The 56142-nt window shown below is 62.4% G+C and carries 53 protein-coding genes and 1 tRNA gene (2 of these 54 only partly in view); 24 read left to right on the top strand and 30 right to left on the bottom strand.

The genetic code is table 11. The features are described from left to right. The 13 genes from AC1DYJ_RS19930 to moaA all read right to left on the bottom strand — a co-directional run. A protein-coding gene (locus AC1DYJ_RS19930; RefSeq protein ID WP_477284171.1) for a DUF3299 domain-containing protein crosses the window boundary here: on the bottom strand, positions 1–249 show its beginning. 321 nt of this gene lie to the left of the window's left edge; the window shows 249 of its 570 coding nt (coding positions 1–249); it begins with the start codon at positions 247–249; its stop codon lies off the left edge, out of view. A gap of 47 nt (positions 250–296) precedes the next feature. After that, positions 297–875, bottom strand: a complete 579-nt coding sequence (locus AC1DYJ_RS19925; RefSeq protein ID WP_477284169.1) for a GNAT family N-acetyltransferase — start codon at positions 873–875, stop codon at positions 297–299. Further along, entirely contained in the window at positions 835–1539 is a 705-nt protein-coding gene (locus AC1DYJ_RS19920) for a DNA alkylation repair protein (RefSeq protein WP_477284167.1), read from the bottom strand. Before AC1DYJ_RS19920 ends, AC1DYJ_RS19925 begins: the two co-directional genes overlap by 41 nt. 5 nt (positions 1540–1544) lie before the next feature. Further along, positions 1545–2414: an NAD(P)-dependent oxidoreductase gene (locus tag AC1DYJ_RS19915; protein ID WP_477284165.1), complete on the bottom strand. Its 870-nt coding sequence runs from the start codon at positions 2412–2414 to the stop codon at positions 1545–1547. A 205-nt stretch (positions 2415–2619) separates the two neighbouring features. Next, complete coding sequence (locus AC1DYJ_RS19910) at positions 2620–3441, bottom strand: ABC transporter permease (RefSeq protein WP_477284163.1); 822 nt, start codon at positions 3439–3441, stop codon at positions 2620–2622. Continuing rightward, positions 3438–4157 carry an ABC transporter permease gene (locus tag AC1DYJ_RS19905; protein ID WP_477284161.1) on the bottom strand — a complete coding sequence of 240 codons (720 nt, stop codon included), beginning with the start codon at positions 4155–4157 and terminating at the stop codon, positions 3438–3440. Before AC1DYJ_RS19905 ends, AC1DYJ_RS19910 begins: the two co-directional genes overlap by 4 nt. A gap of 75 nt (positions 4158–4232) precedes the next feature. Then, a complete protein-coding gene (locus AC1DYJ_RS19900) occupies positions 4233–5018 on the bottom strand; it encodes an ABC transporter substrate-binding protein (protein ID WP_477284159.1) in 786 nt (261 codons plus the stop codon). Between the two features lie 217 nt (positions 5019–5235). Next, positions 5236–5745 carry a molybdopterin-guanine dinucleotide biosynthesis protein B gene (mobB, locus tag AC1DYJ_RS19895; protein WP_477284157.1) on the bottom strand — a complete coding sequence of 170 codons (510 nt, stop codon included), beginning with the start codon at positions 5743–5745 and terminating at the stop codon, positions 5236–5238. Continuing rightward, the gene (gene mobA / locus AC1DYJ_RS19890) at positions 5742–6374 is read right to left on the bottom strand and encodes a molybdenum cofactor guanylyltransferase MobA (RefSeq protein ID WP_477284155.1); all 633 of its coding nucleotides are present in this window, start codon (positions 6372–6374) and stop codon (positions 5742–5744) included. The genes mobB and mobA overlap by 4 nt, the downstream gene beginning before the upstream one ends. 4 nt (positions 6375–6378) lie before the next feature. Beyond that, the gene (locus tag AC1DYJ_RS19885; RefSeq protein WP_477284153.1) at positions 6379–7299 is read right to left on the bottom strand and encodes a DMT family transporter; all 921 of its coding nucleotides are present in this window, start codon (positions 7297–7299) and stop codon (positions 6379–6381) included. Between the two features lie 150 nt (positions 7300–7449). Next, a complete protein-coding gene (locus tag AC1DYJ_RS19880; protein WP_477284151.1) occupies positions 7450–7806 on the bottom strand; it encodes a hypothetical protein in 357 nt (118 codons plus the stop codon). A 110-nt stretch (positions 7807–7916) separates the two neighbouring features. Continuing rightward, positions 7917–8399 (bottom strand): hypothetical protein, encoded by a 483-nt coding sequence (locus AC1DYJ_RS19875; RefSeq protein ID WP_477284149.1) that lies wholly within the window; start codon positions 8397–8399, stop codon positions 7917–7919. Positions 8400–8453: 54 nt separating this feature from the next. Then, positions 8454–9449, bottom strand: coding sequence for a GTP 3',8-cyclase MoaA (gene moaA / locus AC1DYJ_RS19870; protein ID WP_477284147.1), 996 nt, complete (start codon positions 9447–9449; stop codon positions 8454–8456). A gap of 199 nt (positions 9450–9648) precedes the next feature. Here moaA and AC1DYJ_RS19865 point away from each other — a divergent pair, with 199 nt between their 5' ends. Then, entirely contained in the window at positions 9649–10002 is a 354-nt protein-coding gene (locus tag AC1DYJ_RS19865; protein WP_477284145.1) for a gamma-butyrobetaine hydroxylase family protein, read from the top strand. Here AC1DYJ_RS19865 and AC1DYJ_RS19860 read toward each other — a convergent pair. Then, the gene (locus AC1DYJ_RS19860; protein ID WP_477284143.1) at positions 9999–10454 is read right to left on the bottom strand and encodes a nuclear transport factor 2 family protein; all 456 of its coding nucleotides are present in this window, start codon (positions 10452–10454) and stop codon (positions 9999–10001) included. The two genes, AC1DYJ_RS19865 and AC1DYJ_RS19860, sit on opposite strands and share 4 nt — an antisense overlap. Positions 10455–10600: 146 nt before the next feature. Between AC1DYJ_RS19860 and AC1DYJ_RS19855 the strand changes: the two genes are divergently transcribed. Next, complete coding sequence (locus AC1DYJ_RS19855; RefSeq protein WP_477284142.1) at positions 10601–11212, top strand: pyridoxamine 5'-phosphate oxidase family protein; 612 nt, start codon at positions 10601–10603, stop codon at positions 11210–11212. Between the two features lie 34 nt (positions 11213–11246). Here the strand turns inward: AC1DYJ_RS19855 and AC1DYJ_RS19850 are convergent, their stop codons facing one another. Together AC1DYJ_RS19850 and AC1DYJ_RS19845 are read right to left on the bottom strand one after the other, a co-directional pair. Further along, positions 11247–12386 (bottom strand): TolB family protein, encoded by a 1140-nt coding sequence (locus AC1DYJ_RS19850; RefSeq protein ID WP_477284140.1) that lies wholly within the window; start codon positions 12384–12386, stop codon positions 11247–11249. A 90-nt stretch (positions 12387–12476) separates the two neighbouring features. Then, positions 12477–12929, bottom strand: coding sequence for a MarR family winged helix-turn-helix transcriptional regulator (locus AC1DYJ_RS19845; RefSeq protein ID WP_112561703.1), 453 nt, complete (start codon positions 12927–12929; stop codon positions 12477–12479). Between the two features lie 48 nt (positions 12930–12977). Between AC1DYJ_RS19845 and AC1DYJ_RS19840 the strand changes: the two genes are divergently transcribed. Continuing rightward, the gene (locus tag AC1DYJ_RS19840) at positions 12978–13886 is read left to right on the top strand and encodes an alpha/beta hydrolase (RefSeq protein WP_477284138.1); all 909 of its coding nucleotides are present in this window, start codon (positions 12978–12980) and stop codon (positions 13884–13886) included. 21 nt (positions 13887–13907) lie between these two features. On the opposite strand, the gene AC1DYJ_RS19835 is transcribed toward AC1DYJ_RS19840, so the two are convergent. Then, positions 13908–14309, bottom strand: a complete 402-nt coding sequence (locus tag AC1DYJ_RS19835) for a rhodanese-like domain-containing protein (RefSeq protein WP_477284136.1) — start codon at positions 14307–14309, stop codon at positions 13908–13910. Positions 14310–14372: 63 nt separating this feature from the next. Continuing rightward, a complete protein-coding gene (locus AC1DYJ_RS19830) occupies positions 14373–14981 on the bottom strand; it encodes a TetR/AcrR family transcriptional regulator (RefSeq protein ID WP_477284836.1) in 609 nt (202 codons plus the stop codon). A 100-nt stretch (positions 14982–15081) separates the two neighbouring features. On the opposite strand from AC1DYJ_RS19830, the gene AC1DYJ_RS19825 reads away from it, so the two are divergent. Both AC1DYJ_RS19825 and AC1DYJ_RS19820 read left to right on the top strand, forming a co-directional pair. Continuing rightward, entirely contained in the window at positions 15082–15828 is a 747-nt protein-coding gene (locus tag AC1DYJ_RS19825) for a 3-oxoacyl-ACP reductase family protein (protein WP_477284134.1), read from the top strand. 214 nt (positions 15829–16042) lie between these two features. Continuing rightward, complete coding sequence (locus tag AC1DYJ_RS19820) at positions 16043–17923, top strand: L,D-transpeptidase family protein (protein ID WP_477284133.1); 1881 nt, start codon at positions 16043–16045, stop codon at positions 17921–17923. A gap of 95 nt (positions 17924–18018) precedes the next feature. Here AC1DYJ_RS19820 and AC1DYJ_RS19815 read toward each other — a convergent pair whose 3' ends face one another. The 3 genes from AC1DYJ_RS19815 to AC1DYJ_RS19805 all read right to left on the bottom strand — a co-directional run bounded on the left by AC1DYJ_RS19815 (position 18019) and on the right by AC1DYJ_RS19805 (position 19662). After that, positions 18019–18489, bottom strand: a complete 471-nt coding sequence (locus tag AC1DYJ_RS19815; protein WP_477284131.1) for a hypothetical protein — start codon at positions 18487–18489, stop codon at positions 18019–18021. A gap of 91 nt (positions 18490–18580) precedes the next feature. Beyond that, positions 18581–19321 carry a lysozyme inhibitor LprI family protein gene (locus AC1DYJ_RS19810; RefSeq protein ID WP_477284129.1) on the bottom strand — a complete coding sequence of 247 codons (741 nt, stop codon included), beginning with the start codon at positions 19319–19321 and terminating at the stop codon, positions 18581–18583. Positions 19322–19404: 83 nt separating this feature from the next. Next, positions 19405–19662 (bottom strand): PepSY domain-containing protein, encoded by a 258-nt coding sequence (locus tag AC1DYJ_RS19805; protein WP_477284127.1) that lies wholly within the window; start codon positions 19660–19662, stop codon positions 19405–19407. A gap of 356 nt (positions 19663–20018) precedes the next feature. On the opposite strand from AC1DYJ_RS19805, the gene AC1DYJ_RS19800 reads away from it, so the two are divergent. Continuing rightward, a complete protein-coding gene (locus tag AC1DYJ_RS19800; RefSeq protein WP_477284125.1) occupies positions 20019–21791 on the top strand; it encodes an adenylate/guanylate cyclase domain-containing protein in 1773 nt (590 codons plus the stop codon). Positions 21792–21920: 129 nt separating this feature from the next. Continuing rightward, positions 21921–26243 (top strand): cytochrome P450, encoded by a 4323-nt coding sequence (locus AC1DYJ_RS19795; RefSeq protein ID WP_477284123.1) that lies wholly within the window; start codon positions 21921–21923, stop codon positions 26241–26243. Between the two features lie 28 nt (positions 26244–26271). On the opposite strand, the gene AC1DYJ_RS19790 is transcribed toward AC1DYJ_RS19795, so the two are convergent. Then, the gene (locus tag AC1DYJ_RS19790) at positions 26272–26958 is read right to left on the bottom strand and encodes a Crp/Fnr family transcriptional regulator (protein WP_477284121.1); all 687 of its coding nucleotides are present in this window, start codon (positions 26956–26958) and stop codon (positions 26272–26274) included. Between the two features lie 514 nt (positions 26959–27472). On the opposite strand from AC1DYJ_RS19790, the gene AC1DYJ_RS19785 reads away from it, so the two are divergent. The 6 genes from AC1DYJ_RS19785 (at position 27473) to AC1DYJ_RS19760 (ending at position 36058) form a co-directional block, all read left to right on the top strand. Beyond that, entirely contained in the window at positions 27473–29749 is a 2277-nt protein-coding gene (locus AC1DYJ_RS19785) for a DNA/RNA non-specific endonuclease (RefSeq protein WP_477284119.1), read from the top strand. 9 nt (positions 29750–29758) lie between these two features. Next, positions 29759–30736, top strand: coding sequence for a trypsin-like peptidase domain-containing protein (locus AC1DYJ_RS19780; protein ID WP_477284117.1), 978 nt, complete (start codon positions 29759–29761; stop codon positions 30734–30736). 250 nt (positions 30737–30986) lie between these two features. After that, on the top strand, positions 30987–32231 hold the full coding sequence (locus AC1DYJ_RS19775) for a hypothetical protein (protein WP_477284115.1): 1245 nt from the start codon (positions 30987–30989) through the stop codon (positions 32229–32231). Continuing rightward, a complete protein-coding gene (locus tag AC1DYJ_RS19770) occupies positions 32228–34906 on the top strand; it encodes a DNA/RNA non-specific endonuclease (RefSeq protein ID WP_477284113.1) in 2679 nt (892 codons plus the stop codon). Before AC1DYJ_RS19775 ends, AC1DYJ_RS19770 begins: the two co-directional genes overlap by 4 nt. Before the next feature lie 107 nt (positions 34907–35013). Further along, complete coding sequence (locus tag AC1DYJ_RS19765; protein WP_477284111.1) at positions 35014–35286, top strand: hypothetical protein; 273 nt, start codon at positions 35014–35016, stop codon at positions 35284–35286. A gap of 88 nt (positions 35287–35374) precedes the next feature. Beyond that, positions 35375–36058, top strand: coding sequence for a hypothetical protein (locus AC1DYJ_RS19760; protein ID WP_477284109.1), 684 nt, complete (start codon positions 35375–35377; stop codon positions 36056–36058). A gap of 82 nt (positions 36059–36140) precedes the next feature. Here the strand turns inward: AC1DYJ_RS19760 and AC1DYJ_RS19755 are convergent. After that, positions 36141–36215: transfer RNA gene (locus AC1DYJ_RS19755), tRNA-Val, on the bottom strand. Positions 36216–36374: 159 nt separating this feature from the next. Further along, positions 36375–37058 (bottom strand): phosphoglycolate phosphatase, encoded by a 684-nt coding sequence (locus tag AC1DYJ_RS19750; RefSeq protein ID WP_477284107.1) that lies wholly within the window; start codon positions 37056–37058, stop codon positions 36375–36377. 155 nt (positions 37059–37213) lie between these two features. Here AC1DYJ_RS19750 and rpiA point away from each other — a divergent pair, with 155 nt between their 5' ends. The 3 genes from rpiA to gor all read left to right on the top strand — a co-directional run bounded on the left by rpiA (position 37214) and on the right by gor (position 40065). Next, positions 37214–37945 (top strand): ribose-5-phosphate isomerase RpiA, encoded by a 732-nt coding sequence (gene rpiA, locus AC1DYJ_RS19745; protein WP_477284106.1) that lies wholly within the window; start codon positions 37214–37216, stop codon positions 37943–37945. Continuing rightward, positions 37932–38549: a DUF2059 domain-containing protein gene (locus AC1DYJ_RS19740; RefSeq protein ID WP_477284104.1), complete on the top strand. Its 618-nt coding sequence runs from the start codon at positions 37932–37934 to the stop codon at positions 38547–38549. The genes rpiA and AC1DYJ_RS19740 overlap by 14 nt, the downstream gene beginning before the upstream one ends. Before the next feature lie 124 nt (positions 38550–38673). After that, positions 38674–40065 (top strand): glutathione-disulfide reductase, encoded by a 1392-nt coding sequence (gene gor, locus AC1DYJ_RS19735; RefSeq protein WP_477284102.1) that lies wholly within the window; start codon positions 38674–38676, stop codon positions 40063–40065. 72 nt (positions 40066–40137) lie between these two features. On the opposite strand, the gene mgtE is transcribed toward gor, so the two are convergent. Together mgtE and AC1DYJ_RS19725 are read right to left on the bottom strand one after the other, a co-directional pair. Then, positions 40138–41505, bottom strand: coding sequence for a magnesium transporter (mgtE, locus tag AC1DYJ_RS19730; protein ID WP_477284100.1), 1368 nt, complete (start codon positions 41503–41505; stop codon positions 40138–40140). A 277-nt stretch (positions 41506–41782) separates the two neighbouring features. Further along, a complete protein-coding gene (locus tag AC1DYJ_RS19725) occupies positions 41783–43672 on the bottom strand; it encodes an ABC transporter ATP-binding protein/permease (RefSeq protein ID WP_477284098.1) in 1890 nt (629 codons plus the stop codon). A 601-nt stretch (positions 43673–44273) separates the two neighbouring features. Between AC1DYJ_RS19725 and AC1DYJ_RS19720 the strand changes: the two genes are divergently transcribed. Continuing rightward, the gene (locus tag AC1DYJ_RS19720) at positions 44274–44708 is read left to right on the top strand and encodes a hypothetical protein (protein ID WP_477284096.1); all 435 of its coding nucleotides are present in this window, start codon (positions 44274–44276) and stop codon (positions 44706–44708) included. On the opposite strand, the gene AC1DYJ_RS19715 is transcribed toward AC1DYJ_RS19720, so the two are convergent. Continuing rightward, positions 44709–45389 carry a DsbA family oxidoreductase gene (locus AC1DYJ_RS19715; protein ID WP_477284094.1) on the bottom strand — a complete coding sequence of 227 codons (681 nt, stop codon included), beginning with the start codon at positions 45387–45389 and terminating at the stop codon, positions 44709–44711. 76 nt (positions 45390–45465) lie between these two features. Beyond that, entirely contained in the window at positions 45466–47286 is a 1821-nt protein-coding gene (locus tag AC1DYJ_RS19710) for an extracellular solute-binding protein (protein WP_477284092.1), read from the bottom strand. A 258-nt stretch (positions 47287–47544) separates the two neighbouring features. Here AC1DYJ_RS19710 and AC1DYJ_RS19705 point away from each other — a divergent pair, with 258 nt between their 5' ends. Beyond that, positions 47545–48174: an invasion associated locus B family protein gene (locus AC1DYJ_RS19705; RefSeq protein ID WP_477284090.1), complete on the top strand. Its 630-nt coding sequence runs from the start codon at positions 47545–47547 to the stop codon at positions 48172–48174. A 70-nt stretch (positions 48175–48244) separates the two neighbouring features. Here the strand turns inward: AC1DYJ_RS19705 and hspQ are convergent, their stop codons facing one another. Next, the gene (gene hspQ / locus AC1DYJ_RS19700; RefSeq protein ID WP_023668971.1) at positions 48245–48568 is read right to left on the bottom strand and encodes a heat shock protein HspQ; all 324 of its coding nucleotides are present in this window, start codon (positions 48566–48568) and stop codon (positions 48245–48247) included. 225 nt (positions 48569–48793) lie between these two features. Here hspQ and AC1DYJ_RS19695 point away from each other — a divergent pair, with 225 nt between their 5' ends. Continuing rightward, a complete protein-coding gene (locus AC1DYJ_RS19695; protein ID WP_477284088.1) occupies positions 48794–49756 on the top strand; it encodes an AEC family transporter in 963 nt (320 codons plus the stop codon). Here AC1DYJ_RS19695 and AC1DYJ_RS19690 read toward each other — a convergent pair. After that, the gene (locus AC1DYJ_RS19690) at positions 49733–50941 is read right to left on the bottom strand and encodes a UbiH/UbiF family hydroxylase (protein ID WP_477284086.1); all 1209 of its coding nucleotides are present in this window, start codon (positions 50939–50941) and stop codon (positions 49733–49735) included. The genes AC1DYJ_RS19695 and AC1DYJ_RS19690 overlap by 24 nt on opposite strands. A gap of 60 nt (positions 50942–51001) precedes the next feature. Between AC1DYJ_RS19690 and AC1DYJ_RS19685 the strand changes: the two genes are divergently transcribed. The 5 genes from AC1DYJ_RS19685 to AC1DYJ_RS19665 all read left to right on the top strand — a co-directional run. Next, a complete protein-coding gene (locus AC1DYJ_RS19685; RefSeq protein ID WP_477284084.1) occupies positions 51002–51940 on the top strand; it encodes a DUF2182 domain-containing protein in 939 nt (312 codons plus the stop codon). Between the two features lie 14 nt (positions 51941–51954). Further along, positions 51955–52569: a DUF1326 domain-containing protein gene (locus AC1DYJ_RS19680; RefSeq protein ID WP_142865660.1), complete on the top strand. Its 615-nt coding sequence runs from the start codon at positions 51955–51957 to the stop codon at positions 52567–52569. Next, the gene (gene pcsA, locus AC1DYJ_RS19675; protein WP_477284082.1) at positions 52566–53396 is read left to right on the top strand and encodes a phosphatidylcholine synthase; all 831 of its coding nucleotides are present in this window, start codon (positions 52566–52568) and stop codon (positions 53394–53396) included. The genes AC1DYJ_RS19680 and pcsA overlap by 4 nt, the downstream gene beginning before the upstream one ends. A 33-nt stretch (positions 53397–53429) precedes the next feature. After that, on the top strand, positions 53430–54407 hold the full coding sequence (locus AC1DYJ_RS19670; protein WP_477284081.1) for a quinone oxidoreductase family protein: 978 nt from the start codon (positions 53430–53432) through the stop codon (positions 54405–54407). Between the two features lie 211 nt (positions 54408–54618). Then, positions 54619–56142: the 5' portion of an ABC transporter ATP-binding protein gene (locus AC1DYJ_RS19665; protein ID WP_477284079.1), read on the top strand. The gene runs 54 nt beyond the window's last position; the window shows 1524 of its 1578 coding nt (coding positions 1–1524); the start codon lies at positions 54619–54621; the stop codon falls past the right edge of the window.

The raw sequence follows: 56142 nt of genomic DNA, 5'->3' as shown, positions 1-56142 counted from the left end.
ATCGCGGTCGACCGGCAATGCATAGCCGGCTAATTGTACCGTCTTGTCCTGCAGGTTGAGCGACAGCGTCTCGCCATGATCGGCCAGTTTTGCCGCGATCATCGGCAGGTTGGCATCTTCGGCCACCGCTTGCGTCGCCGGCCGCAGATCCTTCCAGAAGATGTGCGCGGTCTGCGCCGAGGCATCGAACACAGTGGATGCCAGCAACATGGTTGCGAGCGCCAGGGTCGGTTGGAGATGTCTGCTCATCGGCCGCTTCCTTTGTGCTGGGAGTAAAGACGCCGTGGCCAATCGCGTCAACGCTCGAGCCGCATCACATGTCTGCGAGAGCCGGCCATGCCGATCTCGTGGAACCCGCGAGCGGTGAACATGTCGCGAAATCCCATGAAGCGGTAGCTTGGCGAGGCCTCGTCGATGGGGTAGGCCTCGATCGTCTTGGCGCCCTTGGCAAAGGCGTGATCGATGGCCGCGTCGAGCAGCGCAGCCGCCAGGCCGCCGCCGCGCAGCGCCCTCGGGATATAGAAGCACGCGATCGACCAGATGCCGGTCTCGCCGTCGTCTTGTCCGGGTGACAGCTTGCGGTAGGTCTGGCGCGGCGCGACCGAGCACCAACCGACGGTCTTGCCGTCGAGTTCGGCCAGGATGCCGACCGGCGTGCCGGTCTCGACAAGCGCCATCATCATGCGTTTCTTCTCGTCGTTATCGACATGCTCGCGGCTGGCGTGGCGCCAGGCCATACACCAGCAATATTTTGGTCCTCCCGGCGCCTCGAACAGGTTTTCGAAATCGCCGCGGGTTTGCCGCGTCACCTCGGCAAAACGCAGTATTGCCAGATCAGGCTTTTCTGGCGGCGATCCGCTCGAGCGTTTTGGCATTGGTCAGCTCCCGGACTGCATCCTTGCCATTCCAGCGTGCCGTCTTGTCGGTCGACTGCGCCAGGCGTTCGGCCACGGCAAGGGCAGCGCCGTGCATCTCCACCGATCGCTTGCCGATCGAGCGAAGTGCCCAGTTTACGGCCTTCTTCACGAAATTGCGGCTGTCGGTGGCATGCGCTTCGATGATCGGCAGGAAGCCGAGGAAGGTCGCGACCGGCTCTTGTTTCCGGTGCACGACGGACCATGCCATCATGGCAAAGGCCGTGCGTCGAACGAACTCGCGCTCGTCGGCCGCGAACTCTTCGATCAGTTCCTTCCAGGCGTCCGTGTCGACGAAGAGATCGGAGACGCCGTCGACGATATCCCAGGAATCGAAGGACGCCGCCCATTGCCTTGCATCCGCAGCGGAAAACCGCTTCGGGTCGGCCGTGACGGACGCGATGAACTGCGCCTCCATGATGCCGGTCTGCCAAAGCTCGAAGGCGCGTTCGTGGTTGCGCTTGATCTTTTTGGCGATCTGCCGCTGTACGCCATGCGAAATGCCGAGCGCCCGTTCGATCTTGATGCCGTAGCGCAGCATGCCGCGGCGATTGTCCTCCGAGCCGATCGACCGCAAATGCGCGACGATTTCGTCGGCGCTGGATTGGGGCGATAGCTCGACCATCCCGCCTATTTTTCCAGACGCGCCAGCAGCGACGACGTATCCCAGCGCTTGCCGCCCATCGCCTGGACATCCTTGTAGAACTGGTCGACGAGTGCGGTCACCGGCAGTTTGGCGCCATTGCGGTCGGCTTCGTCGAGGCAGATGCCGAGGTCCTTGCGCATCCAGTCGACGGCAAAGCCGAAATCATATTTGCCGGCATTCATCGTCTTGTGGCGGTTCTCCATCTGCCAGGAACCGGCAGCACCCTTGGAGATCACCTCGATCACCTTCTCGATGTCGAGCCCGGCCTTCTTGCCGAAATGGATGCCTTCGGACAGGCCCTGCACCAGTCCGGCGATGCAGATCTGGTTGATCATCTTGGTGAGCTGGCCGGCGCCCGACGGCCCCATCAGCCCGACCATGCGGGCAAAGGCGTCGATTACCGGTTTGGCCTTATCGAAGGCAGCCTGGTCGCCGCCGACCATCACAGTCAGCACGCCGTTTTCGGCACCCGCCTGGCCGCCGGAGACGGGCGCGTCGAGGAAGGAAAAGCCGGCTTTTCCAGCGGCTTCTGCCAATTCGCGCGCGACCTCGGCCGAGGCGGTGGTGTTGTCGATAAACACCGAACCATTTTTCATCGCGGCGAAGGCGCCCTTGGCCCCGGTCGTCACCGAGCGCAGATCGTCATCATTGCCGACGCAGGAGAAGACGAAATCCTGGCCCTCGGCCGCCTCGGCCGGCGTCAAGGCAAGCTTGCCGCCATGCTGGGCCACCCATTGCTCGGCTTTCGCCGCGGTGCGGTTGTAGACGGTGACGTCGTGGCCGCCTTTGTTCCTGAGGTGCCCGGCCATGGGATAGCCCATCACGCCAAGACCGAGAAATGCCACAGATGCCATAGGTTTGCCCTTCAGATGGAAGCGAAATTGTCCGCGCAAGCTCTAGAGCATGATCCCGAAAAGTGGAAACCGGTTTTCGGAAAAGATCATGCTCAAGAAAAAAGTTAGAGCCCCATCCCGATCTCATCGGGATGGAATAGGCTCTAGGCTCTGCGCGCAATTCGTCAAGACGCGCATGATCCGATCGACTGGTGCAGCCTGCCGGTCAACGCTTCAGATGTATGGTGATCCGGCGTTCGATCCATTCAACGCCATGGCGCAAGATCTCGACCATCACCAGATAGACGAGGGCGACCCAGATATAGGCCTGGATGTCGAACGAATTGGCAAAGGCAAGCTTGGCCTGACCCATCAAATCGTAAACGGTGATGATGGCGACGATGGCCGAGGCCTTGACCATCAGGATCAACTCATTGCCATAGGGGCGCAAGGCGACGATCAACGCTTGCGGCAGGATGATCTTGCGCAGCGTCTGCAGCTTGTGCAGGCCGAGCGAAGCAGCACCTTCCCACTGGCCTCTCGGCACGCTCTCGATGGCGCCGCGCAGGATCTCGGCCTGATAGGCGGCGGTGTTGAGTGAGAAGGCAAATACACCGCAGTTGAACGCGTCTTTGAAAAAATCCCAAAGACCAATCGTTTGAAGCTCAACCCTGAATGATCCCAGCCCGTAGTAGACCAGGTAGGTCTGGACCAGCAGCGGCGTGCCGCGGAAGAAATAGACATAGCAATAAGCGAGGCCGGACAGGAACCGGTTGCTGGACATGCGCCCATACGCCACCGGCACCGACAGGATCGCTCCGAGCACCATCGATATGCAGACCAGTGACAGCGTGGTTCCAAGGCCTTTCAGATAGGCCGGGGCATATTTGGCGAAGAACTCGGCGTTCCAGGCAAAGATCAGATAACTGACGATGCCGAGGCCGAACAGGATCCAGAAACCGACCATCGCATAGCCGATGACACGGCTGCGTGGCCAGCCGCGCGCTCGTGGCGGCGGCCGTTCGACAATGGCGGCTGTGACGCTCATCGTTGCGCCTCGCGCCGCCCGAGCGAGCGCAGGATCGCGCTGGTGGCAAAGGATGAGACGATAGCCAGACCAAGGAAGACCATGGCCGCGACGCCATAAAACAGGAACGCGTGCTTGGTAACGCGGGCGGCCGTGTAGGCATTGCGCAGCGTCTCGGCGAGGCCGACGACCGACACCAGCGACGTATCCTTGAGCAGGCTGAGCCAGCAGTTCTCAAGTCCCGGAAACGCGATGCGAAGCAGTTGCGGCAAGATCACCTTGCGCATGGTCAGCCAGTTCGACAGGCCGATGGCATAGCCGCCCTCATACTGACCTTTCGGTATGGCGCGAAAGGCCGAAAGAAACACCTCGCTGGCATAGGATGAAAAGATCAGCGACAGCACGATCATGCCGGCGACGAAGCTGTTAACGTCGATGGTCGCGTCCGGTCGGAAATATCGCACGAGGTGTTGCAACAGGATCGGCACACCGAAGAAAAACAGGAACAGCGTCACCAGTTCCGGCAGGCCCCGGAAGACGGTGGTGTAGATGTTGGCTGCCAGCCGCAGCGACGGTTCGTCGGATTGTTTGGCCCAGGCGACGAAAAAGCCGATCGTCAGGCCGATGGGCAGCGTCGCCAGCGCAAGCGCGATGGTGACCAGTGCGCCATAGGCAATATCGTCAATCCAGCCATCGGGTCCCCAACTCAGAAGTATCCATATGTTCTGGCTTGGCATTGACGGGTCTTGTCTCCACTTCTGTCACGCCAAGGCGGCAGGAGAAATCTCCCCCTGCCGCCTCGTTTCAGATGATCAGGACTCGGCGCCGTAGACGTCGAACTTGAAGTACTTGTCGTTGATTTCCTTGTACTTTCCGTTCTTGCGGATAGCGTCGATGGCGCTGTTCAGCTTGTTGACCAGATCCGTCTCGCCCTTGCGCACGGCGATGCCGGCGCCCGGTCCAAAGATCTCGACCGGCTGCGGCGAGGGCTGGCCGAGAATCTTGCAGCAGGCGCCTTCAGGCGAATCCAGGAACTGTTGCAAAACGACGATATCGTCCTCGATCGCATCGAGACGCCCATTGGCGAGATCGGCCTGCTCTTCGGGGCTGCTCGGATAACCCTTGACCGTGCTGTCGGTGTAGGTTTTCGAGGCATAGTTGAAGTGCGTGGTCGTGGTGGCGACGCCGATGGTCTTGCCGGCCAAATCTTCCTTGGTCACGCCCTTGAGGGTCGAATCTTTCGGCACGGCCAGCGCCGAGGGGGTGTTGTAGTATTTGTTGGAGAAGTCGACCTTTTCCTTACGCTCCGCAGTGATCGACATCGAGGCGACGATGGCGTCGAACTTGCCGGCCTGCAGCGCCGGGATGATGCCGTCCCAATCCTGGGCGACGAAGGTGCATTTGACCTTCATTTCGTCGCAGAGCGCCTTGGCGATGTCGATGTCGAAGCCGACGAGCTGGCCATCGGCGGTCAAATTGTTGAAGGGGGGGTAGGCGCCTTCGGTACCGATTCTCAGGGTCGTTTCCTGAGCCTGGGCGACGCCGAGCGTCAGCAGCGCAGCCGATGCGGCGAGCGCGATACGCAGTGCAATACGCATGATAGTCCTCTCTTTATGGCTCCCGGCCGTCGTTCCGAAACGGCTCTTGTGGGGCGGTGCTTTTGACCGCCCGCTGGCGCGATACTCCCACTGTTTTCGGGAGAAAAGCAACTGTAAAACCGTTGCTTGCGGGATTTGCGGGTCCAGCCAATGCTGACGCCGGGTTAGCCAATGAAACAGCTGGAGAGAGCGGCTGAACCGGGCTCGGGCAGGGGCCTCAGGGTTTGAGGCCGGTAGTGCGCTCGATGAAGTCGGCTATCCCTCCCGTGTCGTTGAGATCGAACACCGGCAGGCTTTCGCCGGTGATTTCGAAGTCCGCGGCGATCGCCACGATATGCCCGTCGTTCGCCGAGAGCGGCGAGCGGTCCTTGGCCCCCAGGCGCCGGGTCTCGATCTTTTTGTGCGCCTCGCGCTTGTAGCCTTCGACCAGCACGATGTCGCACGGTGCCAGTCGCGACAGGATCGTCTCCAGCGTCGGCTCCTCCTCTGCACGCAATTCATGCATCAGCGCCCAGCGCACGCCCGACACAATCGCGACCTCGGTGGCCCCCGCCTGGCGATGGCGGAAGGAGTCGGCGCCCGGCTTGTCGATGTCGAACTCATGATGGGCATGTTTGACCGTCGACACCGTCCAGCCGCGCCGAACGAGTTCGCTGACCAGCTTCTCGGTCAGTGTGGTCTTGCCGGAATTTTTCCAGCCGGTGATGCCGAAGACGCGTCTGCTCATGGCCCGATGCTCTGCAACAGACGTTCGGCCACCGCAAGATCGTCGGCAACATTGATGTTGAAGAACGGGTCGATCTCATCGCCGCCGGCAGCCAGCAACGGAAACTCCACCTCGATAAAGTCATGGCGTTCGATGAAGGCGGAGACCCGCCTGTTGTCCTCATCGACCAGGAAATGGCGCAAGGCCTGACGCAGCCCGAGCGGCCACAGCGCGAAGGTCGGATGCCGCCTGCCGCCGGAGCTGGCGACCGCAATTGAGCGTGGCCGACCGGCCGCAGCTTCGGCCAGCCTTGCGACCAGATCCGCCGGCAGGAACGGCGTGTCGCCGGCGGCCGTCACCAAGGATTTGCAGGCAGTGTTTGCCGCCGCCCATTCAAGGCCGGTGAGGATCCCGGCAAGCGGTCCGGCATAGCCTTCCACCGTATCGGCAAGAATTGGAAGTCCGAGTGCCGCAAAGCGCGTCGGATCACCATTGGCGCTCAGCGCCAGCGGTCCGACCTGCGGCGACAGGCGGGCAACGACATGGTCGAGAAGCGGACGCCCTCCAAGGCTAAGCAAGGTCTTGTCGCCGCCGCCCATGCGCCGTGACAGGCCTCCGGCCAAAATAATCCCTGCAATGTCTCGGCTCATGGTTCTATATGCCGTCCGGCGCCATGTTGGGTCCAGCGCTTTCGGCGGCGGGCTTTTGGCGACCGACGACCCGCTCGCGATAGAGCGCGTAAAGGCCGGAGGCGATGATAATGGCCGAGCCGACGATCATCGGCAGGTCGGGGATATCACCGAAGATGCCGAGGCCGAGCAGGATCGACCACAGCAACGCGGTGTAGCGGAACGGTGCGATGAAGGAGATATCGCCCGAACGCATCGCCATGATGATGAACTGGTAGCCGATCAGCACCAGCACCGCTGCCAATGCCAGCAGCGCCGTGCCTTTGCCCGTCATCGGCGTCCAGCCGCCCATCGGCGACAGCAGCACGGCGCCGACAATGGTCATGGCGATCGCGGTTGCCGTCGACACCAGCAAGGTCGGGATGGCCCGCGGAATGCGCTTGGTGGCGAGGTCGCGCACCGCGCAGCAGGCGACGCTGACGAGTGCGTATATCGAATAGACGCTGAATCCTTCAAAACCTGGCCGCACGATGATCAGCACGCCGCCAAAGCCGACGGCGATCGCCAGCCAGCGCCGCCAGCCAACGCCTTCGCCAAACACAAGCGCCGCGCCCATCGTCACCGCCAGCGGCAGCGCCTGCAGCACCGCCGAGACATTGGCGATCGGCAGATGCGCCAGCGCAACGAGGAAGGCCACGGTGGCGCCGGCCTCGCTGACGACACGCAGCGCGACCAGCGGCTGCAGCATCGAGCCTGGGCGGGCCAGCGCGCCTTGCTGCCAGGCAAGCAGACCGACAAGCACCGACGCAAAGGCGCCGCGCACCAGCATGACCTGCGCCATGTTCATCGATTCCGACGAGAACTTGGTGATGGCATCATTGAGGGTGAAGCCGATCATGGCCACCATCATGAACAGCGCACCGCGGAGGTTTGGCGAAAGAGGCAAGGGCGTTACCGGTTTTGCACTCAGAGTGCGTCACACTGAAACGAAGCCTGTAGCAGCCCGCGGCAAGACAGCAACGTCAAAGAAATAGGCCACGGATTTTCACCCGTGGCCTGCAAACCCCCGAGAAGGCCGGTCAGATGATCGGGTGCCTCATTTCGGCGTCAGCACTTCGGTGCCGCTGCCGTTCTTGCCGGCGATCGTCCAAAGGCCGTGCAGCGAGCCGTCATCCTCCACCTTGTAGACGACGAGGCCGATTTCCTTGCCCATGACATAGCCGGCGGAGAAGGCATTGTCGTTGCGCATGCAGATGCCGTCCGAGGACGATCCGCCGGTTTCCCAATGGATGGTGCAGGTGGTCTCGCTGGTCAGCGTGATGGTGGCCTCGCCGCCATATTTCGAGCCGTCGAAATTGGTGCCGGAGACGGTGTAGGTGCCGCCGATCGACTGGGCCGCTGCCGGCGCGGCTGCAAGTCCAAGCATTGCAAGAGAAAGTAAAAGTTTGCGCATGTCGTATTCCCCCAGTGAACAAAAAACCGCTACAGGCCGGAAGCTAGGCCCGAACGCGCTTGCGGTAAATCCGCCGGCTGTTTGCGCATAAGACTTTTTCTGGGATGTGACTAAAAATGCTCATCGACCTTGAGGCTGCCGGCGATGGCGCCGACCAGCGGGTCGTACTTCGCCTTCACGGCCGGTGGGTAATCGATCCAGACGGTGCGGATGACGCCGTCCTTGCCGAACAGGCGCCGCTCGTAAAAGATCTTTCCATCCTTGAGCCCCGACAGCACCGCCCAATTCTTGCCGGTCTTGCCGTAGCTGATCTCGTAACCCGCTTCTTTGCTCGCCTTTTCCTCTGCGACGAAGCTGTTCGGCGTCTCGTCGTCGACATTGTTGATGCCGGAGCAGATCAGGCTGGCGCCGTCGGCACTCAGCCATTGCTGCCCGTCACCATTGTCCGGTTCGGGCTGGCGGTCGGTGAAGATGTCGTCGGGAAAGGTGCAGACGGTGCCGAAGCGCGCATTGGTGTAGGTGAACGGTGCAGCATTGGCGCTGCCTGCCAACATCAGCGCTACCGAAACCAAACCCGGGAAAAGACGATTCATTCGGTGTCTCCAGTGAACATTGGAGACACCCCTTGCACCAAATCGCGGAAAAAATCAGCCGCCAGTGACGCTCATATGCCTGGACACCGAGGGGCGGCTGGTGCGGCGGTCGATGATGAAATCATGGCCCTTCGGCTTGCGGCCGATCGCTTCGTCGATGGCGTCGGCGACCAGTTCGTTGCCTTCGGACGCACGCAACGGGGCGCGCAGGTCGGCGGCATCCTCCTGGCCGAGGCACATATAGAGCGTGCCGGTGCAGGTCAGCCGCACGCGGTTGCAGCTTTCGCAGAAATTATGCGTCATCGGCGTGATGAAGCCGAGCCGGCCGCCGGTCTCGGCGACATGGACGTAGCGGGCCGGACCGCCGGTCTTGTAGGGGATGTCGCTCAGCGTGAACTGACGCTCCAGCGAAGCGCGCAGCAAGGACAGCGGCAGATACTGGTCGGTGCGGTCGGCGTCGATCTCGCCCATCGGCATGGTTTCGATGACGGTGAGGTCCATGCCGCGGCCATGCGCCCAGCGCATCATTTCGGGAATTTCGGCGTCGTTGAAATCCTTCAGCGCCACCGCATTGAGCTTGATCTTCAGCCCTGCGGCCTGCGCGGCGTCGATGCCTTGCATGACCTTGTCAAGATGGCCCCAGCGGGTGATGGCGTGGAATTTGTCGGCGTCCAGCGTATCCAGCGAGACATTGATGCGCTCGACACCGCAATCGGCGAGTTCGGCGGCAAAGCGCGACAGCTGCGAGCCGTTGGTGGTCAGCGTCAGCTCTTCCAGTGCGCCGCTTTTCAGATGTCGCGACAGCTGGCGCACCAGATGCATGATGTTCTTGCGCACCAGCGGCTCGCCGCCGGTGAGGCGCAGTTTGCGCACGCCCTTTTCAATGAAGACGGTGCAGAGCCGGTCGAGTTCCTCGAGCGACAGCAGGTCCTTCTTGGGCAGGAACGCCATGTCCTCGGCCATGCAATAGGTGCAGCGGAAATCGCAACGGTCGGTGACCGACACGCGCAAATAGCTGATCGTGCGACCGAAAGGATCGATCATGTTCATGCTTAAAGCGTTTCCCGTGGCTGTAGCGCCGTCGTTATATACAGCTATGTGATACGATCCAACCTGCCATTCAAGATAGCCGCTCTTGATCTTTGGTAACATTCCCCGGCCGACATCCGATGTCGGCGGGGTTCAAATGGCCTTTTCCGGTCGCGCGAAGCAGCGTAGGGAAGGGCGGATCGATGCAAGGTGGACGAGAATGACGGCGCCGAAGGAACTCAGAGTCTCGAAAGACAGAAAACTGCTGTCGGTCACCTTTCCCGATCATCGGCCGTTCGAATTGCCGGCCGAACTGCTGCGCGTCGCCTCGCCCTCGGCCGAAGTGCAGGGCCATTCGCCGGACCAGCGGGTGACGGTGCCAGGCAAGCGCAACGTCGCCATCCTGAAGATTGAGCCGGTCGGCAACTATGCCGTGCGCATCACCTTCGACGATTTCCACGACACCGGCATTTTCACCTGGAACTACCTGCACACGCTCGGCCACGAGAAGGAGGCGCGCTGGAACGCCTATCTCGCGGAACTCCAGGAGAAGGGGCTGAGCCGCGACCGCTAAGCCGTCCTGGTTGCATGTCTCGGCTCGGCCAGGGCCGCCAGGATCTCTTTGGTGTCGTAGTAGAAGGGTGTGCCCTCAAGCAATCGGCCGTCCCTGAAGCGCAGGACTTCGGCAAAGGGCTGCTGGATCGTCACGCCGTTGGCTATTGATGTCAGCGAAAGCGTGCAGTTCATGAAAACGACATCGTCATTTTGCGCCGCCTGGAGGTTCTCCACCGCCACATTGCTCCAGCTTTCCTGCATTCTCTGGAAAAGGGCGGCGATGCCTTCAAGGCCGTTCCAGTCGCCGGCATAAGGGAGCGATTGCGGCTCATGCACGACGACATCCCTGTGGAAGGCGCCGGTCAGCATCTCGATGTTGCCTGACCCCGATTGCAGGAAGCGCATTTCGACTTCGAACATGTTTTCGAGAAGTTCCATGGCGGTGCTCTGCCGCTCAAGCGCTTTGTCCATTTCGATCTCCGTGTCCGTTTTGTAAGGTCGACACGGTTTGCGCCTGAAATTATTGCGTCGACACCCGTTTCCTGATTGTCAGGCTTGGCGCGTCGCGAGGACGTCATGGAATTGGGATAACGCCGGCAAAGCTTCGGAGACGGGAAATGTCTGACATCACATCGGTTGAACAGCTCGAAGCGCTCTATGGCCTTCCCGGCGAAGCGTCGACGGTCAAGGAACTCGACCATGTCATCCCCGAATATGCCGCCTTCATCGAAGCCTCGCCCTTTGTTGCCTTAGCGACGAGCGGACCGGAAGGGCTCGACTGCTCGCCACGTGGCGATCTCGCCGGCTTCGTGCGCATTCATGACCCGAAGACCCTCATGATGCCGGACCGTCGCGGCAACAACCGCGCCGATTCGCTGAAAAACATCATCCGGGATCCGCGTGTCGGGCTGCTGTTCCTGGTGCCGGGCTCGGGCACGACGCTGCGCGTCAACGGCCGTGCCCGCATCACCACCGACGCCGCGCTTTGCGCCTCCTTCACCGTCGAAGGCAAGCCGGCGCGCTCGGTCACCATCGTCGATGTCGATTCGGTCTATTTCCAATGCGCCCGCGCCATCGTCCGCTCGGAACTGTGGAACCCGGCAAAACACGTCGACCCTAAATCGCTGCCGACGCCCGGAAAGATCCTGGAAGTCACCAGCCGCAAGAACATCGACGCCGAAACCTACGACAAGGAATGGCCGGAGCGGGCGAAGAAGACGATGTGGTGAGCCGAGCTCCCGGAAGCCAGGCTTTGCCGTCGCGCTATTGTCCCAATCTGACGAACAGCACCGTCCCAAGTTTGTCGCCCAATTGCGCGATGAGCATGGTGTCGTTCGAAGCCCAGATGAACGGCTGCTGGCCGCAACAGACCGCGGGGAAAAATGCTCCGCCGACAAGCAACCGGGCCGGCTTGCCAGGCGCCTCGGCAAGAAACAGGCCGCCGGGCATGTCGGCATTGGTTCTGTCGTAGGTGATATAGGCCAGCGCCGACCCGGTCGGCGACCATGCCACCCCGACGAGCTTCTGGACACGATCGACAGGCACGATCTCGCCACTGGCAAGATCGATGACCTTTGCATCGAGGCCCTTGGCCGTTTGCCCGAGCAGCAGCAGAAACTTCCCGTCGGCGGAAAAGGCCATCCCAGCCGGCTGGCCAGTGTCACTCATCGCAGCAACGCGCTTGGGCGTCGCTTCGCCCAGCTTCAGCAGATAGATGCCGGCTTTATCGGCATCGTCCTTATCGGCCACGCTATAGGCGATCTGCTTGCCATCCGCCGACGCCGTCATCGCCCAAACCCGGATTCTGCTCATGGAGGCAAATTCGAACGCAAGGTGGGGATCGCCACCGCCAGCGTCGATCGTCATCAGGCTCGTCGAAACACCTTGATTGATGCCTCCGTCGGGGATCGCGTAGCGGATAAAGACGATGGTGTCGCTGTCGATCCAATGGGCGAGGACGTCGACGTTCGCTGGCCCTTTGCCCTTGAGAAAGCTATCGCCGAAATTGTCCTCGGTCAGGGTCCTGACGGCAAATGTCGTCGGATCGAAAAGCCGGATGTCCGTATCCCTAAAATGCTGCAATCCGTAAGTGTATGTCGGCATCAGCAACTGGCCGCCCGCCGGCGACCAGAACATGTCAGCCGCTTCGCCCGGGCTGTTTTCGGGCGTGGATTGCGCGCAGGCCATTTTTGCCCAGGGCCCGATCTGCGCCGGAGCCAGCAGGCAGAATTCGCGGCCGTTGAGATGAAGCACCCGGCTGCCATCCGGCGACAGCAGCGCCGCCTTCTGGCCCGCACTGGTCCACATATCCTTGATGACCTTGGCGTCGAGGACGCGGTATTTCGCGTAATCCTGGGCGGCCGCAGGCCCGCACATCGCCGCAACGATGCCGAGCACGGCCATGGAAAAATTGCGCAAGGTAGGACGCATATCGATCGGCCCTCACACGAAACACTAAGAGCATGATCTTCCTCGCGATCATGCCCTGGCTGCTCAGGTGTCCTTCAGCACATCGTAGATCTTGCGCATCTGCTCGCCGATCATGTCGCACTGTTCCGGTGTCGACTGGCTCATAGCCTTTTCGATCAGCGCCATATGCACTTTAAGCGCCTTCATCAAAAGCTCCGTGCCGGCCTCGGTCAGCGTCAGCCGCAGCACCCGCTTGTCCTTCTCGTCGCCTTCGCGCACGAGCAGGCCGCGCGCCTCGAGTTGCGGCAACAGCATGGTGATGTTGGAGCGGCCGACCAGCAGTTTGCGGGCGAGATCGTGCTGCGACATGCCGGGATGGCGATAGAGGTTCATCAGCACATCGAGCTGCGCCGGCTTGAGATCCAGCGGCGCCAGCTTCACCGCCAGCGCGCGCTCCAGCACATGGCAGGCGCGCGCCACCGCGACCCAGTTGCGAAAGCGCGGGTTGTCCCAGGGCAGCTCTTGTTTAATGTTCATGTTTGAACTATTATGTTCATGCTTGAACGGAATGGATGGATCGCCACTATGGCATCATTTGGACTGAAGGTCATCCGGGGCGTGTTCGGCGCCGCAGAGCATGTGGCGCCCCGTCTGAGCGGCCGCGCCGCCTTCGAACTGTTCTGCCGCACGCCGAGCGTGAAGGCGCTGAGCGACGGCGAACGCCGCGCGGTCGACCGTGCCGCCGGCTTCATGGCCGAGGCGCGTCATCACCGGCTGAAGACCAAGGCCGGCTGCGTCATGGTGCACGAATTCCGGCCAGAGCCGGGCAGGGCATCCGCTGGCACGGTGCTGGTCATCCATGGCTGGCGTTCGCGCACCGAATATATGCGCGCGCTGATCGAAGGCTTTCGCAAGGACGGCTACAGGGTTGCCTCGCTCGACCTGCCGGGCCATGGCCAGTCGCTGGGCCGTCGTCTCAACATGGTCAATGCGGTCGAGGCGACCAGGGTGGCGGCTGACTGGTTCGGACCGTTCAAGGCGATCGTCGGTCATTCCTTCGGCGGCGCCGTCGCTGCCAACGCCATTGCCGGTTCCATCAAAGGGATCCAGCCGGTGGCGGCCGAACAACTGGTGCTGATTGCCGCACCCAGCTCCTTGCCGGCGATCTTCGCCGACTTCAGCCGCATGCTTAATGTCGGCCCGCGTTCGCAGGTCTCCATGGCCGATCAGGTGAAACGGCTGTCGGGCCGGCCGCTCAACGAATTCACCGGCGACCGCCAATTGGCCGAGGCGCCGGTGCCGACGCTGGTCATCCACGCGCCCGACGACCGCGAGGTTCCGGCCGACCATGCCAGGCGCTATGCCGGCGCTGGCAGCCATGTGCGGCTGCATTGGGCCGACGGTCTCGGCCACCGCCGCATTCTTGCCGACAAGGGCGTGGTTGAGCGCGCCGTGACTTTCGTCAGAAGCGAGCGCGAGCCGATACTGCACTGATCGCGCAGCTGGCGCGGTAAGCTACCCCTTCTTCTTGCCGCCGCCCGGTTCGACCGGCAGTCCGGCCGCCTTCCAGGCGGTGTAGCCGCCGAGAATGTGCTTGACCGGCGACAGCCCCATATCCTGCGCCGTCTTGGTCGCCAGAGCCGAGCGCCAGCCGCCGGCGCAGAAGAAGACAAAACTCTTGCCCGAGGCGAAGAACGGCTTGTGATATGGGCTTTCGGGATCGATCCAGAATTCCAGCATGCCGCGCGTGACATGCTTGGCGCCGGGGATCTGGCCGTCGCGCTCCACTTCCCTGGGATCGCGCAGGTCGACGAAGATGGTGCCCTCGTCGTCGAGCAGCCCGGCCGCTTCCTCAGGCGATAGCACCTCGATCTCGGCATTGGCCTCGTCGAGCAACTCGCGATACCCTTTTTTCACGAACAATCCCTCCCCGCATGTTGTCGCCGCTGAGCGGATTTCCAGCACAACGCCAGCGCTTTGTCACGCCGTTCCGGCAAGCCCTTGCCACGCTGCCATTGCCCCGGCGACCGTCGCCATCAGCGCGTCACACGAGGCGCCGTCGCGGGCCTGGATCGACATGCCGTGCTGGACCGTCGCATAGAAGGTCGCCGCCGCGTCGCTGTCGAAACCTTCCGGCAATTCGCCTTCCGCCACACCGCGCTCCAGCCGTCGCAGCAAGAGGGTGTGGTTCTCGGCACGGCGGCGGCGCAGATCATCGCAGATCGCGCCGCTGCTTGAGTCCTTGTGCAACGCGCCGAGTGCGATCAGGCAGCCCTGCGGGCGGTCGCTTTGCGAATAGGCCCTGGCTGTCTGGCGCAGGAAATTCTCGATCGCCTGACAGGCCGTCGGCGCCTCGTCCAGCGCTGTCCAGATCTCGGTGCCTTCGGTCCTTGTGTAATAGTCGGTCGCCTCGAGGAACAGCGCCTCCTTGCTGCCGAAGGCGGCATAGAGGCTGGGCGAGTTGATGCCCATCGCCGCGGTCAGGTCGGCGATCGAGGTGCCCTCATAGCCTTTGGCCCAAAACAGCTCCATCGCCTGCCGCAAGGCGGCGGTTCGATCGAAGGTGCGGGGACGGCCTCTTTCCGGCATGGCGCTCTTTTCTGTGTTGACCGATACATAATTCACTTGACGTCGCCGGACAAGATTGCCAGTTATTTATGTAGCGACCGTTATAGAAAAGGAGAATGACATGTCATCGAACGGATTGAATGGCAAGGCAGCACTGGTCACCGGTGGCAGCCGCGGCATTGGTGCTGCGATTGCCAGGCGGCTTGCGGCCGATGGCGCCGATGTCGCCATCACCTATGTCAACAGCGAGGCGCCGGCGCAGGCGGTCGTTGCCGAGATCGTGGCGGCTGGCGGGCGCGCCATCGCCATCCAGGCCGACAATCGCGACGCAGCGGCAATCGAAGGTTCGGTCACCGAGGCCGTCAATGCCTTCGGCCGGCTCGATATCCTGGTCAACAGCGCCGGCATCTGGCGCGCTGCGCCCATCGAGCAAATGTCGGTGGCAGACTTCGATGAAACCATGGAGGTCAATCTGAGAGCCCCGTTCGTCGCCTCGAAAGCGGCAGCCGCTCACATGGGCGAGGGCGGCCGCATCATCTCGATCGGCAGCAATCTGGCGGAGCGCGTCACCGACACCAGCCTCAGCGCCTATTCGACCAGCAAGGCAGCCCTGGTCGGGCTGACCAAGGCGCTGGCGCGCGACCTCGGTTCACGCGGCATCACCGCCAATGTCGTTCACCCCGGTTCGACCGACACCGACATGAACCCTGCCGAAGGCCCGCATGCCGAACACCAGCGGCAGAAGATGGCGACACCCCGCTTCGGCAAGGCCGACGAGATCGCCGGCATGGTTGCGTGGCTGGCTGGTCCGGAGGGGCGCTTCGTCACCGGCGCCGCGCTGACCATCGATGGCGGCGCCAACGCCTGAGGCGATAGCCTGCTTTGACGGCAGGGGCGGCGGCGACGCCGCTCCTGGCGTCACGATGTTGTGAAACTGTTCTGCAACAGACCCGCCAAAATTTATGGAAGCTTAACGAAATCGGTATGAATCAGTATAGTAGCGCCTTACATCCGCCATGCGGTTGGCAAAATCGTCTAGCGGCGCGGAACGGGAGTCGGCTTGCAGCCGGAGCGGGTGATTCATGAAATTCCTCGGAAATAAAGCCACTGTGATGCCGCTTGCAGTGGCGGCAACACTGGCCTTCGGCATGCCGCAGGCAAGCGCACAAGGCCTGTTCGACATGCTGTTCGGCGGTGGCGTCAGGCACAATCCGCAAGGCGAGTTCCCGCCGCCGCCCAAGCGCAAGCCGAAGCCCGCCGTATCGGGCGGAGGCGGCACCAGGATTAGCAGCCCGAGCTACTATACCTACAAGGCCGACAAGCTTGTACGCGTCGACTTCACGACATTGGTGGCAGCCCCGCCTCAGGTGGCAACAGCCGAGGACGCTGCCTTTGTGCCGTCGGCGACAAGCACCGCGTTCCGCGAAGCCGTAGCCGGCCTCAGCGACTACGAACTCTATGCCGAGCCCGATATCGCCAAGGCGTTGATCGCCTATTATTCTGCCAATCCTGACTTCATCTGGGTGAACGATGGCAGCGCCAATGCCCGCGCCCAGGATGCGGTGCGGGTGCTTGGCGAAGCGGCGAGCTATGGCCTCACGCCGGCCGACTACACGGTCGAAGTGCCGGCAGCCAATGCATCGGCGGTCGATGCCGACGCGCATCTGAAGGAGCTCGTTCGCTTCGAGATGGCGCTGTCGGCGCGCGTGCTGCGCTATGCCCATGATGCGCAGAGCGGCCGCGTCGATCCCAACCGCATCACCGGCTACTATGAATTTCCGCCCAAGCCCGTCGACATGGAAGGCGTGCTGAAGACGCTGGCGCACACCCAGGAAGTGCGCACCTATCTCGAATCGCGCCATCCGCAGAACGCCGAATACCAGGCGCTGCGCGTCGAATTGGAATCGCTGCAGGCCAGCGCCGAAAACGAAATCGTCGTCGACCCGAAACTGTTGCTGAAGCCCGGCGAGACCAGCGCTGAACTGCCGAAGCTGCTGACGCTGATCGCGCGCAATCTCGATGATGAGATGGGCGGCGCCTATGGCGAGATACTGTCCCGGCTCGGCACCAGCGACGTCTATGTTCCCGAACTGGTGCCGGTCATCAAGGCGGTGCAGGTCAAGGCCGGCATGAAGGGCGATGGCGTCATCGGCCCGCGCACTGTCGCAACGTTGGCTGGCGCGTCCAAGGCCGACAGGCTGCAGAAGGTGCAGGTGGCACTTGAAGAGCTGCGCTGGATGCCGTCCGACCTCGGCAGCCCGCGCGTCTTCATCAACCAGCCCGCCTTCACCGCCAGGTACATCGACAATGGCGAGGAGAAGCTGAAGACCCGCGTCGTCATCGGCCGCACCACCAACCAGACCGCCTTCTTCTTCAAGGAGATCAAGCAGGTCGATTTCCATCCCTATTGGGGCGTGCCGCAGTCGATCATCGTCAATGAGATGCTGCCCAGGCTGCGCAACGATCCGGGTTATCTCGACCGTGCCGGCTACGAGGTGACCGATTCGCGCGGCAGGCGGGTTCCCTCGTCGTCAGTCAATTGGGGCGCCTACGGCGCCAACATTCCCTACAGCGTGCGCCAGCAGCCGAGCGAAGCCAATGCGCTCGGCGAGTTGAAGATACTGTTCCCCAACAAGCACGCCATCTACATGCACGACACGCCGCAAAAATCCTTCTTCGAGCGTGACATGCGCGCGCTGAGCCATGGCTGTATTCGCCTGCAGGATCCGCGCGGCATGGCGGCGGCAGTGCTCGGCGTCTCGGTTGACGACGTGGCCGAAAAGCTGAAACACGGCCATGCGACCGAAGACGTGACGCGCACGATTCCCGTCTACGTCTCATACTTCACCGCCTGGCCGGACCTGTCCGGCAAAGTCGAATATTTCAATGACGTCTACGACCGCGACACGCGGCTGATGCAGGCCCTGGACGCGACCGAGGCAGTGCGCTCGCCGACGAGCTGATCCCAAAAGTGTTCCTCGTTTCGAGACGAGGAACCATTTCTATCTCTTTGGTTTCTTTAGAGTTTAGACGATAGGCGGTCGCGCGTTCCGTGCGATCAGCGCTGGATGAGCGGACGCCGGAAGCCGGCGTCGCGACCGGCGATCAGCCAATAGACCAAGCCGGCGAACAAGCCGGCAGCGGCGATGATGCCGATATCGGCCCAACGTTCGACGTTCTCTTCCGCGCCAGGCCAGATCAGGAAGAAGCCGCCTGCGGCGGCGGCAGCGCCAAACAACATGTGCACGAGAAAATTGCGCAGCGCGAAGAACTCGGCGATCAGCGCAAAGATCAACGTCTGCGCCCCGGTCAGGATGATCGTCAGGAAATAGACAAATATGCCGAGCGGCGGCCACAGCAACACCACCAGCGGCGTCAGGCCCATAGTGCCGAAATAATCCGGCGCGTTGGGCAGCGCGGCGAGCGCGCAATAGATCACCACCACCGCGATCAACCCGATCAGCACCGAAACGAAAAAGCCGGCAAGCATCATCAGGATGCGCTTCAAAACGTGCTTTACCATCGCCATGCACCCCCGTGCCCTGCAATCGTTGCGCGCACTGAGCCATTAAAGGCCCATCGGCGCAAGAGTGCATCCAGCAGTGCTTTGCGGCAAATCTTCAGGCGCCGCCGCACATATGCTGCGAATCCGGCAGCGCCCATGTGCCCTTGAGAGTCAGGTCCACGCCGTAATAGACCCGGCCGCGGTCGTCGCCCTCGGGGCAGTCGCGGGGTATCGATATCAGGCACATCACCACGGGGTCGCCGACCCTGGAACTTGCCAGGCCCGGCTCGCGGTCATAGGAGACCGCCACGCCGTCATTGGTAAACCCGGCACGGCTGCCAGCCTCAGGGCTTGCCGTCTCCAGCCGGTCGTCGCCAAGGCGCGTTGCCAGCTCGCTGATATGGGTAAAGGCGCATTGGCCGATCGACGAGGGCAGGGGCTGGTCGGGGCTTTTGGGATGGCGCGCGGCGATGTCGAGCGCCTTCTTGCCGATCAGCGCGATGTTGTAGTCCTGCACCCAGGACGGCGCATTGCCGTAGGTCTGCAGGGCGTTGTTCTGGGCGCTGACGATGCAGGCGGCATCCTGCCCGCAGGCATTCCTGTCGGCGATCAGCGCGCGGGCGATTTTGCGCTTGTCGCCGCCAAAGGCCGGCTCGAAGCCAACAAACGCCTTGGCGACCAGCGCATCGATTGCCGACAGTTGCGGGTCGGCGCAGATCGCCTTCTCCACCGGCAGGCTGGCCCTGCGGCAATCGAAGGACGGCCCCTCGGCACGTGCTGGACCAAGCCAGACCGATCCGCCAGCCAGGGCGACCACAAGCGCAAGCCAGTTGGCAATTCGATTGGAAGAAAGCATGGTCGCCCCGTTGTCCGACAACTGCCGCCATTCTAGGCAAAAAGCGCGGCGGACGGAATTGTCGAAGCGGGACGGTGTTTGCGCTATTTCGGTTCGGCGGTCACCGGATCGAAGGTGATTTCGACTTTCGCCTTGTCGGCCGTGTAATAGGTGACGGTGTAGCCGTCCTTGTCCCAGTCGACCTCCTTCACATAGCGGAAGCCGTCGCGCTGTTCGACCTTGGCGATGATTGCCGACAGCTTCTGGGCATTCTGCGGCGGCAGCAGGCTCTCATCCGCGGCAAAGGCGGTTGAGCCGGCGAGAACCAGTGCAGCGCCGGCTGCCAAAACAAGACTACGCATGATTTCCCTCATTTCATGTTGGCATCGATCGCACTGGAAACTCGTTGGCAGGCCAGTTTGTTCCGCCAGGGCTGACATCGCGTGACTTTCGCGAAGCTCAGGAAACGCAACCCGGAGGGGCGAATACCCGCGCATTCGCGCTAACCGCCGGCTAACCATGGCCGCTACCGTGACCTGCGCTGGACAACCCGATGGTGGTAGAGCTTTCGTCTGGACCCTGCTAGACTTTGGTCCTGGCAGGGTGGCATGGCGCGCCAGACCTGCCGGGATCTTCTTCTCTCAGCGGACGGCGAAGCGTTTCAGGAACGGGTCGTCGCCTGTGCTAGACCAGAACCAGAAGGGACCGGGGCTCAAACATGGCTGTACGGAACTACACCCGTCAGCTGGCGACAATCATTTCTATCGATGCCGTCGGGTTTTCACGGCTGATGGGCATCGACGATGAGTCTGCTGTCGCGGCATTCGAGGAGCGGCGAGACATCATCGCCGACAGCTGTGGCACGTTTGGCGGCCGCACGTTCGGCGACGCCGGCGACAGCATCATGGCCGAATTCGGCAACCCGATCGAGGCCTTGCGCGCGGCCTTTGATTTCCAGGGCCGAATCGTCGCGCTCAACGCATCGGTCGCCGACGACATGCGCATGCCGTTTCGCGCCGGCATCAACACCGGCGACGTCATCGTGCGTGGCGGCCAATTGTACGGCGACGACGTCAACATCGCCGCCCGCATCCAGGAGTTCGCACCGGGCGACGGTCTCGCCGTTTCGGAGACGACCTGGCACCATGTGAAGGACAAGACGGCGGCCGAATTCACCGATCTCGGCGAATTCATGCTGAAGAACATTGCGCTGCCGGTGCGCGTCCTGATCGCCGGGCGCAGCGGCAACGGATCCTCGCCGGCGGCCTCGTTCGCAGCGATCCCTCAGGTCAACGCCCCGCAGAGGCTGTCGTCCAAAGGGCCGCCGGCGATTGCCGTGCTGCCCTTCCATGCCGATGGCGGCGAGCACGACGTCGGCTATATGGCCGACGGCATCGCCGAGGACATCATTTACGGTCTTTCCAACACCAAGTGGCTCTCGGTCATCGCCAAGGGCTCCAGCTTCCAGTTTCGCGACGATACGCTGGGCACGCGGGTGATCGGCAATGCGCTCGGTGCGCGCTACATCGTCAGCGGCACGCTGATGCGCAATGGCGGCCAGATCCGCCTCAACACCTCACTGGCGGACGCGTCCAACGGGCGGCTGGTTTGGTCGCAGCGCTTCGATCGCGACCTGGTCGACATCTTCAGCCTGCGCGACCAGATCGGCGCCGAGATCGTTTCGATCCTCGACAAGGAGGTCGACCGGGCGGAGCAGGCGCGCACGTTCCAGGTGCCCTGGGAAAGCCTGGAGACCTGGCAGCTGGTGCGGCGCGGCCGCTGGCATATGAACCGCCGCACGCGCGGCGACACCGAAACCGCGCTGGAATTCTTCCAGAAGGCCTACCGCGAGGACCCCAATTCGAGCGCCGTGCTCAACGAACTGGCCTGGTGGTATTTCTGGCGGGCATGGCTGCGTTTTGGCGACAGCGACGATTTGAACAAGGTCGAGCAGTTCGCACGCAAGGCTCTGCTGATGGACAGCCTGGATGCGCGTCCGCATGCCCATCTCGGCGCTGTCGACATCATGCGGGGCGAACCGCGGTCGGCGGTCGACCATCTCGAGGAAGCGATCCACATCAATCCGAGCTTTGCCTTCGCGCGCTCGGCTATGGGCAGCGCCCAGCTGCTGCTCGGCAATGCCGCATCGGCGATACCGTTCTTCCTTGACACCGAGCGGTTGAGCCCGTTCGACCTCTACCGCTTCCACAATCTGGGGGAAYTGACGGCAGCCTACAGTTTCGTCGAGAACTGGCCGGCGGCGATCGCCGCCGCCGACCGTTCGCTCAACCTGTCTCCGAGCTATTTCTACGCCAGGTTCCTGAAAATCGGCGCCCTGATGCGCAGCGGCCGGCCGGAACAGGCACGGCGCGAGAAGGCCATTTTCGCCACCCGGCACCCCGATTTTTCCGAACAGCGTGTGCGCTGGATACCGTTCACCGACAAGGCAGCGAACGAGTTCCTCGTCGCCAATTTCCAGCTGGCCAAATGAGCATGGGGGTCAATGCTGGCCGAACACGGATTAACTGTGAAAAAATTCACATACGCACAACCGATGCAAACCTAGGCGTTGAAGGGCCGGCATCGCAATAACGTGGACAGCCGGGGGGCTTGAACGCGCATGACCAAACTGAAGTATTTCGACGGCATTCGTGAAGCCCAGAAAAACCAGCGACCGCTGTCGGAAATGCCGCCTTTCGATCTCGGCAGGATCCGCAAGACAGGGCTGATTGCGCGCATCGTCGGGTCTCTGTTCGAAGATCCCCGCTGGGCGCTTTCCTTGTTGAGGCGCTTCCGTCCGACCGGCATGCTGTTCGGCGTTCTCCTCGTCACCAAGAACGCCGATGTCCGCGACATACTGGAGCGCGGCGACGAATTCCAGACCCCTTACGGCCCGGAAATGACCGAGCTTGCACGGGGCTCCAACTTCATCCTCGGCATGCAGGACGGCGCCGACTACCGCCGCATGAAATCGTCCGTGCTGAGCGCCTTTCCGCCGGCCGAGGTCGAAGCCGCCGTCAGGCCGATCGCCGCGCGTCATTCGCAAGAGATCATGATGCACGCCAGCCCCGGTTTCGATGCGATCTCCGGATTGATGAAAATCGTTCCGGTGCACATCTGCCGCGATTATTTCGGCCTCGAGATCGACGACGAATCCGAATTCGCCGACTGGGCGATCGCGCTGAGCGCGCTGTTCTTTTCGGATCCGGGTGCGAGCCCTGTCATGCGCGAGTTGGCGGTGGTGGCGGGCGACCGCCTTCTCAAAGTCATCGATCGCTCCATTCAGTCCGTCAGGGACCGCGGCTTGAAGACCGAGCAACCGCTGCCGCGGCTGGTTGCCCAGATGGATCAGGGCAAGCTGTCGCGCGACGACCTCAATTCGATCATGCTTGGCATGGTCGCCGGCTTCGTCCCGACCAATGTTCTGGCTAGCGGCAATTGTCTCGACGTGATCCTGTCGCGGCCGGATGCCCGGCAAGCCATCGACGCCGCGCTTGCCGAAAACGACACCGGCAAGCTGGACAAGGCCGTGCTCGAAGCCATGCGCTTCAAGCCGATCTGGATCGGCCCGTGGCGCTACACCGCGCGCGACGCGACCATCGGCAAGGGCACGCGCCGCGAGCGTGTGGTGAAGGCCGGCACCGTGGTGATGCCGGCCACGCTGTCGGCGATGTTCGACGCTGACGCCGTGCAGAACCCGAACCAGTTCGACACATCGCGCCCGCATCGCGATTACATGGTCTTCGGCCATGGCATCCATCAGTGCATCGGCGCCGAGATCGCCAGGATCCAGATCGGCGAAAGCCTGCGCGCTCTGTTCCAGAAGCAGAACCTGCGCCGCATGTCGGGCAAGGCCGGGCGCATGACGCGCATCGGCGCTTATCCCGAAACCCTCAAGGTCGATTTCGAACCGGCACCACTCTGCCGCACCGTCACACAGTCGATGGTGACGGTGGTCTGTCCGGTCACCCGGTCCGGATCGCTGGACGCTGTGCGCGACAAGGTCGCCAGCCTCGGCAATCCGGCCAGCGAAGAGGTCCGCACCGCGCTCGACATTGTCGGCACCATCCATTTCACGAGCCTGGCCGTTGTCGGCACGGGCGAGATGGACGCTGATACCGGCCAGGAAAAAGGTGCTCTGGTTCTCGAGATTTCCGGCGACGGCAGCGTCGACGACGTCATCGATGCCGTGACGCACGCCATCGGGCACCGGCTGCGGCCGATCTTCAAGGACGTCTGCGACCTGCGCGATGGCGGCGCCTTGAACGATTTCCTGCGCAAGCACAATGTCGACATCTCGCCGTCCTTCGGCAGCAACGCCGGACTGGTGTTTTCGGGCACGCCCGGTCATTCGGTCCAGCGCATCATGGCCGAGGCCGAGCTTTTCGAAGCTGTGCGCGGCATCGTGGAGCGGCCGCGCCAAGGCAGCGGCAACGCTCCCGCCGTGCTCGCGGAAGCTCGCCAGCATCTTCAGTCATTGGGGACGTTTGCCTGGGCGTTCGAGCCGGCCGAAAGCCTGCTGGAAAAGCCGCCGGGCCATTGGGGCCGTGCCCTGATGACGACCTTGCTGGTACCGCCGGTCTTCGCCACGGTGGCGATCATCTGGGCTGCTTGCTGGTATATGACGTACAGTGTGGTCTTCGGCAGATCGATCGACATCAGTTCCCACGAAATCTCGTTCACCGCCATAGCCGTGGCAATCACTTCACTTCTGTTGTCGGGACTTGGAGTGTTGGTGGCAGCGGCGCTGCTGGTGTTTGCGTGCTTGCTGGCGCTGCGACGCCGCGAGGACAGAGATCGGCCGGAAAGCACATCGATCGGCATATCTGAATTGAACGCGATACTCGTCAAGGAGGACCACGCGGCGCAGAACCATCTGACCGCGATTTCGACGATGAAGGCCGGCATCTTGCGGCGCCTGGCGCTCAGGTTTTCCTTCTACCTGATCTCGATAGCTGCCCAGAAGGTGTTCAAGCCAGGCTTCCTCAACACCATCAACACCATCCATTTTGCCCGCTGGATACTCCTGCCGGGCTCCAACAGACTGATGTTCTTCTCCAACTACGGTGGCAGCTGGGAAAGTTATCTTGAGGACTTCATCGCCAAGGCATCCGCTGGCCTGACCGGCGTGTGGAGCAACACCGTGGGCTATCCACGTACACGATGGCTGTTCCTTGACGGCGCGCGTGATGGCGATCGCTTCAAGCGCTGGGCGCGGCGCCAGCAGGTGCCGACACTGTTCTGGTACTCCGCCTATCCCCAAATCAACACAACGCGCATCCGGATCAATTCCCGGATCAGGCGCGGCATTGCTTCGGCCGTCGGCAACGAGGCGCGCGACTGGCTGAGCTTGTTTGGTTCGCTACGGCGCCCGGCGAGCGAAACGACCACCGTTCAAAAGACCACCTCGCTGCTGGCCAATATCAGTTCTGCCTTTCCGGCACCTCTCGAGCAGCAGCTGGAAACCGGCGAGATCCAGTCCATCTTCTTCGGCCCGCTCGGCCCGCTCGGTTATTCGCACATGCTTGCGATCCGCGTGCCGGACAAGTTGCCGGCGCCCAAGCGCAGAGCCTGGCTCGATTTCGTTGTTGAGCAGACGAGTTTCGGCGAAGGCAGGCCCGCCGGGCGCGCTATGATAGTAGCCTTTGGCCCCGGTGGCCTGCGGCAGTTTGGGCTCGACGAGGGTGTCGAGGGCGATCCATTGGAAACATTTCCGATCGCCTTTCGCCATGGCATGGGCAATCCCGAGCGTGGGCGCATTCTGGACGACCGAGGCCGCGACGGCCCGGAAGAGTGGGAGTGGGGGTCGCTGGCGAACCCTGTGGACGCGGTCATCGTCTGCTATGCTGAAGACCCGGGAAGGTTGAAGACCGAGATTGCCAGCGTGAAACGAAAGACGGTCGGTGCCGGCATGAAGGTCGTCGCCGAGCTGCCACTCGCCGTAAATCGCGGTCCGACCGACACGAGTACGAAATCGTCCGATGGGGCAAAGCGCGACGGTAGGTCGGAACGCGGGCCGGCCTACGAGCATTTCGGTTTCGCGGACGGGATTTCGCAGCCGATTGTCCGAGGCACAACCCGCGCCAGCAGGGGCGCCGCGCCCATGCATCTGGTCGCGCCCGGCGAGTTCCTGTTCGGTTATCGTGACGAGCATGGGTTCTACCCAGCGTCGCCCTCGGTAAGCGCATCACGCGATCGGACCGGAATCCTTTCGCAGGTGCGCCGTAGCCGGCTTATTCCTGGCTTGCCGACACCGCCGCGCGATTTCGGCCGCAACGGCTCATTCCTCGTTGTTCGCCAGTTCGAGCAGCATGTCGACATCTTCAACGACTACTGCAAAAAGGCTGCAGCCCTGGTCGCGAGCCAACTCGGCAACCAAGCCATCACGCAAGACTGGATTGCCGCCAAGATGCTCGGCCGCTGGCAGAACGGCAGCTCACTGGTGCGCAACCCCGATCATCCGGGACGCGTTATCGACAACAACTTCGCCACTGGCGCCGAGGACCCGCAAGGCCATCGCTGCCCGCTTGGTGCGCACATACGCCGTTCCAACCCACGCGATTCGCTGGGTGAGGACCGCGATACGCAGATCAATATCGGCAAGCGCCATCGTATCCTGCGGGTCGGCCGCACCTATGAGAAGCAGGACGGCAAGAACGGCAAGGTCGAAAAGGGACTGCTCTTCATGTGCCTTAACGCCGACATCGAGCGCCAGTATGAATTCATCCAGCAAACCTGGGTTTCGTCGGCCACGTTCCAGGGCCTCGTCGCTGAAAAGGACCCGACGATCGGTTCGCGCGACGGCGATGGCAGGTTCACCATTCCGTCATGGGAAAAGGTCACGACGCTCCGGGACATGCCGCAATTCGTCACCACAAGGGGCGGCGGCTACTTCTTCATGCCCAGCCGCTCGGCGTTGCGCTACCTGATTTCGCGACTCTGATTCGCCTGATCTTCTGGAGCAGGAAGCGTCAGTCGTCGTCCTGCGAGTCGGCGATGTGGCGCAGCGCGCCGGCGTCGGTGATGCGCAGGCCGCCGCGCTTGATGTCAATGAACGAGCGATTGCGCCAGTCATTGAGCGTCTTGTTGACGGACTCGCGCGTGGCGCCGAGGAACTCTCCGAGCTCCGATTGCGAGATCGGTATCCAGCCGGCGGCGTCGGCCATCACCTCGGCCAGGAAGACCAGGCGCTTGGCCAGCCTCGCCTCGATGCCGAAGAAGGCCTGGTCGCCGAGTTCGCCGCTGATCCAGCGCAGCCGGGCGCACAGAAGTTCGATCATCGCGCGCGCCAGGGGCGGATTTCTTTCAATGCGATCAAAGAGTTGTGACCTGCTGAGCGAGACCAGCTCGCACGCGGTAAGACAGATGGCGGTGGCGGTGCGGGGCCGTCCGTCAAGCGCGCCGATCTCGCCGACCAGGCTGCGCGACAGCTCGATATTGGCCACCAGTTTCTGGCCGCCGGGCGAATAGATCGAGATTTCCACCGTGCCGCTCATCACCCCATAGATGCGGTCGGCGGCATCTTCCTGGACGAACAGATGCTGGCCCGCGGCGCAGCGCTCGACCTTGCAGCCGCTGAACAGCAGATCGAACAGCTTCGGGTCGATGCGTGCCAGGCGCGGCAGATCGTTTCTGTCGTTCGCGCCGCCAAAAGCCATGTTGAACTTCCCAATCGCCGCAGTTGCCAAGTTTCACGGCCAAAGTTTACGGCAAGAGTGCACCGCATCAAAGCCCGGCGTTCATCCCTTTGCCATTACGCCTTCTAAAGGCGCTGCGCAGTGGTCGCGCCCAGTGCCGGCTTGCGCCTGGCGGAAAGCCGTCTGCACGAGCGGCCGGAGGAGCCGGCCGCGTGCAGACGGCAACCGATGAAAAGGGTTAGGTGATCAAAACCCGCAAACCGAGCGGACACGCAATGCCAGTTTCCGCCACTGCGATAGGAGGGCGGAAACGGCGTCACCGTCTGTGATGGAGCTCACATACTGCGGCGCTAAAATAATGCGACCGTGGCACATCGCGCGGGCGACCGCGGGCGAAGAGACATGCCAACGTCACGCCCCAGTCATATTCGATTGGCGATGATTTGTTTCCTTGCGTGACAGACAGAATTGCGCCAGTCTAAAATTGGGCAATACAGTTCTTTACTTTGGCAGAACCTTTGGGGGAGGGGCGACCATGCCGGTCAGCAGAGAGCAGCGTATCCGTCAATATCTGGATCTCGTCACCGGGGGCGAGGGGACTGAATCGGTCCTCGCCAACATGGAGACGATGGCCGGTGACGCCTTGGAATCGCTTGCGCCCGCGGACGGCGGCAAGACGGAAGCGGCGTTTGAATCGGCGCGCGCCGGTGCGGAGAATCTGGCGCGAGGGGCTGAGGTCGCGCCCGACCAGCTTTCCGATTTGGAAGCCATAATCATCCCGGAGTTGCGGCCGGTCTATGACATCAAGGATGGCACCTTCACGACGTTGACCTTCGACGGCGCTCCGACACCGGGTCACTCGCTGTGGACCAAACTGACCAGCGAGGCCGCATTGAAACAGCGCATCGAGGCCGCCCTGCCGGCGATCGGGCGCATCGAACTGTTGTGGAACACGAACATCCCCTATGGCGGCACCGGCTTTGTCGTCGGGCGCAACCTGTTAATGACCAACCGCCATGTCGCGCAGATCTTTGCTGACGGTCTCGGCGACCGCAATCTGCAGTTCATCAACGGCCGCGCCGCCGGCATCGACTTCAAGCGCGATTCGGCAGCGGGAAACGTCTTCAAGGTCCGCAATGTCCGGATGATCCATCCCTATTGGGACATGGCGATCCTCGAAGTCGAAGGCCTGCCCGACAACATCAAGCCGCTGTCGCTCGCCGTCGCCGACGCCCGCGACATGCTGCGTCAGGAAGTCGTCGCCATCGGCTATCCAGCGTTCGACAATCGCAACGCGGTCGATGTCCAGAACGACCTCATGCGCAATCGCTTCCAGGTCAAGCGCCTGCAACCGGGCATGCTGCAGGGCGCCTTCGGCACCGAGAGTTTCGGCAAGATTGTCAACGCGGCCACACATGATTGTTCGACGACCGGCGGCAACTCCGGCACCGCCATGATCAACCTTGCCACCGGCGAGGTCGTGGCGCTGCATTTCGCCGGCCGCTATCTCGAGCGCAACTACGCCGTGCCCACCGGCGCGTTGGCGAAAGACCAGCGCGTCGTCGACCTCGGCCTCAACTTCTCCGGCGCCGCCAGCGGTGGCCCCAACGATTGGGGCGCCTGGTGGAACAAGGCCGACAGCGCGTCGCCGGCCGAAGGCGTAAACCTGGTCGACGTCGGCGGCGTAAAGCAGATTCCGGGCGTCGTCACACAGGCGCCGCCACCCGCCGGCGGAGGCGTCGTCGTTTCGCCCGGCGGCAGCGTCACCTTCGAAGTTCCGTTGCGCATCACCGTCTCGCTCGGCGCCGTACCCGGCCATGAGGCAACGGCAACAACGGAATCGGTCGAGCTCGAAGCTGCAAAACCGTCCGCACCCGGCAATGCGTTCGTTCCCAAAACCACCGCCGACTATGACGGCTTTGAGGGCTATGACGAAAAGTTCCTGTCAGGCGGCACCAAGCTCGCGCCGGTGATCGTGCCGATGCCGGACGCGAAAGACCAGTCCGTGCTGGCGCCGCTCAAGGCCGGCGGCACGCAACTCGACTACCAGAATTTTTCGCTCAAGATGCACGCCAAGCGACGGCTGGCGCTGTTCACGGCCTCCAACGTCACCGAGGAAAGCCAGTTGCGCGAGCCGGAAAAGGGGCGCAACTATTCGCGCGCCAGCCTGTTCAACGAGCGCTGGTTTCCGGACCTGCGGCTCGACGACAAGTACCAGATCCCTGATATCTTCTACACCCAGGACCAAGGAGCCTTCGACAAGGGCCATATCGTCAGGCGCGATGACGTGGCCTGGGGCAGCAACTTCGAGCTCCTGCTCAAGGGCAATGTCTGCTCCTTCCATGTCACCAACTGCTCGCCCCAAGTGGAAGGCTACAACCGCTCGGGCAGCGGTGAGAAGAACTGGGGCGATCTCGAGAACCATGTCCTGTCCGAGGCTGCGAGTGAACGGCTTTGCGTCTTCGCCGGGCCGATCCTGGCCGACGACGACCGCACATTCGCCGGCAAGGGTCCCAAAGGCACCAATCTTCGCGCGCTCGTGCCGCGCCGCTTTTGGAAAGTGGTCGTGGCCCGCGTCGCCGACGGCCTCGCCAGCTATGGCTTCGTGCTCGAACAGGATCTTTCCGACACGGAACTGGAGTTCACGGTCGCAGAAGAATTCATCGGCGCCATGTACCCGCTGACCGAAATCTCCGAAATGACCGGCGTCAGCTTCCACCAGTCGTTGATTGACGCCGATCAGTACGACACGGTGCGCGGCGCGGAGATCGCCCTGCGGGCCGGGTCACGGAAGCGAAAGAAGAAGAGCTAGGGGCGTCCAATGACCGAGTGGACGCAGGCCGAACTGACCAGCCTCAACCGGATTCTCGCCAATCTCTACCCGATGATCGGCGACGGCGTGCGTGTCGCCAAAGGGGTTGGGTTGGCCACGTCGCAAATCGCCTTTGACAACAAGGCGATCAACAACTGGTTTGCGATTGTCCAGCGCGCAAAGCAGGAGACCAAGGCTGACGACCTCATCGCTTTTGCGCTGGATGAGAATCCCGGCGACGAGGCGTTGCTGCAGGCAAAGCAGCATGCGCCGCCACCACCGCTCGAAGGACCCGCCACTGCCAAGTGGAGCGGCGCGCCGGGCCAGCTCGAAAAGATCCTCGGTGACAAAAGCACGCTGGTGCCGATCAGCTATCTCGAACTCGGCGTTATCAGGGCGAAATCGGTGGTGCGCATCAAGCGTGCCGATGGCAGTTCCGGCACCGGCTTCATGACCACCGGCGGGACCCTGATCACCAACAACCACGTGCTGCCAGACGATGCTTCCATGGTGGGCGCCGTGGTCCAGTTCAATTATCAGCGGACCGTCGCCGGGCTCGACGCACCATTCGAGGAATTCAGCATCGACACCGCCGTGCCCCTTCGCACCTCCAAGGACAATGACTGGTCGGCTGTCCGCATCAAGGGCGACGCTTCCAAATGGGGCGAGTTGGACATGAAGCCCATGACCGTCAAGGTCGGCGATCACGTCAACATCATCCAGCATCCCGGCGGCGCGCAAAAGCAGATATCGTTCGTCGCCAATGTCGTGGCCTTCGTCGGCGGCGGTCGCGTCCAGTATCTCACCGACACGCTGCCGGGATCCTCCGGCTCGCCCGTCTTTGACACCGACTGGAACCTGATTGCGCTGCATCACAGCGGCGGCTGGCTGACCGAGCCCAACGCGGTAACCAAAAGCACATACTATCGTAACGAAGGCATCGCGATCGACACCATCATCCAGGACCTCGCGGCCAAGCCTGTGTAATGGTGATGTGCCCAGACCGTTGGCGTGACGAGATGCGCGACGATTTGAGACCATGCCATGTGAATTCTTTCGGATGTGACGGATTTTAGAGCAACTCCAGGAAAAGTGTGAAGCGGTTTTCCGTCCGGAGTTGCGTCAAAACAAAGAGATAACCACACCGAACGCCAGGGGAGTTTCTTAGATCAGCGCCTATTTCGACCTCAGGCTTCAACTGGCTGATCTCTACCCATTGCCTCCCGATTGGTTGAGGGTGACCAAGGACGCGGGTATTCTCGCCGGAGCGATCAACCTGCAGGGGTCGGCTCTCGCAGTCTGGTTCAGCATCCTCGACTATGCGCAGGCCAACAAGCTGTCGCAGCCGCTGATGACCACCGTCGCGGCGCAAAATCCGCAATCCGCGGCGCTGTGCACCGCCTACCTCCAGGAACTGGCAACAGGTGCGAAACCGACGCCCGACCTGCCGGGCCTGACCACCGACGATCGGGTCAACACCGCGGTCGCCGGCTTCGACGCCGTCAACCAGCAGCCCAGGGATATTCAGGCGGTGCTCGCCGCCGGCGATGGGCTCACCGCCGTCACCGGCCAGATCGACGTTCTTGCGACGTACAAGAACCTGCATGACGGCCTGCAGAGCTTTCAGTATGGCATCGGCAGCTTCCAGAGCCTCATGATCGCCGGGCGGGACATGGGCGCGGATCTCAATCAAGTCCGCGTCCTGCGCAAATTCCTCAACCAGTTGAGGCTCTTCTGCGCATCCGCCGGCGACAAGGTCATGGTGTTGCCGCCCGGGCCGGCGCTTCGCGACATCGAGCAGGCATGGCTCGACGACCTCGGGGCGGCCGCGACGAAACTGCAGGGCGCAATCCCCAACACGTCGGCTGACGCCTATGACGCCTTGCTGGATGTGCGCACCGTGCTGCGCGTCGTACCCTCGCGGCTGAACCAGCAGATATTCGTCACCGCCAAGAACCTGCCTTTCGGCATCCTGGCCACGGGGCTCGAAACAATAGCCGGCAAACTTCCAGCCGGTGAGCCCTCGGTGCCTGCGATAAAAGCCGCGCATGACGCGATCAAGGTACTGTCCTCGACCATCTATGCGCGGGTCGTCGAGCACAAGCTTTGGCAGGACATCGACAACAAGCTGGCCAGCCTCACCGATTTGATCGAGCCGATAGAAGGGGGAGCTGCGGCGGACAAGTCGTTGCCGTTCCAGTTCTCGCCGCTGTGGCGAAACCTGGAAGTGAAGGTCAAGGTTCTTGCCGATCTCGATCCGAACGGACAGTGGCGGACAATGCTTGCCGGCTACTCCACCGACGTCAACGACCAGCTGTCGCGCGAGACCGTCGACACCGCCTTCATCCTTGCCTTCGAAGCCTACCGGGACGAGGCCCAGCAACGCTTCGTCCAGGTCGATCTGGCGCTGAAAACGGAATGCGCCTCGATCGTCCGCGTCAGCACGCCTTTGCACAAGATCATTGAGGACCTGGGGTCATGAGCGAAGAAACTGTGACAGCCACCGAAACCTCGGCCGAGTTCATCTCGCTGAGCGACATCCGCATCGCCCATCTCGAGCTGATGCGCATCGCCAGCGCCAACGAAGCCGTCGACCCCTCGATGAAGCGCAGCGACAAGGCCGGGGCCGAGACGACGGAAGCCAGCATCGACAACACGGTTCCCGATGCCCGGACCATCCGCGATTTCCTGGCCAGGGCGCGGCGCGCCGGCAGCACCATAGAACGGGAATCCGATCGCCGCGCCGCGCAGCGCATCCTCGACTATTGGTCGGCCGAACTGGTCACGCGCCCCGGCATCACCTCAGCCGATGTCAGCCCGGCGCGCCTCGCGGCCTTCGCAGGCGGCATCGAAACGGCCGAACCCGTCGCAGTCGGCTCCGAACCCGCATCGCGTGAAATCGATGATCTCGGAGCGGTCGACACCGTCGTTCCTGAATCGGTGGCCGTCGCGACCAAAGACAGTGCCGTGTCAGGCGACGGCTTCGCGTCCGACGACGAACTGAGTTCGGACGAGCTGACCGAGCGCTTTCGCATCCGCGTGGCCGCCCAGGCGCGGCAATGGAAGAACACCGGCTATCCCGGCTATCTCCTGCGTGGCGAGGCGTTGAAGGAAGCGTCGGAGCTTCCGCAAGGACCCGACATCGCCGAGTTCGTCGAGGCGAGCGCCAAGGCGGAGACGGACAGCCAGAAGCAGCGCGATCGCAGCAAGAACATATTGATCGCGCTGTTCGCCATAGCGGCGGCGATCCTCGCGGCAACGACCTATTTCGCCTTGAACCAGAGGAATGACGCCTTCCTTGCGCGCTCCATTGCCGAGAAGGCGCAGTCCGAAGCCGAGGATACCGCAAACAAGGTGGCATCGCTCAACCAGGATCTCAGCAAAGCCCTTGAAGATGCGAAAAATGCGCGCGTGCAGGCCGAAGGGGCACGCGACGTTGCCCTGAAGAACGCGGATGACGCCGCCAAGCGGCTCGCGGAACAGCAAGCCACGCAAGCCACATTGCGCTCAGCGATCGTGTTCATGGCCGACCAGCTCAAGGCCGGCAGCATGTCGCTGGACGAACTGACGCCCGATTTGCAGGAGGCGGTGCTGGTCGAACTGGCTGGCCGGGTCAAGAGCAACGAGATCACTCTCGGCCAGCTGCCGGCGCCGCTGCAGAGCGCGCTCGAGCCGCTGCTCGGCAAGGTTACCGACAAGCAACCCAACGCTCTTGCCGGATACAAGGTCGATTTTATCCAGGCCACGATCGGCCTGCCCAGGCTGACCGGCGACCTGGCAAACGACGCCTCGGCGACGCCGCTGGACTACATCAACTACTCGCTGGTCATGGGCCGAAGCCACCGCATGGCCATCTATTCGGCGGTCAATCTCGATCGATCGCAAAGGATGACCTTGCAGGTCACCGGCGGCCGATTGCGGTATGACGTCCGCCTGCCGCGCGACGCGCAGCCCGATCGCAACTGGTACCTCAGCCCGGACCGGGAATGGCTGCCGGCGCGTCTGGCCAACGCCAGCGACATCGCCTGGGGGCCCGAATTCACCGGCGATCCGGCAACGGCGGCGCTCAAGCTGGCGCAGTATGCCTATGTCCTGCCCAACACCATGCCGCAGCCCAACGCTTTCTACGGCACGATGTGGGCGCCGCTCGAAAACTGGGTGCGCACCCAGCACAATCCGCTGGCCAACAGGGTAACCATCTTCAGCGGCCCCGTCTTTCGGCCGGCCGACCAGCCGGTCAACGGCGTGCCGGCGCCCTATGCCTATTGGAAGCTCGCCGTTTCTTCCGTGCCGGCTGCCGTGAAGGGAGAAGTCAGGGAGCCCGAATTCGTCGTCGACGCGTTCTTCATTCCAGCCGACGCAACAGGCGAATTCGATCCCGAGCGATACCGGCTCCCGGTCGCCGAGCTTGAAAAACGCACCAGCCTGAATTTCGGCACGCTCATCGAATGGACAGATTCGGTGAAAAACCCCGGCCCGAATGGAACCGCGGCAGACGCGTTGGCGGGGCGCGTCAAACTGCTCGACAGCGCCGACGGCGCCACCAACGCGCTACGCGGTGAATTGATTGCCGTCCTCGGCAATCCGGACCTGCCGGTGCCCGAACGGCGCAAGATCGTGGCGGCTCTCGTCGAGATGGCCGGCCTCCAAAGCATGACCGGACTGACGCCCGCCGGACGCAGCAACGTGCTGGAGACCTTGCTCAGTGTTCCGCCCGACCTGTGGAGCCGCCCGGACTGGCTGCCTGTGTACGCCGCCGCGCGCCGCGCTGTCGCGGATCTCGATACACCAGCGGCCGACGGTCAGGCGATCATCGGCGACCAGGACCGCGAAGCGCTCAACACGTTGAAGGAACGGCTGCATATCCAGCAGAACCCGCAGACGGTTTACGTCCAGTTTGCCGGCATGACGCGCGAGGCCGCACAAGCGCTCTCCGCCAAAATGCGCGCCTTGGGCTGGGGCATCCCGACGCCCGGCGAGGAACGTGTGGCCGCTGCCGCCGGCAGGAACGAGGTTCGCTACAATCCCTACAACGACGCCGACCGCCGCGCCGCCGAACTTCTGGCCGCCGACCTCACCGCCGCCGGCCAGCCGGTGACCGCCCGAGCGGTGCCCGTTATCGGCGCCAACACACTGGAGATCTGGATCAGCACATAGGCGTGGCCGGTCGGGTCGCTGGAAAAAGGCCGTTCGTCAAAAAGCCGTGATGCACCGCTTCAAAACAGCGGCGATACTACGGGCTGGTTTTTCTCTGGGGGTTTTCCATGCGCACGCGTCACGCCGTCCTGCTTGCACTTTCCGCGCTTTCCATTCCCGCCGTCTCCATGCCGATCCAAAAGGCGAGCGCGCTGGAGCCTGAAAAATACACGGTCTATTGCGCCGACGACCGCATCGAGGTCTCGTTCTGGGACCTCGAGCAGATGAAGGTCCGCCGCGGCTCCAACGTCTGCCAGTTTCAGAGCTATACGAGCTACTCAAGCGCCTTGAATTTCGCCCAGAAGAACTTTGGCGGGGAAGGGGCGAGCTGTAGTTGTTAGCTCTGCTGAGCTGGGTGCCGCTTTCAGGAAAGCAGATGGGACGTTAGTCTCATCTGGCAGTTCTCGCATTTGCATCGAGGTATCATCCATGGCGCGCAGCACTTTTGTACGCCTCTTCGCCTTGGCGGCTCTCGTCGTTGGCGGAGTTGCCGTCTGGACTCATCTAGGCTTCAGAAACTGGGAGTGGCGTCAGCGGCTTGTAATAGAATTGGAAACACCAAACGGCTTGGTTTCGGGCGGGAGCGTGGTTGCGGTCCAAGCAAGGTCTTCACCGAAATGGCTACCCTTTTCGGGCGCCGGTGGGATGCAGAGTGCGACAACGGGGGAAGCCTCGATCATAGAGGTCCGTCCGGGCCAATACTTGTTCGCCCTGCTGGGCAATGAGAGAGAGTTGGCGCTGACGCTGTTTTTTCCTGAATCTGCGCCAAGTACAGCCGAGCGAGCGAAACTGCTTGAGACCCTGCGTGAGACGCGAGAGGTGCCACGCACCCGATACCCTTTGCTGGTCACGTTTATCGACATCAACGACCCGAAAACGATTCAAAGGGTGGATCCCGATAATCTTGCCGCGGTCTTCGGGCCAGCGGTATCAATGAAGCGCGTAACGCTCGAAATCACCGATGAGAATGTTACGGGCAGTGAGATTGAGAAGCTTCTGCCATGGTGGTCTTCATTTCAGAACAAGCAGCTCGACGGGGATAGATATTGGACCAATAAAAGTCGATATCCGTTCGCAAATTCGTTGAACCGCCTCGACTTCAAGAGAGGCTGAGTGAGCGCCATTGCGGTTCAGATGCCTCAGGCGGCGAAGCGTCAATAACTGCAGATTGATTTGACTGGCCATCACAAGAAAATGGTGGGCGATGCAGGGATTGAACCTGCGACCCCACCCGTGTGAAGGGTGTGCTCTCCCGCTGAGCTAATCGCCCGCTCGTTGCCCGAAGGCCAAGCGAGCCGCGATATAAGGGAGGCAGGCTGGTGAAGTCAAGGCGATGCGCGGGGCTTCTGCGCCTGAAAATAGGCGAGGGCAGGCGCTGCCGCGCAATCACCCGTTCGCTTGGCGGCCCGCCGCGCAATCATCCGTTCGCTCAGCCGGCCGCTGCTGCAATCAGCCGTTCCGCCAGGTCGAGAGTCAGCGCGTCGAAATGCGAAATCACAACCGACGGCTCGAATTCTCTGACATGGCGGTCGGTGTAGCCGAAATCGACGGCGACCACCGGAATGCCGGCGGCCTTGGCGGTGTCGATGTCGGTCTGCGAATCGCCGACCATCAGCGCACGGTCCGGATCGCCGCCGGCGAGCTTGATGGTTTCGGTCAGATGGCGCGGATCGGGCTTGCGGAAGGCGAACGTGTCCTGGCCGGCGATCGCTGCGAAATGCTTTGTCAGGCCGAGCCCCTCGATCAGCGCTTTCGAATGCACCTCATATTTGTTGGTGCAGATGGCAAGCAGATAGCCCGCCTTCTCGAAGCGGGCGATGGCCTCGACCACGCCGGGGTAGGGGCGCGACTTGCCGGGGATGTTGAGCGTGTAGTGGTCGAGGAACAGTTTTAGCAGCCGGTCATGCTCTTCGACGCCAAGCGATTTCTGCTGCGCGATATGCGCGCGCTCGATCATCACCCGCCCGCCCTGGCCGACAAAGCGCCGGAAGCCGGCTTCGTCGACAGGCGTAAGCTCGCTGGCGGCGAGGCTGTGGTTGAGGCTGTCGAGCAGGTCCGGCGCCGTGTCGATCAGCGTCCCGTCGAGGTCGAACACGATGATCGGTCTGGTCATGGCCTGTCCTGTGGCGATTGCATGCCGGCAGGCGATAGCGGCTATGCTTCATTCAGGCAAGCAGGCGGACAGCCAAAGTCTTTGACCCAGCGGGCAAAAGTGCTAGGAGCGCGCAACCAACCGAAATCCCGACCAAGCCAAAATCTGGGGCACACATGGATGCGAGGCAGTTGAAGGTCGAGGCCGCGCGGGCAGCCCTTGCCCATGTCAGCGACGGCATGCGGCTCGGCATCGGCACCGGCACCACGGCGGAAGAATTCGTGCGGTTGCTTGCCGAGAAGGTCGCCACCGGGCTCACCGTCATCGGCGTGCCGACGTCGGAGCGCACCGCAGCGCTGTGCCGCGAACTCGGCGTGCCGCTGTCGACGCTGGAGGAAACGCCCGAGCTCGACCTCACGGTCGACGGCGCCGACGAGGTCGATCCGGCGCTGACCCTGATCAAGGGTGGCGGCGGCGCGCTGCTGCGCGAGAAGATCGTCGCGGCGGCCTCCGGGCGCATGATCGTCATTGCCGACAGGTCGAAAATGGTCGACACCCTCGGCCGGTTTCCGCTGCCCATCGAGGTCAATCAATTCGGCCTGCGCGCCACCGAGATCGCGGTCGCGGCAGCGGCCAAAAGTCTCGGCCTTTCCGGCCCGGTTACATTGAGGATGACGGGGGGCCAGCCTTTTGTTACAGACGGCGGCCATTTTATCCTCGATGCATCTTTTGGCCGCATTCCGGATACAAGAGCGCTTTCGAATGCTCTCCATGCCATCCCCGGCGTGGTCGAGCATGGTCTTTTCATCGGGCTGGCGTCAGCGGCCATCATCGCCGGCGGCGACGGCATCCAAACCGTCCATGCCGCCCGAAAACCAGGGAGTTCTACCGATCATGATGTTGCATAAACGGGTTCGCCAATTCTCCGCCGTCGTGGCGGCTTCGGCTGTCCTGGCGTTCACCGCGCCGGCGTTTTCGCAGGATGTCACCGAATCGCATCTGAAGGCGGCACGCGCCGCGGTCGCGGCGATCCACGCGACCGACCCGTTCGACAACATCCTGCCGCAGGCCGCAGCCGGGCTTGAGGACCAGCTGATCCAGAAGAACCCGGATATGCAGGAGCTGATCACCAAGACCGTCGCCGAGAAGGCTCTGGCGCTGGCGGCGCGTCGCGCCGATCTGGAGAAGGAGGCAGCATTGGCCTATGCCAAGGTGTTCTCCGAAAAGGACCTCACCGACATCGCCGCTTTCTACAATTCCGACGCCGGCAAGAAGCTGCTCGACAGCGGCCCGGCGGTGACGCGCGATTTGGTCAAGGCTGCCGACATCTGGCAGAACGGCGTAGCGCGCGATCTCGCCCAGCAGGTTGGCGAGACGCTGGCCGCTGCCGCGAAGGCCGCTGCTCCGGCCACGCCCGCACCGGATAACGCAACTGCTCCGGCCGATGGCGCTGCCCCGGCCGACGGTGCTGCACCTGCTGACGGCGACCAGCCGGAAGCCCCGAAGAACTAACGCGTCTCTTTTCGCCTGCGGCACCCCTGCCGCTGGACCAAGAAAGCCCGGTGCAAACCGGGCTTTTCTTTTGGCCTCATGCAGCCTACCTGTCTCAAACATTTTGCAGGCAAGGAGCGGCGGCATGGCCGGTTACGACTACGATCTCTTCGTCATCGGTGGCGGCTCCGGCGGGGTGAGGGCGGCGCGCGTGGCGGCAGCGCTGGGAAAACGCGTCGGCATCGCCGAGGAATACCGCTATGGCGGCACCTGCGTCATCCGCGGCTGCGTGCCGAAGAAGCTGTACGTCTATGCCTCGCAATTTCCCGAGCATTTTGCCGATGCCGCCGGCTACGGCTGGACGGTGCCGGAAGCGAGCTTCGACTGGGCGACGCTGGTCGCCAACAAGGATCGCGAGATCGCCCGGCTCGAAGCCATTTACGAGAAGAACGTGAAAGGCGCCGGCGGCGAGACGTTCCACTCGCGCGCCATGCTGGTCGACCCGCATGTCGTGCATCTCCTGGGCAACGACCGCACCGTCACCGCCGACCAGATCCTGATCGCAACCGGCGGCCGGCCGGCGCCGCATCCCGCCCTTGTCGGCCACGAGCATTGCATCTTTTCCAACGAAGCCTTCGATCTCAAGCAATTGCCGAAGGCGATCATGATCGAGGGCGGCGGCTACATCGCCGTCGAATTCGCCAACATCTTCCATGGCCTGGGCGTCGACACCACGCTGGTCTACCGCGGGAAGGAGATCCTGTCGCGCTTCGACATGGACCTGCGGCGCATGCTGCACGAAACCATGGAGAAGAAGGGGATAAAAATCCTCTGCCACGCCGTGTCGGAATGGGTGCGCAAGCGGCCGGATGGGCGGCTGGATGCGCTGGTCACCGGCGGCAAGGTGCTGACGGTCGACCAGGTCATGCTCGCCATCGGCCGCATCCCCAACACCGAGAATATGGGCCTGGAAGGCGTCGGCATCGAGCTCGGCAAGACCGGCGCCATCGTCGTCGACCAGTATTCCCGCACCAACATCGACAACATCTGGGCGATCGGCGACGTTACCAACCGTGTGCAGTTGACGCCGGTGGCGATCCACGAAGCCATGTGCTTCATCGAGACCGCGTTCAAGGGCAACCCGACCGCGCCCGACCACGACACGATCCCGACCGCCGTGTTTTCACAGCCGGAGATCGGCACGGTCGGCCTGTCCGAGGACGATGCGGTGAAACGCTACTCCGACATCGAAATCTACCGCGCCACGTTCCGGCCGATGCGGCATACGCTGTCGGGCCGCGACGAAAAGATGCTGACGAAGCTGGTGGTCGACGGCACCACACGAAAAGTGCTCGGCGCTCACATTCTTGGGCCGGATGCCGGCGAAATGGCGCAGCTTCTCGGCATTCCGCTGAAGGCCGGCGTCACCAAGGACGATTTCGACCGCACCATGGCCGTGCACCCGACAGCGGCGGAAGAACTGGTCACCATGTACAAGCCGACCTACCGCGTGAAGGACGGCGTGCGGGTCGATTAAGCTAGCGCACGCAGTCTTAGAGAGCCCCATCGCGGCGGTTGCTGCCACCGCGATGGGAATGCTCGAGGCCTGCTAGAGCAGCGTGCCGCGCAGGATGACCAGCGCTACGGAAAAGTAGATCACCAGGCCGGTGACATCGACCAGCGTGGCGACGAACGGCGCCGAGGCGCTCGCCGGATCGAAGCCGATCCGTTTCAGCGCAAATGGCAGCATCGATCCCGACAGCGAACCGAAGGTGACGATCCCGATCAGCGCTGCCCCCACGGTCGCCGCGATCAGCGGCCAGTGCGGCCCGTAGTCGTAAAAACCCATATATTGCCACAGCGCGATGCGGCAGATGCCGACCACACCAAGCATGGCGCCGAGCACAAGACCGGTGGGTAGTTCGCGCAACGCCACCCGCCACCAGTCGCGAAGGCCGATCTCGCGCAGCGCCAGCGCGCGGATGACCAGCGAGGTCGCCTGCGAGCCGGAATTGCCGCCCGAGCTCATGATCAGCGGGATGAACAGGGTCAGCACGATCGCCTTTTCCAGTTCGCCCTCATAGCTTTGCATGGCGTTGGCGGTCAGCATCTCCGAGATGAACAGCGCGCACAGCCAGCCGCCGCGCTTCTTGATCATGGCGAGAAAACTCATCTTCATGTAGGGCTCGTCCAGCGCCTCCATGCCGCCGAAACGGTGCACGTCCTCGGTCGTCTCCTCGATCATGGTGTCGATGATGTCGTCGATGGTGACGATGCCGAGGATCTTGCCGTGGTCGACGACGGGAACCGCGAGCAGATCGTATTTGGAGATGGTCTGCGCCAGGGTCTCGCGATCGGTGAGCGGCGTCACCGTCACCGGCGCGCGGTCCGGCGCCACCGACAGGATCGGATCGTCCGGCTCGCCGGTGATCAGCCGGCGCAGGCCGGTCGAGCGCACCAGCACATGCGTATCGGGGTCGACGATGTAGATGGCGTAGACGGTCTCGCGCGTCCGCTCCACCTTGCGGATGTAGTCGAGCGTGCGGCCGACGGTCCAGTCCGAAGGCACGCTGACGAACTCGGTCGTCATGATCGAGGCGGCACTGCCTTCGGGGTAGCCCAGAATGGAAAGCAGCGTTGCCCGCAGCGGCGGCGCCAGTCCGCCGAGCAGCTCGGAACGCGCCGGCTCGTTCAGCTCGCGCAGGATGTCGGCGGCCCGGTCGACCGACATGGCGGTGATGAGCTTGCAGGCCTTGGCGCGCGGCAGCGCCTCGGCCAGTTCGGACGCACCGTCGAGTTCGGGCTGGTCGAAGATCTCGACCAGCCGCTCGAACGGCACTTCGCACAGCAGCTCAATCGCGGTTTCGCGAGGTTCCCGGTTCAGGGCCTCGACGACATCGGCGACGTGATCATTGGCAAGGATACGGGCGATCGCGACTGCATCGTCGCCCGCTACGACGGGGGAAAATTCGTTCATGGCTCACTCCTTGCCGTCCGGCAGGACGTGAGCCATCAGGTCACGTCTAGGCGGACGGCGGTTGCGTTCGACTACTGTCGCCAGGCATGGCGCGGTGACCTTTCCGCTTGCGGGTTCGATTTGAAATGCTGCAAGCCGGGCGCAACATAGGAGCGCATTTTGGCGAGTCAATCGCCGGAATGGCTGAAAACAGCCGGGAACAGGTCCAATCGCGAGACTGTGATCGACCGTCGTCGTTGCCGCACCGTTGCGGCCCGCCAAGAGCTTAGTGGGATTGCTATTTCTGCTTCAGCCGGCGCGAGAAGCGCAGCCATTTGTCCTCGACCGGCCGCGGCGGCTGCACCAGGATGGTGGTGAGTTCGCGCGGCAGGTTCGGAATGAGCGGCTTCTTGGTGGCGACGCCGTCGGCGATCGCGACCACGCTGTGGTAGAACTCCTCGCCCGAGAGCGAACGTGGCGCCACCGCCTCGTGCATGATGCTGATCACCGTGACATCGGGACAATTGTCCTTGATCGCCTGGTGGAAAGCGATCTTGCCATCTGGATCGAGCGCGCCGGTGGCTTCGTCGAGGAACAGCAGCCCGGGCTGCTGCAGCACGATGCGGGCCACCACCAGCTTCTGCTTCTGGCCGCCCGAAAGCATTTGATCCCAGATCTTTCCCTCCCGGCTTTCATCGGCCATGTGTTCGATGAAGTCGCCGAGGCCGGCCTTGTGCAGGGCAGACGCCACCTGCGCATCGCCATAGTCCTGCTCTGAGCCGGGCAGGCACACCAGCTGCTTCAGCGACACCTGCTGCAGCTTGACCTCCTGGGCGGCGTAGAAACTTTTCACGCCGTCGGGGAAGACGATGGTGCCGCGGCCATAGGGCCACAGGCCGTTGATCGCCTTGACCAGTGAAGTTTTGCCGCTGCCGGACTCTCCCTTGAGGAACGTCCACTCGCCGCGCCGGAAGCGCAGATTGGCAGCGCTCAGGAACGGCGTGGCGTCTTCGCCCTGATGCGCCAGTTCGAGCTTCTGGATGGTCAGGCCGAAGACCGGGTTCTGGCTGGCATAGTGGAAGTCCGACTGGCCGGTCTGGCTGTAGAATTCCTGGGGTTGCTGGACGTTCTCGATGGCGTTCGCCAGTTCGGTCACGCGCTGGCTGTTGGCGCGCAGCGTAGCGAGGCTCGGCATTACATGGATGAACCACGAACACTTGCTGATCAGAGCGTTGACCTGCTCGGAACCGGTTATGTAGCCCTTGAGGTCGACGCCGTTGTGGATGAACGGCACCAGACCAGGTCCATAGGCGACCACTTTGGCTCCGACAAAGTTGTAGACCGATTCGAATCCCGCATAGGCGGTGTTGACGATGTTGAGCTTCGACCAGGTTTTATCGATGTCGAGATAGAGCCGGCCATGTATCGTCTTCTGCACGTCTTCGCCTTGCGACGCCGCCACATGGAAGCTGCGGCGCAATAAAGTGATCAGTTCGCTGCGGTAGGTGCCTTCGGCCTTCTGCATCCTGATGTTGAGCCACTCCAGCATTCCGCCGAGTTTGATCGCGATCCAGGTGTTGACGGGCACGTAGATGGCGACCGCTACGAGAGCAAGGGCGACGCTGCCATAGCTGCCGAGGAACTCCAGTCCAGCTACTTCCACGGAATTGGCCAGCAAAGCTCCACCGACAAAGTAGAGCGAGGTGAAGACGCCGAACACGCCTTGGGCAAGACCGAGAGCGCCCCCTGCCATGTCCTTGATCGATTCTTGCACGCGCTGGTCGATGTTGTCAGGCGCTGGCGCGCCTGATGCGCCATTCTGGGCGTGGTAATGCGTATGGTTGGTATCGAGCAGCGCCGCATTGAAGCGCGCGTTCAGCCAGGCACGCCATTTGCGATGCAGTGTCGCCGATACAAATTTGCAGGCGCCTATGATTCCCATGTCCTTGAACACGACCAGCAGCACAAGCAAGCCGGCATTGGTAAGCACCGTTTCAAGAGGCGCGGTATTCGCGGCATCGTGGAAAAAAGCGATTGAGGCTGCCAGTTCGCCCGCCGACACGGTAAACCAGACGTCGGCCTTGCTCGACAGGGCAATCAGAAGTGCGAGGACGATGGTGAGGGTCCAGGCTTCCCTCCACCGGTCCGAGAACCAGTAGGCCCGCATCAGTCCCCAGAAGGTCCGCATCGACGATACTGGCGTCAGGGGCGACGGGCCAGCGGCGGCGTCGCGGTTCCAAAGTGCCGATATTGAACGTCGCGGTCTGTCGACCCGAATCACAATCCCGCCCAAACCTTTTTTAGTTTTGTTACGGATAGTAACACCAATTGATCATTTTCTATTAATTTTATCTCGGCGAATGTGAGGCAGCCCACGTGACGTTGCCATGAGGCAACAGGTGGTGTGTGGCGACGGCCGCCTCCAGGCCAAATATCTCGTTTGGTTTCAATGTTTTGTGAGAACGTCGAGATGTACGAAAAGCTTCCCTTGGGGAAGCCGGATTCACGGTTTCGTGAACCGCCAGGCCTTGCCGATCGGCCGGTTTTCTTTACCGCCCGGCCAAAAATATTCCGGTCGTGATCGCTTCGGGTTCACCCGAATCGTCCGTTCCCGAGACCGAGAAGTGCCCGGAAATAGTCTTGGCGGCGCTGTCGATCACCACACCGCCGGGGCGAACTTTTTAGCTACCGCTCAACAAGATTTGACAATCCATATGCCGCCTGTTGAACCTTGCGCAGCACTGTCGGCACTCATTGCATATCCGGTTCTCCAACAAGGAAGCTCCCCAATGCTTGCACGCGCAGCCGCTCCAGCAATCCTGTCCCTCTTTGCCTTTCTGCCTCTGGCGCATGCCGGCAACCAGACCATTCCGGCGAGCGCCGAGGGCCAAATCGAGTTCAACACGCCGTCAGGCAACATCGGCTGCATCTACACACCGAAGGGTGGCACCAGCACCTACCAGCCGCAGGATGGCGGTCCGGAACTGAGCTGCTCGCGCGTCGAGCCGAGCTACGTCACTGTGATCCTCGGGCCGAACGGGCCGGCGACCCAGATCAAGAATCCGGGCGAACAGGGCTGCTGCAGCGATGTCGCCAAGCTGGCCTATGGCAACAGCTGGAGCAAAGGACCGTTTAGCTGCCAGTCGTCAACCAAGGGACTGACCTGCACGGGCAGCAACGGTCACGGCTTCTTCGTCAGCAAGGCCAAGGTGACGGTCAAGTAATCAACCGGTCTTTTCCAGCTCGCCCTTGGCCTTGGCGGCGGCGACCTGGCGGATGGCGTCGGCCAGCGTGTCGGCGTCCTGCGCGCCCATGACGGCATATTTGCCCTCAAGCAGGAAGCACGGCACGCCGGTGATGCCCATGCGCGATGCCGTGGCGATTTCCGTGCGCACCGCCTCGACGTCGGCGTCGGTCGGCAACAGCGTTTCGACCACGGCGGCGTCCATGCCGGCCTCGCGGGCGGCTTCGATCAGCACCGCGTGATCGCCGATATTGGCGCCTTCCTCGAAATACAATTGGAACAGCCGGCGCACCAACCGGTTCTGCACGGCTTCGCCGGCAGCGCCCGCCCAGCGGATAACGCGATGCGCGTCCAACGTGTTGGCGGCGACCTTGATGGCGTCGAAGGCGAAGTTGATCCCTTCAGCCTCGCCGAGCGGCTCGATGCGGGCATGCATCTGGCGGATACGCTCCTCGCTGCCGAACTTGGCCAGCATGTATGCGCGCCGGTCTTTGCCCTCCGGTGGGACGGTCGGGTCGAGTTGGAATGGCCGCCAGCGCACATGCACCTCGACGTCGCCGACAGCGGCGATCGCCTTGTCGAGCCGCTTCTGGCCGATGAAGCACCAAGGGCAAACGGCGTCGGAAACCACATCGACGGTAATGGAATTGTCTTCGCTCATCTTGATCTCCTGCGGCCGAACGCATCTTTGAGCATGATCTCGTCCGAAAACCGGCAACCACTTTTCGGGATCATGCTCAGTTCGGCTTGCGCCACCAGGTTGGCCATTGATAACCGAATATGGGCGTCTTTTTCGGATGGTCCAGATAATTCCAGTAAGCGAGCCATTGCTGCGCATTGTACTGCATCGGCACCATGTAGTTGCCGGAGATGAGCAATCGGTCGAGGACGCGCACCGCGGCGACATAATCCTCCTTGGTCCGCGCTCTCAGCATCGCATCGATCGCCGCGTCCACCGCCGGATCGGCGACGCCGGCCAAGTTGAAGGAACCTTCCCTCTTGGCTTCTGAAGAACCCCAGCGAAAACTCTGCTCGATGCCGGGCGACAGCGAGTTGCTGAAACCGCTCGACCCGATCAGCACCTCGAAATCGAAACGCTGCTTGCGTGACTGGATCTGGTCGGCTTCGAGACTGCGAATGGTCACCGTGATGCCGATCTTCTCCAGCGTGCGCTGATAGATGGCGGCAAAACGTTCCTCCTCCTGCGAGGAGGTCAGGATCTCGAAGCCGAAGGGGTTCCCCTTGGGGTCCTGCAGCACCCCATCCTTCACGGCATAGCCCTCGCTCTTCAAAAGGTCGAAGGCCACCTTCAGCACCTTGCGGTCCTGGCCCGTGCCATCGTTCACCGGCGGTCGCCAGGTGCCGTCCATGACGTCGGCCGGCACGCGTCCGGGGTAGGGCGCCAGCAGCGCCTTCTCCCTGTCGCTGGCGGGATGGCCGAGCGCCGAAAGCTCGGAATTCTGCCAATAGCTCATTGTGCGCGTGTATTTGCCGCCGAACAGGTTCTTGTTGGCCCATTCGAAGTCGTAGAGCATGCCGAGCGCGCGCCGCACCACCGGATTGGAGAACTTCTCCAGCCTGCTGTTGAACAGGAACCCGGTCACCACGGGCGGTATGCCGGTGTCGAAGGTTTCGGCGATTACTTCGCCCCGGTGGAAGGCGGGAAAGTCGATATCGCGCTCGCGCTTGACCGGATCGCCCTCATCATAAATGGCGCAGATGCCTTTCTTGAACGCTTCCGTCTTGGCATTGGCGTTGAGGAAATATTCGATGGTGATCTGGTCGTAATTGTCGAAGCCGCGCTTGGAGGGGATGTCCTTGCCCCAGTAATTCGGGTTGCGCTTGAAGACGATGCGCTGCCCCGGCTGCACTTTGTCAACGATGTAGGGACCACTGCCGATCACCGGCTTCAGCGTCGTCTTGTCGAAGGTGTCCTTGTTGAAGGCGTGCTTGGGGATGATCGGCGTCAGTGCGATGATCAAAGGTGTCTCGCGGTTGGCCTTGTCGTTGAAGGTAAAGCGCACGCTGTGATCGCCGGTCTTTTCGAGCTTGGCGATCAGGCTCATGCGATCGCTGTAGGGCGGGCGGCCCTTGTCGGTGAAGACATCGTAGGTGAACAGCACGTCCTCCGGCGTCACCGGCTCGCCGTCCGACCACTTTGCATTTGGGTTGAGGTGGAATTCGATCGACTTGCGCTCGGGATCCATGTCGGCGCTGTCGGCCAGTAGGCCGTAGAGGCTGAAAGCCTCATCGTAATTGCGCGTCATCAACGGCTCGAAGACGAGGTTGCCGTAGTTGAGATCCTGCATGCCGCGCGCCGTGGTGCGCAGGCTTTTCAGAATGAAGGGGTTCAGATTGTCGAAACTGCCGACGACGCAATAGGTGATGTTGCCGCCCTTCGGCGCATCGGGATTGACGTAGTCGAAATGCTGGTAGTCGGCCGGCAGCGCCGGCTCGCCCTGCATGGCGATGGCATGTTTCGGCTCCGACATCGCGGGCTGAAGCGAAAAGGCTGGAAGTGAGATCGCGGCGATCAGCCAAACAAGAACGCGGCCCATGACCGTCTCCTTACTGGGCGGCTTGATGATTCGGAGTGCACCCTAGCATGGCGCCGCTGCGCTCCGGCCAGATACGTCAGCCCAAATCGCACGACCAATGGTACGGCCAAGAATCGCAGGTGCCGGGCTGGATTCGACTGCCCATGCAGTGTAACACGCGCTCCGAAGTCATTCTGTTGCCTCAATTCGGCAACAGGTAGCTGGACCACACGGCGCGAAGAAGCCGGTCCCGGGATCATTTGAGAGGAAGTGCACGACATGACGAGCCTGAACAGCAACGCGTACCGCCTTTCGGTCATGGCCGCAGGCGTGGCCGGCTTTCTGGTCGCCGGGCTTCCCGCTGCTTCCGCACAGCAGCAACAGCAGATTCCGCAGGGCTGGTTCAAGGCCTGCACCAAGCAGGAAGACGTCGACATCTGCAATGTCCAGAACATCGTCACCGCCGGCAACGGCCAGCTCGTCACCGGCGTCAGCCTGATTGAGCTGAAGGGCAAGGTGAACCGCAAGGTGTTCCAGGTCACGGTCCCGACCGGACGTCTGGTGCCTCCCGGCATCGGCCTGCAGATCGACGCCGGCAAGGCGCAGAAGCTCGATTATGTCATCTGCTTCCAAGACCGTTGCGTGGCCGAAGTGCCGCTGACCGACACGCTCGTCGCTTCCTTCAAGAAGGGCCAGTTGATCACGCTGACCTCGATCAATTTCCAGAACCAGGCGAACCCGATCAAGGTCGCCTTGACCGGCTTCAGCGGCGCCTATGACGGCCCGCCGCTGCAGCAGTCCGACATCGAGGACCGGCAGAAGAAGCTTCAGGACTTCGTTGCCAAGAACAACCAGGATTTTGCCAAGAAGCTCAAGGACGAGCAGGACAAGGCCAAGGCCGCCAACTGATCTCGAGCGAAATCAAAAATAAAAAAGCGGGGCATTGCCCCGCTTTTTTGTTGCCCCGCTCAGGATGCGGTCAGTGCCTCGACTGGCGCTTCGGCTCGTAGCGTCCGTCCGGCCGCTTGTCGAACATCTCGCCGATCTGCGGATGCCGGACCGGCTCGCCCGACTGGTCCTCAAGCAGGTTCTGCTCTGAGACGTAAGCGATGTATTCGGTTTCCGAATTCTCGGCGAGCAGATGATAGAACGGCTGGTCCTTGCGCGGCCGCACATCGGCTGGGATCGCCTCGTACCATTCGTCGGTGTTGGCGAATTGCGGATCGACATCGAAAATGATGCCGCGAAATGGAAACAGCCGGTGGCGAACCACCTGTCCGATCGAGAATTTGGCTGTTTTCATCATACTCACCACTAAGCCCTGAAGCGCCCGGCGTCCCTTGGAGTGCACGGCACGCGCTCTAAGGCTTTGAATTTACATACGCCGTCACCAAAAATCGAGCCCGACTTTAGGGCTGGTATCCGACCCTATCTGGCGCAGACTGTGGTTCAATTCAATGCCGAAGCGCTTGACGCCTTGTGAAGCTACGGGCTAGCCCAGCCAAAGGGTTTCGGCCCAGGGCAAAAAATGTCTGACGTCATCGGTCTTGTTCTTCCGTTTTTCGGGCTGATTTTCATCGGTTTTCTGGTCGCGCGCATCACCAGGCAGCCGCTGGAGGCGCTTGGCTGGATGAACACCTTCATCGTCTACGTCGCGCTTCCAGCCCTGTTCTTCCAACTGCTTGCGCGGACACCGTTCGAGCAGCTGACGGAATGGCGGTTCATCTTCGGCTCGGTGTTTTCCACCTACACGATCTTCTCGATCATGTTCGTCTGGTCCGTGCTGGCATCGCGCGGCGAGATCGCCCAGTCCACCATCAAGGCATTGGCTGCCGCCTACGGCAATATCGGCTATATGGGGCCTGGGCTGGCCCTGCTCGCCTTTGGCGAGCAGGCAGCGGTACCCGTGGCGCTGATCTTCTGCTTCGAAAACATCATGCACTTCGCCATCGCGCCGATGATGATGGCGCTGTCTGGCGACGACAAGACCTCGCCATGGCGGCTGATCATCGGCGTCACCAGGAAAATCGTCCTGCATCCATTCATCATCGCCACCGCGCTTGGTGTCGGCGCCGCCTATCTGGGCTTTCACCCGCCGCAGCCGGTCGATCGCCTGCTTGAATATCTTTCGCGGGCCGCCGCCCCTTGCGCTTTGTTTGCCATGGGCGTGACGCTGGCGCTGCGGCCGCTCAACCGCGTGCCCCACGAACTGGCGTCGATCGCGGCGCTGAAACTGATCCTCCATCCACTGCTTTGCTATGTCGTGCTGAGCTGGGTCGGCAATTTTTCCGCGATCTGGGTGTTTTCAGCCGTGCTTTTGGCGGCGTTGCCGACGGCGACCAACGTCTTCGTCATTGCCCAGCAATATGGCGTCTGGGTGCAGCGCGCCTCGGCCAGCGTGCTGATCACCACCTGCCTCTCGGTGCTGACGGTGACCGGGCTGCTCTACATGATCCGCCACGGCATCTTACCGCCGGACCTCTTTCCCTAAGCCTGTAAGCGCCGCAAAGCCGCTGCCCGGCCTTAAGCCCTCGCGCATAAAGAAGGCGCGCAATGGCGCGAAACTGCCGAGCACGTTGAGCCCGGCGCTGCGCGCCATCTGCGCCGGCAGCATGTCCGAGAGCAGCGACATGTTGAGCAGATTGACCGCGCCGCTGCGCGCCAGAATGTCGGGACGGCGCCTGGAATCATAAGTGGCGAGCGCCTTTGCAGCGCCAGGATCGCTGCGGTTTTCACCTGCGATTCCAATCAGATCATCGATGTCCCTGATGCCGAGGTTGAGGCCCTGGGCGCCGATCGGCGGAAACACATGGGCGGCCTCGCCGACCAGCGCCACACGGTTTTGCGCGAAGCGCCCCGGTGATGCCGCCGACAGCGGGTAGATCTGCCGGCCGGGTTCGACCGACACCCGCCCCAGCATCGATTGCATTTGTCGTTCGACACGCTCGGAAAGTGTCGCATCGTCGAGCGCGGCAAGGTCTTTGGCCGTTTCCGGTTTCACCACCCAGACAAGGCTGGAGCGGTTGCCGGGCAGTGGCACCTGGGTGAACGGACCAGTTTCGGTGTGGAATTCGGTCGAGGTGAAGCCGTGCTCGCTGCGGTGGCCGAAGTTCAGCACCAGTGCTGCTTGCGGATAGGATCGCACCGACGCGGCTATGCCCGCCGCCTCACGGGCCGGCGACAGGCGCCCATCCGCGGCGACCGCCAGCGAGGCGGATACTTCGCTTCCATCGGTCAGAACGGCATGAGCCTGGTCGGCTTCCAGACGCCAGCTCTCGACCATAGCCTTCAGCCATTCGATGCCGGGATGCGCGGTGACGGCCCTGGCCAGCGCCGGATGGAGCGCGCTGTTGGGCAAATTGAGCCCGAACTGCTCCTCGCCGATCTCCGTGGCGCGAAAGGTCACCACGGGGCTGCGGATCAGCCGGCTTGTGGCATCGACGATGCGCATGACCTTCAGCGGCGCGGCCTTTTGTCTGATCTCGGCCAGCACGCCCAGACGATCGAGAATCCTAAGGGCAGGGTTCATCAGCGCCGTGGTCCGCCCGTCTGGGCCGCCCGCCTCGGGTCCGACGAGCGTCACGGGAAATCCCGCTTCGGCAAAACCGAGCGCGGCGATCAGCCCTGCAGGGCCGCTGCCGGCAACCAGTATCCGTGCTGTTTCCCGATGATCCAAATTCGGCTTCCGGATTGCCATGCAGGTCCATCCTGTCTGCCCATGGATATAGGCCGGATCATGCGGCTTGATCAACGCGGCGATTCGGCCCATTCGATTGTCATGACCGGTGAGCAGGACGATCTCAGCCATCTCGACCGCGCCGGCCGCGCCACGGCAAGCCTTGCCCGCAATCCTCGCCCAACGGTCAACATCGCCATCGGCGGCAGCATTCTGCTCGCCTGGTTCATTCTCGGCGCCATGGCAATTCGCGGCGCTGAAAGCAGGCTTCCCGGCGCCGGCGTTCCGGGCGATGCGGTGCTGCGTTACCTGCCACAACTACCGTTGCCGGGTTTTCTCGACCGCTTCTTCGGCCTGTGCCTCACACCCGCACCGCTCGACGCCGGCAGCGGCGCACAATTTCTGGCCCTGACAGCGATGTGGTTCCTGATGGCTGTGGCGACGATGCTGCCGTCGGCGGCGCCGATGATCCGCACCTATTGCGAAATCGCTGACACCGCCCGCATCAAGGGCGAGCCGGTGGCTCATCCACTGGTTCTGGTTTCGGGCTACCTCTGCACATGGCTCGTCGCCTCGGCCGGTTTCGCAATGCTGACCCTGGCCGTCCACGCGTTTGCGTCGTCGGGGCGGTTGCTCGATCCGGTGACCGGCTTTGCCGCAGCTCTCGCGCTGCTCGTTGCCGGCCTCTACCAGTTCAGCAGCCTCAAGCAGGCCTGCCTGACAAAATGCCGGAATCCCTTCGCTACCCTGTTTTCCAACTGGAGCGCCGAGCCCAGTCGCATTTTCCGGCTCGGGCTGGAGCAGGGCCTGTGGTGCCTCGGCTGCTGCTGGGCGCTGATGTTGGTGATGTTTGCCGTCGGCACCATGAACGTGTTCTGGATGGCGCTGATCGGCCTGTTCACCCTGATCGAAAAACAGACCACCGGCAGGCTTCCAACCCGAGTGGCCGGTGCGATACTGCTTGTCTGGGCAGTCGCCCTGCTAGTAGTCTCGGCATGACGGGGGAGAATTCCATGGCGGAGCAAGGCTGGGCAATGAAAGGAGAGCTCGTACTCTCCTGCAATTGCACGGTTTTTTGCCCTTGCGTGCTGTCGCTTGGCAGCCATCCGCCAACCGAAGGCTATTGCCAGACATGGGCGGGCTTCCGCATCGATGCCGGCCATTTCGGTGAGGTCGACCTGTCCGGCCTCAATCTCGGACTGGTCATGGAAATCCCCGGCTATATGAGCCGCGGCAACTGGACAGCGGGCCTGTTCATCGACAAGCGCGCTTCGGTCTACGCGGTGAAAGCGCTCACCAAGATCTTCACCGGCAAGGCCGGCGGAACCACGTCGCTGCTGTCCATTCTTGTCGGCAAGTTCCTCGGCGTCGAGCAGGTGCCGATCACCTATGAGACGCGTGACAAGACCCGTATTTTCCAGATACCGAAGATCATCGACGGGGCGGTGACACCGATTCCCGGCAAGGATCGCGAGAAGGATACCGTGATCAGCAACTCGGAATACTGGATCGCACCGGAGATCATCGTGGCCAGGTCCGACAAGAGCAAGATGCGGGCCTTCGGCCGCAACTGGAACTTTGCCGGCCGTTCGGCCGAAATCTGCAAGCTGGATTGGCGGGGCCCGTGAGCAAGAATACAAGGGCCAGGCAAATCGCGGAGAAGATCACCGATCGGATTCCGAGGCCGAAGAAGAAGGTCACCTGGCCGCAGGCGCGTGCGTTCTCGGTGCATCTGTTGACCGCGTCGGGCTCGTTCCTGGCCTTCCTGTCGCTGGTGGCGGCAAGCGAGGAACGCTGGACGGCGATGTTCTGGTGGCTGGGTCTGGCGCTGTTCGTCGACGGCATCGACGGCCCCATCGCGCGCAAGCTCGAGGTCAAGGAGATCCTGCCGACCTGGTCGGGCGAACTCCTCGACAACATCATCGACTATGTCACCTATGTGCTGATCCCCGCCTTCGCGCTCTACCAGCGCGGCTTCATGGGCGAAAAGCTGTCGTTTCTGTCGGCGGCCATCATCGTCGTGTCGAGCGCCATCTACTATGCCGACACCGGCATGAAGACGAAGGAGAACTTCTTCAAAGGGTTTCCGGTGGTCTGGAACATGGTGGTGTTCACCCTGTTCGTCATCGAGCCAGGGCAATGGGTGTCCTTCGGCGTCGTCGTGGCGGCCGGCATCCTCACCTTCGTGCCGATCAACTTCATCCATCCGGTGCGGGTGGTGCGACTGAGGCCCATCAATCTCGGCATGACGCTTTTGTGGTGCGCTTTCGGCGCGCTGGCACTGGCGCAGGCGGCCCTTGCCGCCTTCTACGACCAGATCGGCGTTTTGGGCGAACAGGTCAGCGTCTTCACCAAGGTCGGCATTACCGTCACCGGGCTTTACCTCGCCTGCATCGGCGGTATCATGCAGTTCTTCCCTAAGCTCGGCGCCAAGCCGGACGACACGAAAGCCTAACTGCAAAAGGCCTGACCGCAGGAAAGCCCGAAAATGTCCAAAGCGATCCGTATCCACGCCCATGGCGGTCCGGAAGTCCTGACCTATGAGGATGCCGATCCGGGGCAACCCGGCGCCGGGCAGATCCTGGTCAGGCACACGGCGATCGGCCTCAATTTCATCGATGTCTATCATCGCACCGGCCTCTATCCACCGCCAGGAGGATTTCCACTGATCCCGGGCGGCGAAGCTGCCGGCGTGGTTCTTGAGGTCGGCACTGGCGTCGACTGGCTGAAGCCGGGCGATCGCATCGCCTATGCCGTCAATGTCGGCGCCTATTCAGAACAGCGCGTCGTCGCCGCCGAGCGCGTGGTCAAGGTGCCGGACGGCATCAGCGACGAGCAGGCGGCGGCCATGATGCTGAAAGGCATGACGGCGGAGTATCTGCTGCGTCGCACCTTCAAGGTCAAAGCGGGCGACACCATCCTGTTCCACGCCGCCGCCGGCGGCGTCGGGCTGATCCTCGGTCAGTGGGCGAAACACCTCGGCGCCACCGTCATCGGCACGGCCAGTTCCACCGACAAGATCGAACTCGCCAAGGCGCATGGCTTCGACCATGTCATCAACTACAAGGAGCAGGATTTCGTCGCCGGCGTCGCCGCCATCACCGGCGGCAAGAAATGCGACGTCGTCTACGATTCGGTCGGCAACGACACATTCCCGGCCTCGCTCGACTGTTTGCGGCCGCTCGGCATGTTCGTCGCTTTCGGGCAGTCCTCGGGGCCAATCCCGCCCTTTTCGATGTCGCTGCTGGCGCAGAAGGGCTCGCTGTTCGTCACCAGACCGACGCTGTTCGTCTACAATGCCAAGCGCGAGGACCTCGAAGTCTCCGCCGCGGCCCTGTTCGACGTGGTGCTGAGCGGCGCGGTCCAGATCAAGATCAACCAGCGCTATGCGCTGAAGGATGCCGGCAAGGCGCAGGCCGATCTCGAAGCGCGCAAAACGACAGGCACGACCATTCTGGTTCCCTGATCTGCCTTGCTTTTCAGCCGCTTTGTCGTGGCGGCGAGCACCGCCTGCACGAAAAACCGGCCGGTTAGTTTGTTGTGCGAAGCAGGCTTATTTTTAGCCCTTGAGTTTCCGCTGAAATTCTTGAAGCTCTTTCAAGGTGGGTGCTGCTTTCGCACGAGAGCAGCCAGCGCATACCATGCTGGCGGGAACACAGAACATATCCGGAAACCGGATGGGAGGCACTGTGAGTGCAGATCATGATGGAGCGAACCTGCTTGAGGTTCGTGGCCTGACCAAGATATTCGGCACGTTGACTGCGTGCGATCATATCGACCTCAACATCGCCAAGGGCGAGATCCACGCGTTGCTCGGCGAAAACGGCGCCGGCAAGTCGACGCTGGTCAAGATGCTGTTCGGTTCGCTGGAGCCCAATTCTGGCGAGATCTTCTGGAACGGCGAGGCGGTTCGCATCACCAGCCCGGGCATGGCGAAGAAACTCGGCATCGGCATGGTGTTCCAGCATTTTTCGCTGTTCGAGGCGCTGACGGCTGCCGAGAACATTGCGCTGTCGCTGGATGACGGCTCGCCGATCAGCTCGATCGCCGCCAAGGCGAGGGCGCTTTCCTTCAGCTACGGCCTGCCGCTCGATCCGGACTCGCTGGTTGGCGATCTCTCGGTTGGCGAACGCCAGCGCATCGAGATCATCCGCTGCCTGTTGCAGACGCCGCAGCTCATCATCCTCGACGAGCCGACCTCGGTGCTGACGCCGCAGGAAGCCGACAAGCTGTTCGAGACGCTTGAGCGGCTGCGCTCTGAGGGCAAATCCATCCTCTACATTTCGCACCGGCTGGAAGAGGTCAAACGCATCTGCGATCGCGCCACCGTGCTGCGTCATGGCAAGGTCGTCGGCCATTGCAACCCGCGTGAAGAGACCGCTTCGTCGCTCGCCCGCATGATGGTCGGCAACGAGGTGAAAGCCGTGGTGCGCGCGCCGGCCGAAGGCATCGAGACCGCCGCGCCGCTGCTCGAGATCCGGGCGCTCAGCCGCAAGCCTGCGACGCCGTTCTCGATCCCGCTGAAGAACATCAACCTCAACGTGCGCGCCGGCGAGGTCATCGGCATTGCCGGCGTCGCCGGCAACGGCCAGGGCGAGTTCTTCGAATCCGTCTCCGGCGAAGTGCTGCAGCAGGATGCGGCTTCCGTGCGCATTCGCGGCAAGGATGCCGGCGCGCTCTCGATCACCGGCCGGCGGCTGATGGGTGCTGCCTTCGTGCCGGAAGAACGTCTCGGCCATGGCGCGGCGCCACGCATGAAGCTGTCGGAAAACCTGCTGCTGTCGCGCCATGCCACCGACGGCAAGGTTTTTGTCGGCGCCGGCGGCGCAGTCAAAAGCGGTGCCGTCTATGCTGCCGCCCAACGTATCATCGTGGCGATGGATGTGCGCAAGAGCGCGCCCGATCCTGAAGCCGCGGCCCTTTCGGGCGGCAATCTGCAGAAATTCATCGTCGGCCGCGAGCTCGACCGCAGCCCTGCTGTCATGGTGGTCAACCAGCCGACCTGGGGTGTCGACGCCGGTGCTGCCGCCCATATCCGCCAAGCGCTGATCGAACTGGCGCGCAGCGGCTCGGCGGTGCTGGTCATCAGCCAGGACCTTGATGAATTGTTCGAAATCTCCGATGCGATCGCCGTCATGCACAATGGCGAATTGTCGAAACCGCTGCCGATTGCCGAAGCCACGTTCGAAAAGATCGGCCTG

The sequence above is a fragment of the Mesorhizobium sp. P2_B11 genome, assembly GCF_056404855.1.
Note: the sequence above shows the minus strand (reverse complement) of the source record. Positions and strands in the feature narration are given on the sequence as shown.

Excerpts from the sequence above, each read along its gene's own strand:
- AC1DYJ_RS19925 (WP_477284169.1), bottom strand. The coding sequence starts at position 875 with ATGCCAAAACGCTCGAGCGGATCGCCGCCAGAAAAGCCTGATCTGGCA.
- AC1DYJ_RS19920 (WP_477284167.1), bottom strand. The coding sequence starts at position 1,539 with ATGGTCGAGCTATCGCCCCAATCCAGCGCCGACGAAATCGTCGCGCAT.
- AC1DYJ_RS19915 (WP_477284165.1), bottom strand. The coding sequence starts at position 2,414 with ATGGCATCTGTGGCATTTCTCGGTCTTGGCGTGATGGGCTATCCCATG.
- AC1DYJ_RS19910 (WP_477284163.1), bottom strand. The coding sequence starts at position 3,441 with ATGAGCGTCACAGCCGCCATTGTCGAACGGCCGCCGCCACGAGCGCGC.
- AC1DYJ_RS19905 (WP_477284161.1), bottom strand. The coding sequence starts at position 4,157 with ATGCCAAGCCAGAACATATGGATACTTCTGAGTTGGGGACCCGATGGC.
- AC1DYJ_RS19900 (WP_477284159.1), bottom strand. The coding sequence starts at position 5,018 with ATGCGTATTGCACTGCGTATCGCGCTCGCCGCATCGGCTGCGCTGCTG.
- mobB (WP_477284157.1), bottom strand. The coding sequence starts at position 5,745 with ATGAGCAGACGCGTCTTCGGCATCACCGGCTGGAAAAATTCCGGCAAG.
- mobA (WP_477284155.1), bottom strand. The coding sequence starts at position 6,374 with ATGAGCCGAGACATTGCAGGGATTATTTTGGCCGGAGGCCTGTCACGG.
- AC1DYJ_RS19880 (WP_477284151.1), bottom strand. The coding sequence starts at position 7,806 with ATGCGCAAACTTTTACTTTCTCTTGCAATGCTTGGACTTGCAGCCGCG.
- AC1DYJ_RS19875 (WP_477284149.1), bottom strand. The coding sequence starts at position 8,399 with ATGAATCGTCTTTTCCCGGGTTTGGTTTCGGTAGCGCTGATGTTGGCA.
- moaA (WP_477284147.1), bottom strand. The coding sequence starts at position 9,449 with ATGAACATGATCGATCCTTTCGGTCGCACGATCAGCTATTTGCGCGTG.
- AC1DYJ_RS19865 (WP_477284145.1), top strand. The coding sequence starts at position 9,649 with ATGACGGCGCCGAAGGAACTCAGAGTCTCGAAAGACAGAAAACTGCTG.
- AC1DYJ_RS19860 (WP_477284143.1), bottom strand. The coding sequence starts at position 10,454 with ATGGACAAAGCGCTTGAGCGGCAGAGCACCGCCATGGAACTTCTCGAA.
- AC1DYJ_RS19855 (WP_477284142.1), top strand. The coding sequence starts at position 10,601 with ATGTCTGACATCACATCGGTTGAACAGCTCGAAGCGCTCTATGGCCTT.
- AC1DYJ_RS19850 (WP_477284140.1), bottom strand. The coding sequence starts at position 12,386 with ATGGCCGTGCTCGGCATCGTTGCGGCGATGTGCGGGCCTGCGGCCGCC.
- AC1DYJ_RS19845 (WP_112561703.1), bottom strand. The coding sequence starts at position 12,929 with ATGAACATTAAACAAGAGCTGCCCTGGGACAACCCGCGCTTTCGCAAC.
- AC1DYJ_RS19840 (WP_477284138.1), top strand. The coding sequence starts at position 12,978 with ATGGCATCATTTGGACTGAAGGTCATCCGGGGCGTGTTCGGCGCCGCA.
- AC1DYJ_RS19830 (WP_477284836.1), bottom strand. The coding sequence starts at position 14,981 with ATGCCGGAAAGAGGCCGTCCCCGCACCTTCGATCGAACCGCCGCCTTG.
- AC1DYJ_RS19825 (WP_477284134.1), top strand. The coding sequence starts at position 15,082 with ATGTCATCGAACGGATTGAATGGCAAGGCAGCACTGGTCACCGGTGGC.
- AC1DYJ_RS19820 (WP_477284133.1), top strand. The coding sequence starts at position 16,043 with ATGAAATTCCTCGGAAATAAAGCCACTGTGATGCCGCTTGCAGTGGCG.
- AC1DYJ_RS19815 (WP_477284131.1), bottom strand. The coding sequence starts at position 18,489 with ATGGCGATGGTAAAGCACGTTTTGAAGCGCATCCTGATGATGCTTGCC.
- AC1DYJ_RS19810 (WP_477284129.1), bottom strand. The coding sequence starts at position 19,321 with ATGCTTTCTTCCAATCGAATTGCCAACTGGCTTGCGCTTGTGGTCGCC.
- AC1DYJ_RS19805 (WP_477284127.1), bottom strand. The coding sequence starts at position 19,662 with ATGCGTAGTCTTGTTTTGGCAGCCGGCGCTGCACTGGTTCTCGCCGGC.
- AC1DYJ_RS19795 (WP_477284123.1), top strand. The coding sequence starts at position 21,921 with ATGACCAAACTGAAGTATTTCGACGGCATTCGTGAAGCCCAGAAAAAC.
- AC1DYJ_RS19790 (WP_477284121.1), bottom strand. The coding sequence starts at position 26,958 with ATGGCTTTTGGCGGCGCGAACGACAGAAACGATCTGCCGCGCCTGGCA.
- AC1DYJ_RS19785 (WP_477284119.1), top strand. The coding sequence starts at position 27,473 with ATGCCGGTCAGCAGAGAGCAGCGTATCCGTCAATATCTGGATCTCGTC.
- AC1DYJ_RS19780 (WP_477284117.1), top strand. The coding sequence starts at position 29,759 with ATGACCGAGTGGACGCAGGCCGAACTGACCAGCCTCAACCGGATTCTC.
- AC1DYJ_RS19770 (WP_477284113.1), top strand. The coding sequence starts at position 32,228 with ATGAGCGAAGAAACTGTGACAGCCACCGAAACCTCGGCCGAGTTCATC.
- AC1DYJ_RS19765 (WP_477284111.1), top strand. The coding sequence starts at position 35,014 with ATGCGCACGCGTCACGCCGTCCTGCTTGCACTTTCCGCGCTTTCCATT.
- AC1DYJ_RS19760 (WP_477284109.1), top strand. The coding sequence starts at position 35,375 with ATGGCGCGCAGCACTTTTGTACGCCTCTTCGCCTTGGCGGCTCTCGTC.
- AC1DYJ_RS19750 (WP_477284107.1), bottom strand. The coding sequence starts at position 37,058 with ATGACCAGACCGATCATCGTGTTCGACCTCGACGGGACGCTGATCGAC.
- rpiA (WP_477284106.1), top strand. The coding sequence starts at position 37,214 with ATGGATGCGAGGCAGTTGAAGGTCGAGGCCGCGCGGGCAGCCCTTGCC.
- AC1DYJ_RS19740 (WP_477284104.1), top strand. The coding sequence starts at position 37,932 with ATGATGTTGCATAAACGGGTTCGCCAATTCTCCGCCGTCGTGGCGGCT.
- gor (WP_477284102.1), top strand. The coding sequence starts at position 38,674 with ATGGCCGGTTACGACTACGATCTCTTCGTCATCGGTGGCGGCTCCGGC.
- mgtE (WP_477284100.1), bottom strand. The coding sequence starts at position 41,505 with ATGAACGAATTTTCCCCCGTCGTAGCGGGCGACGATGCAGTCGCGATC.
- AC1DYJ_RS19725 (WP_477284098.1), bottom strand. The coding sequence starts at position 43,672 with ATGCGGACCTTCTGGGGACTGATGCGGGCCTACTGGTTCTCGGACCGG.
- AC1DYJ_RS19720 (WP_477284096.1), top strand. The coding sequence starts at position 44,274 with ATGCTTGCACGCGCAGCCGCTCCAGCAATCCTGTCCCTCTTTGCCTTT.
- AC1DYJ_RS19715 (WP_477284094.1), bottom strand. The coding sequence starts at position 45,389 with ATGAGCGAAGACAATTCCATTACCGTCGATGTGGTTTCCGACGCCGTT.
- AC1DYJ_RS19710 (WP_477284092.1), bottom strand. The coding sequence starts at position 47,286 with ATGGGCCGCGTTCTTGTTTGGCTGATCGCCGCGATCTCACTTCCAGCC.
- AC1DYJ_RS19705 (WP_477284090.1), top strand. The coding sequence starts at position 47,545 with ATGACGAGCCTGAACAGCAACGCGTACCGCCTTTCGGTCATGGCCGCA.
- hspQ (WP_023668971.1), bottom strand. The coding sequence starts at position 48,568 with ATGAAAACAGCCAAATTCTCGATCGGACAGGTGGTTCGCCACCGGCTG.
- AC1DYJ_RS19695 (WP_477284088.1), top strand. The coding sequence starts at position 48,794 with ATGTCTGACGTCATCGGTCTTGTTCTTCCGTTTTTCGGGCTGATTTTC.
- AC1DYJ_RS19685 (WP_477284084.1), top strand. The coding sequence starts at position 51,002 with ATGCGGCTTGATCAACGCGGCGATTCGGCCCATTCGATTGTCATGACC.
- AC1DYJ_RS19680 (WP_142865660.1), top strand. The coding sequence starts at position 51,955 with ATGGCGGAGCAAGGCTGGGCAATGAAAGGAGAGCTCGTACTCTCCTGC.
- AC1DYJ_RS19670 (WP_477284081.1), top strand. The coding sequence starts at position 53,430 with ATGTCCAAAGCGATCCGTATCCACGCCCATGGCGGTCCGGAAGTCCTG.